Raw genomic sequence first — 57,671 nt, forward strand, 5'->3', positions numbered from 1 at the left:
GTTTAATACCTAAGATTATTCATACTTTTCCTAAGTCTCTGATTAACTCAGCCCTGCTGGGATATTTTGCATGGCTTAGTCTAAACTCCAGTTATCAATTAAGTTAGACGAAACCAATTTAACCAAGCGTCCCAATTTTCTACTATTTGGGCAAATTCTGCATAACCGCCTGCTTGAGGATGAACAGCATCATTGACTCTTGCTTGATTAATCCAGATGTTTGATTTTTCTAATATCGGAAAAACGTCTAAATAAGGTATATTCAATCCATCTTTGAGGAACGAAACCCAACATTTTTCGTGATTTGTTGGGTTTCATGACCTTCAAACCAACCTACAACTATCCTTAACCCAAGCGTATTGACATATAGATTGTTTCGTAGGGGCATGGCATTGCCCATACGTGTCAACTTAAGCGCAAACCCTTTTAAAACCTCGTTTCCAGCCAGAGGCTGGAAATGCTGTTCCTGGCGGCTCTGCCGCCAGCAAGGGAGGCGGAGCCTCTAGAACGGCATTCCCAGTCGGAGACTCTTGACGAGACAATCTAAAAGCTGCTTCTCAGAAAGGCTTTCACGTTAAGTTGACACCAATGGGCATTGCCATGCCCTTAAAAAAAAAGAGGCAGATAACTCTACCTCTCCTATGCGGGGATAGACAAATTGCTTCAGCTATCCCACGATTTATTCCAACTAACTAACTTTAGTATTTGTTGGGTTTGTTGGGTTTGTGAACAAGAAAGCTGAGAATTTGGCACTGCTTGATGTTGTCAAAACCCACAACCCGAATATAGCTGGTGCTGAATTGAGAACGGCATCCTTGAACTTCGCTCAATACTTCTTGAGTCGATCTAGCACCAAACAAAGGCAACTTCCACATTGTCCAATAGAATTCTTTAGGATCTGAAGTTTCGTTAAACTCGATCGCTGGAATGTAACCTTGATTCAAAATGTACTGGATCTGCTTGGAAATTTGAGCATCAGACAGGGGGGGCAGATAAGAAAGGGTTTCGTAACGACGCTCTTTTGGTAAAGTTTGCATAGCTTTTGATAATGGGTTGTGATTTTTTACTACTAGGTTGACCGAACTAATTCGATAAGTTATCTAAATTCGGATCTGAACTTGCTTGCTGTTCTGGTTGCAGACTGGGGTTTGATGTGTCTATTCGGGTGATGCGTTCTAAATGCTGGCGACGCTGTTCCATGTTGGCTTGCTGAATGCCAGTACAAACCATTTCCGGTAGAAATTCCATGACTTCTTCGGCAATGTGTTCCCTAACAGTCATGATTCGCAAAGCCAAATCTGGTTTTTCTTGCAACAGTTGCTCAATGTATGATTCACCATTCTGAATTTTGCCAGACGAAAAGTTATGCAACCAAAGTTCTAATGGAGGATTCGTTTCGCCTAGCTGTGCCAACACTGTCCTTAGAGCCTGATAAGTCAGATAACTTTGGACAGTCTTGGCTGTGTCCTTCGCAATTTGCTTAAGATTCATGCTTGACCCCAGCCGTCAACAGTTATGAGTTATCAGTTAAGAGTTATGAATTATGAATTAATGTAACTCTTAACTCCTGTACAGACAGACGCGATTAATGAGCCAGCGCGTTGCGGGGGTTCCCCCCGTTGTAGCGACTGGCGTCGCGTCTCTACTGTACAGACGCGATTAATGAGCCAGCGCGTTGCGGGGGTTCCCCCCGTTGTAGCGACTGGCGTCGCGTCTCTACTTCTAACTCTTAACTTTTGATTAGACGGTATCCATCGCTTCAAACTCGAACTTGATTTCTTTCCACAGTTCGCAAGCAACGGCTAATTCAGGAGACCACTTAGCGGCTTCGCGGATAATGTCGTTACCTTCACGAGCCAAGTTGCGGCCTTCGTTACGAGCTTGGACGCAAGCTTCTAAAGCTACGCGATTAGCTGTAGCACCAGGAGCATTACCCCAAGGATGTCCGAGAGTACCACCACCAAATTGCAGCACGGAGTCATCACCAAAGATTTCTACGAGTGCAGGCATGTGCCAGATGTGGATACCACCGGAAGCAACTGCCATTACACCAGGTAGAGAAGCCCAGTCTTGGGTAAAGTAGATACCGCGAGACTTGTCTTGTTCTATGTAGTTTTCACGCAACAAGTCAACGAAGCCCATTGTGATACCGCGTTCACCTTCTAGCTTACCAACTACTGTGCCGGTGTGGATGTGATCACCACCAGACATCCGCAGGGCTTTAGCCAAAACGCGGAAGTGGATACCGTGGTTCTTTTGACGGTCAATTACGGCGTGCATAGCGCGGTGAATGTGCAACAGAATACCGTTGTCACGACACCAACGAGCCAATGTGGTGTTGGCGGTGAAACCTGCGGTGAGGTAGTCATGCATGATGATGGGCTGTTTGAGTTCTTTAGCGAACTCAGCCCGCTTCAGCATTTCTTCACAGGTGGGGGCGGTGACGTTTAGGTAGTGACCTTTGATTTCACCGGTTTCAGCTTGAGCTTTGGTAATGGCTTCAGATACGAACAAGAAGCGATCGCGCCATCTTTGGAATGGTGCGGAGTTAATGTTTTCGTCGTCTTTGGTGAAGTCCAAACCACCGCGTAAGCACTCGTATACAGCGCGTCCGTAGTTCTTAGCCGAAAGACCTAATTTGGGCTTAATTGTACAACCCAATAAAGGACGACCATATTTGTTTAACTTGTCACGCTCAACTTGAATCCCGTGGGGAGGTCCTTGGAAGGTCTTCAGGTAAGCTACAGGAATCCGTAAGTCTTCCAGACGTAGTGCCCGCAACGCTTTGAACCCAAATACGTTCCCCACAATCGAGGTCAACATATTGGTTACAGAACCTTCTTCAAATAAATCCAAAGGATAGGCAATGTAGGCGATGAATTGGTTGTCATCACCAGGAACGGGTTCGATGTCGTAGCAACGACCTTTGTAGCGATCGAGGTCGGTGAGCAAATCTGTCCACACAGTTGTCCAAGTACCAGTGGAAGACTCAGCCGCTACAGCCGCAGCTGCTTCTTCGGGGGGAACTCCAGGCTGGGGTGTAACACGGAATGCCGCTAAAATGTCTGTATCTTTAGGTGTGTAATCCGGTGTGTAATAAGTTAGTCTGTAATCTTGAACCCCGGCTTTATACCCAGTTTTGCTCTGAGTCTTAGTTTGAGCGTAAGACATATTTTATCCTTCCCACAAGTCAGTCTTTTTACTTAATCAAATCACGTTCTGTGCAACTTTTCCTCACCCCGCTCCTTCGCCCTCTTCAGAGGGTCTGCTTCTTGCTTCATCCAAAAGAGTCGGCTCCAACAGTCCCCAAGCGTAAATAAAGGGAGTAGCCCTCCCTACTTCTACGAAAGAAAAAAGAATTGCACACCACGTAATTTGTAGCTTGTCTCACAATATATCAATAATTTGATAAGTTATTCTTTGAAAGTTTTTAACTTATCTATTTAATTTTGTTATCACAGAAAGATTTAAACATTTTGTAACAAAATGTTTACAAAACGTCATTAATAACTGTAAAGAATCTTTTGGGGAGTGGGGAGACGCGATTAATCGCGTCTCCTGTACAGACGCGATTAATCGCGTCTGTTACAAGAATTCTTTGCCCCATGCCCAATACTGATTAAATTTGAGAAAAATTGCCTATGACGTTTAAAAAATCTCAGCTAGGGGAACACTGGAATTAACCCAAAACAAATTTAGGTAGTGGCTATGGGTATTGTCTCCAAAGGAAATGTCACCGTGGTATTGTTTTGCAAGCATACTAGTTTATTGATTACTTCTATTTTGCTGGGGTTGATCGCTTGTCCAAATATGGGATGGGCACAAAAAACCCCTGAGATTAATTCATCTGACGTAACCCCTGCTTACCCACTTTCCCCACCGCCACCGCGAGTGGAACCCTTGCCCGATCAACGGAGACTGCAAGAACATTCGCCAAAAACTGATTATCGTGTGGGTAACTTACTGGGAGATGTTACAGGTAATCTTTGGGTAGGTTCTGGGCGGGGACTATCGCGGATTGATCCTAAAACTGGCAAGATTATTTCTCGTGTTAGCTTACCAAGTGTTGCCATTGGTGCTTTAGCCCAAGACAAAGTAGGACGTTTATGGGTGGGAAGTTCTGAGGGACTGATCCGAGTAGACCCCCGCACTAACGAAATCACCGCGCAGAATTTATTTTTGCCTTCTAAACGGGTGTTGTCACTGTTACTTGACAAACGGGGTTATTTGTGGGTTGGAACTGATAGCGGTTTAACCCTAATTAGTCCCGACCAAGGCTTGATTATGACAACATTAAAAAATCTCCCTGGTGTCAGCGCTAACAGCCTGACTTTAGATGCTGAAGGTCAACTGTGGGTTGGTACCCTTGATGGATTAGTGCGGGTAAATACTGGTAGTGCTGCGATTATGAAGCGGATAGCCGATTTACCAGGGACGACTGTACAAGCTTTAGCTATTAGTCCAGAAGGATTAATTTGGGCGGGAATGCCGAATAATTTGCTAGTTATTAACCCAAAAACTGGTGCAGTGTTGCGGTCTGTGACTCGTCTGCGTGGGCGTAACGTAACAGTAGTACGTTTTGCTAAAGATGGTAGTCTCTGGGTCGGGACTAATAATGGTTTGTTACGATTAAATCCAAATACAGGAGCTGTGTTAGATGCAGAAGTTGCTGGACTTCCTTCTAGTCGGGTTCTTGCCCTTGCACCTGACATTAGCAATAAATTATGGATTGGTACTAGTGAAGGTCTAGCTTGGTTAATGCCCAAAATGGCTAGTGCAAAACCCCATATTGCTTTCAGTCACGCCGTTAAATGACAAGTTAGGAGTAGAGACGCGATTCATCGCGTCTGTACAAGAGTTAAAAGTAGAGACGCGATGAATCGCGTCTCTACAGGAGTTAGGAGTTAGAAGTTATGAATTAAATTAAACTTTTAACTATTGACTCCTAATTCCTATCTTTAATTTCTAATTCTTCACTCTTAATTCCTAACTTTTAACAGACGCGATTAATCGCGTCTCTACTCCTCACTCCCCACTCAGCACTCAGCACTCAAAAAATGGCAATCACTACCCAGCAATTAATTCAATGGAAGCAACAGGGACGTGCAATTGTGGCGTTGACGGCCTGGGATTATGCGATCGCTCAACTCCTCGACGCAGCTGGTGTAGACTTAATCCTTGTGGGTGACTCTATGGCAGTAGTTATGGGGTATAAAACAACACTGCCGATAACTTTGGATGAGATGATCTACCACGCCAAATCGGTGCGTCGAGGAGTTAAACGCGCCTTAGTGGTTGTGGATTTACCATTTTTGACCTATCAAGAAAGTCTCCAGCAAGCGATGCACTCAGCTGGGCGGGTACTGAAGGAAACGGGCGCTCAAGCGGTAAAATTGGAAGGTGGCTATCCAGCGATCGCTGAAACTATTGCTCGTTTAGTACAAGTTGGAATTCCGGTAATGGGTCATGTAGGTTTGACACCGCAATCAATACATCAACTTGGTTTGCGACAACAGGGAAAGAGCCAGGAAACGGGAGAAAGAATTTTAAATGAAGCGATCGCTCTGGAACAAGCTGGTGTATTTTCTTTAGTGTTAGAGCATATACCCGCAGATTTAGCAATGCAGATTACACAAAAATTGAGCATTCCGACAATTGGTATCGGTGCAGGAATTCACTGCGATGGACAAGTTTTAGTTACTTCAGATGTCATCGGACTTACCGAGAAGCATCCACCATTCGCCAAGGTTTATACAAACCTGCGGGAGACGATTACCAAAGCTGTGCAAGATTATGCCTTAGAAGTGCGTGATCGGAAGTTTCCATAATAAATAAAGGGACTAGGAACTAAGGAATAAGAATTAAATAACATCCAATTTATGTCCTTGGCTTACCTCACCCTCAATCCCTCTCCTTATAAAAGAGAGGGAAGCTAGAGACAGGATAATGTGCCAACTCCTTAAATTGTTGTGTCTAAATACATTCCTGAAAGCTTAAAAAATCAAATAGCTGCTAGCGATCAAGGACGTTGCTGTTATTGCTTAACTACAGTTAAAGGTTTAACTATTATTGGTAGCGCGACAATTGTTTGCTTGCGAATGAATAATCCAGTTATACTTGTTGCCCGACGAGGTTGGACAATTAGTGGTTGGCATCCTCCTGATGATTAATTTTAAGAGTTTCCTAGCATTTGCAATCAACATTATCTGGAGCTATAGCTAAAATCAATATTAACGCGATCGCTATCTCAACTAGAAATCTCAGCTAAAAACCCCATACTTGGAGGTGCAGCAATGGTACAACAAGTCACACCAGAAACCACAATCGAAGTCATCTACCCGGAAAGCGACGGACAGCCAATGGCGGATAATACAGAACAATTTGCATGGATTGTCAAAATTAAAGAAAATTTAGAAATCTTATTTGCATCGCCAGCCGATGTATTTATCGCCGGAGATTTGTTTTGGTATCCAGTTCAAGGAAACCCTAATATTAAACAAGCGCCCGATACGATGGTAGTCTTTGGCAGACCAAAAGGAAAACGGAGTTCCTATTTACAGTGGAATGAAGATAATATACCTCCACAGGTAGTATTTGAAATTCTATCGCCAGGTAACACCCTCAAAGAAATGACTAAAAAATTGCAGTTTTACCAGCGTTACGGCGTGGAAGAATATTATATTTATGATCCGGATAAGAACGATTTAAATGGCTTGCTCAGTTCTGAAGATAGTTTTGAAGTTATCGAAGAGATGAATGGCTGGGTAAGTCCGCGTTTGGGAATCCGTTTTACACTGACACCGGATACCCTGGAAATTCTTTCTCCCACCGGACAAAAGTTTTTAAGCCCCTTAGAAATTGACCAGTTACGGGAACAAGAACGCCAACGTGCAGAACGGGAACGCCAAGCAAAGGAAGCAGCTTTACAAGAATTAGAAGCGGCTTCACAAGAATTGGAAGCGGCTTCACAAGAAAAAGAAGCGGCTTTACAAGAATTAGAAAAAGAGTGCGATCGCTATCAAGAATTGTTAGCTAAACTCAAACAAAAGGGAATTGACACAGATAATTTATAATTGCTGCTGTTGATGGTGCGTTATGCTGTCGCTACTGATGGATACTTATGATATAGGAACTAAAAATTTAACTATGGAACAACAACCGATACAAGTAATTGGAGGTGGATTAGCTGGGACAGAAGCAGCTTGGCAAATAGCCCAAGCTGGAGTACCTGTAATTTTATATGAAATGCGTCCAAAGCGATTTAGTCCGGCTCATCATACAGAAGATTTAGCAGAATTAGTCTGTAGTAATTCCTTTGGGGCAATGGCAAGCGATCGCGCGGCGGGATTACTGCACGAAGAATTACGCCAATTGGGTTCGATCGTCATTTCTAAAGCTGATGAACACGCCGTACCTGCGGGTGGGGCGCTAGCCGTCGATAGAGGACAATTTGGCCAAGACTTGACGCAAACTTTAGCTAGCCATCCTTTAATTGAATTTCGCCGGGGTGAAGTGTCTGCGATTCCAGAAGGAATTGTGGTTTTGGCGACTGGGCCTTTAACTAGCCCCGACTTAGCCGAAGATTTGCGTCGCTTTACCGGGATGGAATACCTCAGCTTTTTTGATGCGGCTAGTCCGATTATTGTGGGAGAATCGATTAACCGTGACGTTGCTTTTATGGCATCACGTTATGACAAAGGTGAAGCCGCTTATCTCAACTGCCCAATGAATAAAGAGCAGTACTTGCAGTTTCGAGAAGAACTATGTATTGCTGAACAAACAGAACTCAAAGGTTTTGAACGCGAAACGGCGAAATTTTTTGAAGCTTGTTTACCCATAGAAGAACTAGCACAGCGCGGGGAAGATACCATGCGCTACGGACCCCTAAAGCCAGTGGGATTGTCAGATACTCGCACAGGAGAACGTCCTTATGCTGTCGTGCAGTTACGACAAGAAGATAAAGCCGGTCAACTGTGGAACATGGTAGGATTTCAAACTAATCTGCGTTGGGGTGAGCAAAAGCGAATATTTCAGCTAATTCCCAGTTTGGAAAAGGCGGAGTTTGTCCGGCTGGGAGTGATGCACCGCAATACTTTTATTAATGCCCCTCAGTTAATGCATCCGACTCTGCAATTTAAAGAGCGTCCGACATTGTTAGCTGCTGGACAGTTGATTGGTACTGAAGGCTACACTGCGGCGGCTGCGGGTGGTTGCTTGGCGGGAATTAATGCAGCAAGATTAGCTTTGGGTAAAGAACCTTTGGTTTTACCACCAACAACAATGATCGGTGCGTTATTGGAATTTATTAGTTCCGCTTCGCCGAAGCATTTCCAACCAATGCCGCCCAACTTTGGGATTTTTCCCGAATTGGGTGGTGCGAAAATCAAAAGTAAACAAGAGCGTTATGGACATTACCGCGATCGCTCTTTAACTGACTTGGCAAACTGGAAAGCTAATCATAATTAGGCATTGGGCATGGGGCATTGGGCATTGGGCATGGGGCATTGGGCATGGGGCATTGGGCATTATTATTCCCCTACTCCCTACTCCCTACTCCCCACTCCCTGTTTAATAAAACTTCAAATAGGTTTATTATCCTTTAAAATCTTTTACAGAGATTTAGGTAAAATATATGGCTGATATTGTTGATATTGCTGTTACGGCTGAGTCTTTCAAAACACTGGTGGCGGCTGTACAAGCTGCTGGTTTAGTAGACACATTAAAAAGTCCTGGGCCGTTCACTGTCTTTGCACCAAATGACGATGCTTTTGCCAAGTTACCAGCAGGAACTATCCAAACTCTGTTACAGAATATTCCCCAGCTAACGCGAATTTTAAAGTATCATGTCGTTCCAGGAAAGCTGCTAAAAGCTGATTTGGCACAACTCGGTACGGTTAATTCTGTCGAAGGTTCACCGATTAAAATTCATTCTTCTGATGGTTTTGAAGTTAAAAATGCCACAGTTTTAGCAGCAGATATCGAAGCTGATAATGGTGTGGTACACATTATCGATACGGTGATTTTACCGGGTTAATTCAGTTAGGGTGGGTGTTTTCCACCCGACTTATCCAAAATTTTTATAATTAACTAACTATTGGTAGTATCAAAACACAGCTAACTAGTTTAATTTATGTTATATTTGTAAAGTGATTACTCACTCATATATTAATGTATATTTCGTTATTTTAAAATAAAATAAATTAAATTATTAAAAAGCTAACATCTATCCCAACAAATTAATGCTCGATCTTAACACCTTAGCTGATTTCTCTCGTGGCAACTGCATAAGTATTTGTACATTTCTCGTACCAGCTAATTTGCTTGTGACAATTTTAACGATCAGCCTGGTAGCGTTACGTCGCCCATCGCATCAAGTCTGGCAATCTGCGGGAATTGCCAGCTTTTTCGCTTCTGTAATGATACTGCACGTATATACTTGGTTCCTGATTGGCGTGGTGATGGCTCCTACTTATATCTTGCTGTGGCTAGCAATTACCTGTTTGGTGGCTAATTTGGCTGCAATTGTTTTTCAAAGACGCTACAGTAACAGCCCTAGTCTTTCCAACTGAAGTCTATTGAGCATCTATTAGTGAGATTTTGACAAAATCAATCATTTGACACCTCTGCATTCATGCTCAAAAATGGCATATAGCCAAGAGTTTCGCTATTCTCCCTTATTCAATTCCGATCGCTAGCGTATTGATAAACCACTTGCCAATAGACAAAGGAAAAGAAAATAGAATTGTTTTGACGTAGCACTGCTACGTCTCTACAAGGGTTTTGGATAACGCATATTTAATTTCTGGAGATGTCTAATGTGATTCTCCAAGGTCTCGCAGTATGAGACGTTGGGTTTGTAGTGGGAGACTCATTTGGGAAATTCTGCACGTAACTGATTAACTACCCGATCTAATCCCACGGAATGAGCGGCTTTGAACAATAAACGATCGCCTGCTTGCACAAATGTCTTCAACCTAGCCACCAAATCAGCATGAGTTGCAAAGCACTCCGATGGGATACCTTCGGCACTAAGGGCAATCGCTTCGGCATCTTGTCCATCTACCAAAACTAACAAGCCGTCTAAATTCAACTTTCGCACTGTTTCTCCCACTCGCTGGTGCAACTGCTGCGATCGCTCTCCCAATTCTTTCATTGCACCCAACACGGCAATCTTCCGCTTTCCGGGTGTGTCTGCCAATAATTGCAACGCTGCGATCATTGCTTCCGGTGCAGCATTATAAGTTTCATCTAAGATTACCACATCATTGGGCAAAGTAAATCGCTGCGATCGTCCTGTGGGCATATTCACCATCACACCTGCTTTCAGGCTTGCCCAATCGATTCCTAACACCTTGGCCACCGCTAAAGCTGCCAAGAAATTAGTTGCATTGTGACGACCAAGTAACGGTAGAGGTAGTTGGATTCCGGCGACTTCCACAGTCTGGTTATCAATTAACTGCCCTTGGATATCCCCACCAGAAAAGCCGTAAGTCAAAACTTCTCCGTGCCAAACTGAAGCCGCCGTCGTAATTAATAGGGGATTGTCGTAGTTGAGAATTGCCACGCTATCAGTAGACATTTCGGCTAATAACTCACATTTTGCCTGAGCAATCGCTTCTTCCGAACCCAGTAACTCAATATGCGCCGTCCCCACATTGGTAATCACTCCAATTGTTGGATGCGCTATTTGCGTCAGTTCGGCAATTTGTCCTCTACCCCGCATCGCCATTTCAATCACGGCGTAGTCATCTTCTGCGCCAAGTTCTAGGAGAGTTTTCGGGACACCGATTTCATTGTTAAAATTTTCATAAGTTTTATAAACTCGTCCCTTTGTTCCTAAAACTGCGGCGATCAATTCTTTGGTTGTAGTTTTGCCCACGGAACCTGTGACACCAATTACAGGAATGTTAAAGCGATCGCGCCACCATCGGCCAATTTGTTGATATGCCTTCAGGGTGTCTTTTACCTGTAATATCGGAAATGCCGGATTTTCGTATTCAAAATCTACAATTGCAGCTATTGCACCTTTAGCGATCGCAGTTGGCACAAATTCATGTCCATCAAACTTATCGCCTCGTAAAGCTAGAAATACTTCACCCGGTTTTATAGTACGGCTATCTGTTTGTATACCGCTACTTACTTGTGTTAAAGCAGCTTCAGATAAGTTTCCAGTCTGAGCCAAAATAACTTCAACCAGTTGGGTTAGGGTGACAGAAAAACGCATAATTAATTTACAATTTAAAGTTCCAAATTGTGACATAACTCCGCCCTGAAGGACGGAGCTTCTAAGAATTACTTCAAAGACTTCCTAGTTGTTTCCTTGCGGGTTTTCGACTTTGACCTAGATCGAGAACTCTCAATCCCCGGCAAACCGTCTGCATAGGCGTTTTGGATTCCGACGTGTCCCGCCGTACTAATTAGTTCTATTCCTCTATTTCTGATTACTTGACCACTAGCAACATCTCTATCGGCAATGAATCCACACTCTTGACAATGATGTACTCTAATGCTCAAATCTTTTTTAACAGTTGCTCCGCATTCAGGACACTCTTGAGAAGTCCCCCTAGCGTTGACTTCCCCAAAAAATTTGCCCCGCTTCCAGCACACGTACTTGGCGATAGTTCGGAATTGCCCAAAGCCAGCAGACGCTCGAAGACTCGCTACCGCTTCGCTATCAATCATCTGTTTGCCAAGTATCCCTTTTGCAAGAGTTCGGTAATCCAAGTCTTCCATGAAGACCATATCACCAGCGTCACAAAGGGCATGAGCTTGTTTAAAGTGGAAATTCTTGCGGGTGTTATCAATGGTGTGGTGAAGTCTAGGATAAAATCGGATTATGACACAATACTGCATTGAACAATAAGATTTGTGATCTCATGTCCGGGCAATTAAGCATAATACCCAGAACCCCAAAGAGCCAAAGCTGCGCTTTAGCTCCCCTCCCCACCTGCGGGGAGGGGTTCTTTTATTATGTATGGGTAATTTGGCGGACATGATATGAGTTCTCGAAAAAGTCGGGAATCCCAGCCTAGTCAGAATAACACCAAAAATAGTGCCAAAGGAGTTAGGCTTCTTTGGCAGGCTTTGTTTATAAGCTATTTGTATAGTTTAATTAGAGATATGTTTTATCGCCCTAGCCCCGGTTTTTAATTAAGATTACTTGCACAATTTGTATTGCTATCTCCCTAGAAACCCCTAAAGCTTGACATAAATCATTTAAGAAGTTTTTATCTTCTTCATCTACAATACCTTCAGCTAAGACTAAATCAGTGGCTACTGCAAAGGCTGCTTCCCGCAAGTCTTGAGATAGAGAATCTTTTGCTGCATTAAATAAAGCATTAAAACCATCACCCTGGAGAATGCCCAAGATTTTCTCAAACAGCCTATTCATCATCTCATGGGGATAACTTTTAAAAAGTTCCATCCGAGATAGCACAGAAGTGATAGAATTTGCTTGCTCAACAGAAAGATAACCGTCTGAGGCTGTTGCCATCAAGATAATGACAGCAAAAGCTTCCTCTGGATTGAGTGCTGTTTGGGTTTGGCTTTCACTGCCCAATACAGCGTCGAATAGACCCATTGTAGTAACTCCTTGCTTAGGGTCTCAATAGCGCTACAGTTACCTGTATGTTTGGTAGATTTCCAGGTAAGACTGCAACGCTATGAGACTTTCATGCTTTAGTGTTCCCAGGATTTCTTCACAGCGAACACTAGCACCCAATGGTTTTTGGCAATAACTATACTGCCATCCGTAAACTTAGCGTTCTCCTGTCTTTTCTATAGTTTCAATTACCGCCAAACCTATGCCAGAAGCTGCTATTAACAGTACTGCTGACATCAAATAGGCGTTGGTCAGCATTCGTAGGGCTTCATCGAAAAAAATATAGGTGGTCATTGCTTCACCTTGAGAAATTTGTGCTGCTAGTAATTTTTATTTCTCCACACCCCGATAGGTGAATTTCGCTGAGAAACTGCTAGCAATTGCATCTTAACAAAACTTTAGCTCTTTCAGATCCGACTTAAATTTTTTCTTTCTGAAGATTTGATGAACTTGACATCAAAAGGCAGTAGGTACTGATGGCAGAGGGGAAACACTTATTACAACTGCCCTTCTGCTTTCCAGTGCCAGAAACCTTTGCCCATTTGAAATCTGGTGAAATTAAATATGCGTTACCCAGAACCCTTGTTTTGACGTAGCAGTGCTACATGAAGAGTGCTGAGTTCCTCGGCTTAGAGTGCTGAGTTAAAAGACCATCCGCTTTCTTGTGGGGTATCAACCTACCTCTTGAGTCAAGAAGATTCCGCCCACAAGGGGCGGGGCTTGTACCAAGTACATAAGTACTGAGTAGTTTTTACACTTAACCAACTCAGCACGGGCTAAACCATAGCTATCCGCTAACAGCACTCAGGACTGAGTGTTGTCAAAACAATTCTTTTTCACTCCTATGGCTATTTGTGTGAACTTTTGTCGGGCAATCAGGTAAACAAGCAAACCTTAAAGTAAACAACGTGCAATCGTCGCTACAACTGATTGAGAAAGAGTTTTAAAGTCGTAACCACCTTCCAAGCCAAACAGAATTTTACGAGTTAGCCCTAGACAATAATCAGTAAATAAACCGTAGTCTTCTGGCTGCAAATTGATACTTGCCAAAGGATCTGCGGCATTGCCATCATAACCAGCACTCACAATCAGTAAATCTGCCTGAAAGTTAGCTAAAAACGGTATAACCTGTCTTTCAAATAGTGGCTGATATACTGCAATATCACTACCAGGGGGTACAGGTAAATTTAAGACATTATTATGAAAGCCGCGTTCAGTCGATCTTCCAGTACCGGGATAGCATGGATACTGATGTAGGGAACAGTAGGCAATGCGTGCTTCACTTTCAACGATCGCCTGAGTACCATTACCGTGATGCACATCCCAATCAAGAATGGCGACGCGATTAATTCCGGGTTGTTCTAGAGCAAATAAAGCGGCGATCGCTGCATTAGAAAATAGGCAAAAGCCCATCCCCGCATCACTTTCTGCATGGTGCCCCGGTGGACGCGCCAATACAAAAGCCGGATTAGCCGACTTCAACACAGCCTCAACTCCATCTAACCAAGCACTGACTGCCAACAATGCCACATCATAACTGCGTGGGGAAACAGGGGTATCTCCATCCAAAGGGCCACCGCCACTAGAGGCGATTTGCCAAAGTTTTTTGATATAGTCCTGGCTATGAGCTTTCAGCAACACAGACATCAGTGATGGTTGTTCTGATGCTGGTGTGGGCTTTTGCCAGACAATTTTATCTGCGAATCTAGCTGCTTTTAGGGCAGTAGCGATCGCCCTCAAGCGTTCTGGTTTTTCGGGATGGTATTTTCCAGTCTTGTGATCTAAAAATTCGTCGGAATAAATGACTGGCAGCATAGGACAGAAAAGGTTGGCAGCAGGACATTCAATGCTATTGTATCCTCACTAGTACAAACAGTTTTTCCTTGTACTAGAGCATTGGTCGTTTACTTTCAAGGATTTCTGTTGCAAGCTTTGCAGAAACCGCGCGGTAAAATAAAAAGCCCTGTACATCGTCACAGTTGATAGATTTCAAAAACTCCAGTTCCTCTTCTTTTTCTACCCCTTCGGCTGTCAACTTGAATCCTAAGCTGTGTCCCATGCCAACTATCGCCGTAATAATATAAGCTACTTTCACATCGTGGGTCAAATCTTGAATAAAAGACTTATCTATTTTCAGATTGTGGCATGGCAAATGCTGGAGGCGGGACAGCGAGGAATAACCCGTACCAAAGTCATCAATAGAGATGGAAACACCCATCTGCTGTAGATCCTCTAACACCTTCCTGGTAAAATTTAAATCTTCAACGGCTGTGCTTTCGGTAATTTCTAATTCTAAAAAGCGTGGAGCGAGCCGCGTTTGTTCTAAAACTTCGGCTATAGTCTCCAGCAATTTGGGTTGGCGGAACTGTTTAAGAGAAAGATTAACAGCGATCGTTATGGGTGGCAATCCGGCATCTTGCCAGGTTTTATTTTGGCTACAGGCTGTCCGCAACACCCATTCACCGATGGGGACAATTAATCCACTTTCTTCAGCGAGGGGAATGAAGACACTGGGTGCGATCAACCCCATATCTGGGTGCTGCCAACGCAACAGAGCCTCCATACCAGTAATTTGTTCTGTGGCAATGTTCACACGAGGCTGATAGTACACCGTAAATTCTTTGCGTTCTAGGGCATAGCGCAAGCTTTTTTCTAAACTCAGGAGTTCAGGATTTTTAGCGCTTAGGGAAACACTGTAGAATTGGTAGTTATTCCGCCCTTTGTCCTTGGCGTAATACAAAGCGGCATCTGCGTGCTGGATTAGTGTTTCGGCGTCAGGACTGTTGTTATCAAGCAACGCAATACCGAGGCTGGCAGTTACATAAAGTTCATGCTCTTGGAGATAGAAAGCATCCTCTAAGGCTTGTAAGATTCTGTACGCCACCAGAGTTACTTCTTCAATATCATTGACTCGCGGGAGTAAGATAGTGAACTCATCGCCTCCCCAACGGGCTATAGTGTCTCCGCCTCTGAGTGAGTCATTTAATCTTTGAGCGACGCTTTGTAATAATTGGTCTCCCAGAGTGTGCCCCAGAGTGTCATTAATCACCTTGAAACGATCCAGGTCAAGGAAGATCACAGCTAAACTTTCGCCATTCCGAGTGGCATTGGGCACGGTTTTACTGAGCAGCTCATTAAATAGTACGCGATTGGGCAACCCTGTCAACACGTCATGGAGGGCTTGATAGCGAATCTTTTCTTCTACTAGCTGACGCTGCCGCGTACCAATGATACTAGCGGCCATCGTTAAAAGAGTAGATTCTTCGTGGGTTGACCAATGACGCTCAAAAGTGCAGTCTGCCAAGCCCAGGTACCCCCAAAACTCATTTTCCAAGCGAAAAGGCACCAGAAGAAGGGATTGAATCCCATCTCTAATCAGGAATTCTTGTTCGTTGACAGGAAATTTTTGAGTAAGTCCGCTAATCGACTCGCCGCTAGAGAGAACAGTGTACCAACGGGCTAATCCAGAAGCTTCATAAAGCTGATTCTGCCAATGGTGGTGGGTAGATTTAATAGAGGGGTGCGTCCATTCAAACCGGAGGCTGACTGCTATTTCCCCTGTAACAGGATGGGGATGGTTCTGAAAGAGATAGGCACGATCTGCCTTGGCAGCTTCGCCCAGTACAGCTAAAGCTCGATGAATACCAGTTTCGTAATTGATTTCCCTGAGCAAATAATTGGCAGCTTCCGCAACTGCTTGTAGTAAGCGATCGCGCTGGCGCAGTTCAGATGTGGCTTGTTTTTGCTCTGTAATATCCCTAATAATAAAAGTTCTAATTAAATCACTTTCAGCAAGGTAGAGAACGGATTGTTCAAAAACTTCTGTCCCTACTTCCACCTCTCGCACAAAAGATTTTTTTTCTAGATTGTTAACTCCACTCAATAGTCCTGTTAAGATCGGGTGCTGCGTCCCAACTTCCCGAAGTTTGGGAAACTTGAGAGCTGCGGCTGGATTGAGATAAGTAACTGTTCCCTCGAAATCCATCTCAACAATTGGATTGGGGATGAGTTCAGGAAAGGATGCTAGGCGAGCTAGGGCGGATTCAGTAGCAGCTTCAAAGCTGGGATCGATAGCTAAGGTTTGAAAAGGATTGGCAGGACTGGCTTGCTCTGATAGGAAACCAGATAAGTCTTCAACATCGCCAGATTCGGAAAATGCTTGTTCTGAAATGTTGGAAACAGCATAATATTTAGCCTGAGCTTTATTACTGCCAAAGGCGATGATATCTCCGTTTTTGAGATTATGAGAAAAGCATTTAGTACCATTCACAAATAAGCCATTCGTACTTGCTTTTCCCTTGTAGTTGCCATCAATAATCTGGAAGCGGTATTGGTCAGTCTCTGGAACAGTTACTCGCAATAAAATTGCATGTTGCATTGATACTGACCGGGAAGCTAAGACAATAGTGTTTGCGGGATGCCGCCCCAGAGAATAAGTAGTCTCTTGCAAGGGGACAGTTCGTTCCCCTTCGAGGTCTTGGATGACCAACAGATGGCGTACTTTTTCCCGCTCATTTCCTAGCATTGCTGTTCCTCAAATTATTATATTTTTATGTCTGAGTCGGAAAAATATTACTCCGATAAGTTCCAATACACTTGGGTTAAGGCTTGCTCCTCCCTAACCCTTCTTAAAAAGGAGGGAATTAAGTCACCCTTTTTAAGGCTACAGTGTACACAAAAGTCTTAAAATTCTTGCCTGAGAAGATACGAGCCTTAGTAGGCATGGTTTTGAGTTGAGCAAGGCTATTATCAATAGTACCAGTTTATTGATAGAAAACTCAGTCAAATCAAGAATTTTAAAAATAATTTTCTGTTATTTTGCGTCCATTAGATTCCCAACTGAACTTGTATGTACATGGTAAGGGTTTGACTCTTTTTTCGCTCTATTTTCCCAGATATCAACTATCTATCAGCTTGTTTACTAATTGTCAGTGATTTAATGTCATGAAGATGACTAAATGGGGCAAAAGTTAGTAAATAGAACTAATTAAGAGTAATTATCAGCTTTTTATTTACTGTTAATTAACTCTTCATCTATATGATCCAACCTGAGTCTTTCTTAGGATACCCAGATTAACAATTCAAAATTCACAATTCAAAATTATTGCATTGAAAAGAGTTTCAGACTCTTATTTAAACCCCGATGGTTCCTGAGCTTGTCGTACCACTCGCTACGCTACGCGTAGCGTCCCGCAGGGAAGGACTGTAGCTTGCTTAGAGCAGGCTAACTGAGAGCAGTGCCTTGCGTATTTTTCCCCCGTTATGGCGACTGCGGAAACGCCACTCCGCCTGCGAGCTACGTCTAAAGGAAAGGAGAATGGGAGGATTTCACTTTCGTAAAAAGCCTTGTAAAACCTCACTCCAACCCTCTCCTTATTAAGGAGAGGGAGCAAGAATCTTGTTTCTCATCTGGTATATTTGCACCCACTGAGATGCTCCCAAGGAGAATGAACCGCTAAATTTTAAAATGGATTATAAAATAAACTAAAATACAGACCGTTTTCTTGTAATGTTCTGTCATTTGAGTTCACAGATATTAAAGGAATGCCCCAGTCAAGACGAACGGTGAAGCGATCGCTCTGTGACCAACGCAACCCCAGACCAACAGCAGCTAGAGTATTAGGGTCGGGATTCTCTGTACTTGAACTATTCCAGCCAACACCAAAATCCACAAAGGGGACAACCTGTAAAATGCTATCTATCTGCGGTAAGCGCAGAATCGGTACTTGAACTTCAGCAGAAACAAAAGTGCCATTATCCGTTAGCAGGTAATCTTGACGGTAGCCGCGAACGCTATCCTGCCCACCTAAGCCAAATTGCTCTAAAGGCAAAAGTGTTCTGGATGCGAGTTGCGTATTTAAACGAAGTAATAGTAAGGTTTCAGGAGCTAAAAGGCGTGCCCACTGAGCTTGCCCTTGCCAAGCAAAAAAACGACTATCGGGAGGATTTTGATTAATCGTCGCATTCAACGCATCTATGCCCAAACTGAATTGAGAGCGTAGGGCGATGACTTCATGGCTGTTACGACTCGTCCATTCTTGAAAAAATCGCAACGCAGATACCCTGGTGCGTCCCTGTTCATCAGCGCCAGGTGAAAGTTCAGAGGGGGATACCCCAAATTCTCTCTGTAGTCTCCACGAGACATCACTTTCGCGTCGGGAAGCTGTTAACCCAAGAGCGAATTCTTGTGTGGGAGTTTGGACTATAGGCTGACGGAATGTTAATTCGTAGTAGCGAGATGCCGATTCTATATCTAACTTCTTGAAATCAGGTTCAATGACATTACTCGACGTAGTGCCATAGTTGAAGGTAAGTGTCCCGTTGTGGGGATTAAGAGGCAATGTGTAACTAGCGTCAAAGGAGTTGCTACCATCAGTGTTGGTATATCCTAGATTCAGATTATCTCCAAATCCGAGTAAGTTGGCTTCATTCAATCTTAATCCGCGTCGGAAACTGCCAACACTAGGCGATCGCCCATTATCAAGAACTATTTGGCTACTAAAGGTTTTTGCCTCACTTATCTTAACTTCTAAGAGATTCACACCAGTCTGCGATCCTGCTGAGAGTTCAGCAGAGATGTTTTTAATCAAAGGATTAAGTTGCAAAAGTTGCAGTGCCTCTAGTAGACGCTGACGATTCAGAGGCGGTGATGTCGCTATTGCTAGTCGGCTGCGGACATAATTCGGATTCAACCGCCGAGTCCCAGTTACCTGGATATCTTCTAATTTACCTTCGACCACCTGAATTTTTACAACACCGGATTGGATTTTTTGGGGTGGAATATAAGCACCAGAAGTAATGTAACCATTTTTGAGGTATAGATCAGTGATTTTAGAACGTGCTTGATAGACTTCAGTCAGTGAAATCGGTCGTTTGGTAAATTCAGCAGTGGCGAGGGCTAACTCTTGGGCACTGAAGATTGTGCTACCAATAACTTCAAACCGTTCAACAACAATAGTTTGAGGAAAGTTACCAGGAATTGGTTCCTCTTGTGTGGGAGTTGGGGCAGACGGGGGAAATAGTTCTGCTGGTGGGGGGAGTGGCTGTGGCAGTTCTGGTGAGGGAAGCGGCGAAGGTGCAGGTGGTTGGATATCCTGTGGTGGTGGGAGTTTTTGCGACAGGATGAAATTACTAGTTGGTAATTGTGTAGTATCAATAGCCTGAGCTTTCGCTGGACTAGAAAATATGCTGCTGAGTAATAGAAGCATATTCAGAGGTAAGCAGGACACTATAAGATTCTGAGGATATTTATTAATCATCGCACTGGACTATTTTTTATCAGAAACTATGGAATTATACGGCGACTGCTTCAAATGTGAATCTTACTTCATCTTTTGTCGCTAAAGTTGATATCTGGGGCAAATCTCAATTTACAGCTATTTTTAGCTAAATAGACTCGCGCTTTTGGGGCACAGCAATGTTCCATACAACAGATGTGGTTCAAATAGATGAAAACTGCTGTAAATGTCATATTTGTTTAGCCAGGGGAGTGTCAATGCAGACTTGAAAGTATCGATGGTGTTCGATCTGCATAAGCATCTGCGGCTGCGGGAGAAATAGACCTAAAGTATTTGGATAAATCAGGGTTTTGTGTCTGGCGTGATCCAGGTTACACTTATTACTTCAGAAGGTAAGCAAAAACATTTAGACAAAGAAAGTGTTGCGATCGCAGATTAAGCATTATCGAGTTTCTTAAACCTCTAATCAGTTTTTAAAACAATAATCCTTACTAGACATCTCCAGAAATTAAATATCTGTTATCCACAACCTTTGTAGAGACATAGCAATGCTACGTCTCTACATTCTTTTTCACCAGATGACTACTGCATACTCTTTTTCTTAAACATTCCGATCAATTTATGTTTGCGAGCGTGGGTTTTGATCAACTTTTCCCGATAGCTTAACCAGTCAGCTTTCTTCCCAGATTCCAAGTAGGCATTACGTGCTTTTTTCAACCATTCAACCGCGTAGTCGTAGTATTCGGCTTCACCTGCATCCATAATCTTTTCGGCACGGAGACGAGCATTAGCAATCACCCAATCAGGATTGGCAGAGATAGCAGCATCCATGACTCGGTGAATCAACTCGGAATAATCAGAATTGAGTTCACTAACGATCGCAATTGCATCATCAATTAGCCCTTCATGCAAAAATATATCTACCTTCGCTGATTCTGTTCCCCAACTACTATTAGTGCGGACAATTCTCAGCAAATCTGTTTTGACAGTTTCCCAGTTTTCCCCAGCCAATTCTGCCATCTTTTGATAGTCAACAAAGGAAGGCTTGACTTGAAAACCCGCCTTGATGACTAATAAAGCAGCTTCACTATTACCCAACTCAACAGCCAAATCAATTGTCCAAATTCCCAATTCGTACTGACAATAACCCGGTAAATTTAATCCACTCTGGGCTATATCTAGTGCTTGCTGTAATGCCCCCTGAACCCTTAATGTTTTGGCTAGGGCAAAAGCCTCTTCCATTGAGTTCATCTGGGTTTGAGCAGCATCAATTGCTTCTTCCACCCTGCCCAAACGCCCTAGCATTGTGAGATACTGCTGGGTTTGCCCTTCCGCTTCTGCTAAATACAGGTATTCTTGGTAACGTTCCTGACGTTGGAGAATTTTCAGGCGAATTAGTGCCAAATCATCAGCATAATCTGGAACGTCTTCTTCCCAAGCTCCCCTTTCGGTGATATTACCTTGGAGAACTTGCACCAGTGGCGGATAATCCCAACCTTGGCGTAAAACCTCCATAACTATGCCAAAATCAGCATTCCACTCATCTTGCCAAGCTTCTAAATTTATTTGAATATCAACTTTTTCTTCTGGCGTCAGCTCCGTATTGAGAATTGCTTCACACCAGGCATTATTTAATTGCTCGACAAGTTGCTCATTTTCCGCGCCGTATTCTGCAACATCGTCCCAATTTTCCACACAGGTAGAGGTAATTGCTTCCAAAATAGCGATCGCATTTTCACCTTGTCCCCGTTCGCTAAAATCTACCGCAGTTTGCACCAGACTCAGTAATTTATCGGCAATCGGATCTTCTTCGTACCCCTCTTCAAAGTAGCGCACAGTATCCTGGAGAATCTGCCGGACTTGCCCCCGAAAGGGAACCGGATCAATAGTACTGCGGCGGATGAATTTTGTGGTTGTTTGCTTCTCAGCAGGATTAGTCATCCAGTTGACATGGCGCTCAATGGTATCAATTAGTGGTAAATATTCTGTTACCAATTCTTGCAACAGCCTTTGAGTTTGGATATAATCCAGGCGATTTAGTAGTTGTTCTAGGGTGGGGCGCTGCTGAATATTTTCCGAGTTACGCGCACAGACGAGCATTGTCGCTACAACGTGTTTACACCAACCCTCAAGGTGGTAATCACAGGTGCAGCTGACTGAAAACCCACTGCGATCGAAGCTCACGTTGACATGATCAGGTGTAGCTTCAGTGCCTGCAACATCTGCCTGAAGCAGATCACCACGTTGGGCAACAGCATTGACAGCACCAGCCTCATAGTATGCCTCGCCCTGCTGGAAAGATTTGGCGTTGGCATGACGGCGGATAGTAAATTCACTAATTTGGGGAATAGACATCGAGCGATCGCCTGTGTAAATCCTCTGGATCAATCTTAAATCCAACTTAGGTGTTAGGCTAATGCGCTGTAAAGAAATTCCCAGTTATAGGTATTGGAAAATGGGGAATGAAGCATTGTAAATGCGTCAATAATCTCTTCTTCTGCTTCCCCTGTCTCTCTACTTGAGGTTCTGAACTCGGCACTTGAGCTTCTGAACTCGGCACTTCAAGCTTAGAACTCGGCACTTCAAGCTTAGAACTCGGAACTTCAAGCTTAGAACTCGGAACTTGAGCTTCTGAACTCGGAACTTCAGGCTTAGAACTCGGCACTTCAAGCTTAGAACTCGGAACTTCAAGCTTAGAACTCGGCACTTCAAGCTTAGAACTCGGAACTTTCAAAATTTTATAGGACTTACGCACAAGTTTACGGAATAACGAACCACAGAGGCGCAGAGGACACAGAGAAATCAGAGTTTGAGAGATATTTTTTGCCTAAGTCCTATTTTAAAAGAATCAGGACACATTTAAAACCTGAAACTTCGATCCCCCCTAACCACCCTTAAAAAGGGGGGATCTTAAAGAGCCAACTTTTTAAGGGGGTTGGGGGATCTATAAATGCGTAAGTTCTAAGAGCAAGTAAAGATTTTGTTTGAACCCATATAAAATAAAAGCTACATATCCCTAAGGAAGGTGGATTAAATAAAATGCAAAACTTTATCCTGTCTCTAGCTTCCCTCTCCTTTATAAGCAGAGGGATTGAGGGTGAGGTAAGCCAGGGACATAAATTGTATGTTATTTAATTTTTATCCCTAACTCCCTTTAGAGTATAAAAAAAATAACTATCTAGATTTGACTATAATTACCGAAAACATCCATCTTTTCCCCAGAAGTCAGTGAATCATAATTTGAGTTAGCAAAACCCGAACGTTAAATCAGTAAATAGTTCTCAGGCGTATGGTAGGAGATGTGAATCAGTTACCAATTCTCACTGATTACAGATAACTGTGTACTGGGAACTTAAACCCGGCGACGAAACTGATAACTGTTAAAGGGGTTGCACTGATTGTCGGTCAAGTTGAAAATAAATAGGCGAAGCACACGGGGAAACTAACGTGAGTCAAGGATTTGATTACGATTTAGTCATTATCGGCGCTGGTGTAGGCGGACATGGTGCAGCTTTACACGCTGTAAGTTGCGGTCTGAAAACAGCGATTATTGAAGCTGCTGATATGGGAGGAACCTGTGTTAATCGGGGCTGTATTCCTTCTAAGGCGCTGCTGGCGGCATCTGGGCGGGTGCGGGAGTTACGCAATGCCCACCACCTCAAGTCACTGGGAATTCAAATTGGTAGCGTGGAATTCGATCGCCAAGCGATCGCAAATCATGCTAATGATCTCGTCTCGAAAATTCAAGGCGACTTAACCAACAGTCTCAAACGTCTAAAAGTCGATATCATCAGGGGTTGGGGAAAAATCGCTGGGGCGCAAAAAGTCTCGATCACCGGAGATGGCGGTGAAAAAACGATCACAGCCAAAGACATCATCCTTTCCCCAGGTTCAATTCCTTTTGTGCCTCCAGGGATTGAAGTAGACGGCAAAACTGTCTTTACCAGCGATCAAGGTGTCAAATTAGAGTCGTTACCCGACTGGATCGCAATTATTGGCAGTGGTTATATCGGCTTGGAATTTTCTGATATTTACTCAGCTTTGGGTTGTGAAATCACCTTGATTGAAGCCCTAGATCAGCTAATGCCAGGATTTGACCGTGATATTGCCAAACTTGCCGAACGGGTGCTGATTACTCCCCGCGATATTGAAACCAAAGTCGGGATATACGCCAAAAAAGTTATCCCAGGTTCACCTGTGGTAATTGAGTTAGCAGATTTCAAAACCAAAGAAGATGTAGATGTCATCGAAGTAGATGCTTGCTTGGTGGCTACCGGACGCATCCCAGCGACCAAAAATCTCGGTTTGGAATCTGTGGGTGTAGAACTCGATCGGCGGAATTTTATTCCAGTAGACGATCGCATGGCAGTGCTATCAGCAGGTGAAGTAGTGCCGCATTTGTGGGCAATTGGGGATGGTAATGGGAAGATGATGTTAGCACATGCGGCTTCTGCTCAAGGCATCATCGCGGTAGAAAACATAGTTGGGAGGGAAAGAATAGTAGACTATCGCAGCATCCCTGCGGCAGCGTTTACCCACCCGGAAGTCAGCTATGTGGGCTTAACAGAAACCGCCGCTAAAGAGTTGGGACAAACCGAAGGGTTTGAAATAGCTACAAGTAAGAGTTACTTCAAAGGAAATTCCAAAGCCTTGGCAGAAAATGAAGCTGATGGCATTGCCAAGGTGATATATCGCAAAGACACCGGAGAAGTTTTAGGCGTTCACATTTTCGGATTGCACGCCTCAGACTTAATTCATGAAGCCTCAGCTGCGATCGCAAACCGTCAATCTGTGCAAAACTTGGCACATCTAGTTCACGCCCACCCGACACTTTCGGAAGTATTGGACGAAGCTTATAAACGAGCGATCGCTATTTAGTCATTTGTTCTTAGTCATTTGTCCTTTGCTAATAAACAAGGACAAATGACTAATTACTAATTACTAATGACCAATGACCAATGACCAATGACCAATGACCAATGACTAATGACCAATTATGCAAATCCGTCGTCGTTCACCTAACCCAGCGATTAATGTATCCATGTTACGTTATCAGGCTGCTGTGCCTGACGGGACGCCAAAGAACATTTTGGAGGAAATTGTCTGGCAGAAAGAAGCAGAATATGACCAAATGCGGGAAAAAGTTCCTTTGAAGGAATTGGTTAAGCAGGTACTAACTGCGCCGCCAACCCGTGATTTTGTCGCCGCCTTGCGTCAAGGTAAGACTAAGCCAGCATTGATTGCCGAAGTCAAAAAAGCTTCACCCAGTAAAGGCGTTTTACGAGCAGATTTTGACCCAGTAGCGATCGCCCTTTCTTATCAGCAAGGCAAAGCCACTTGTCTTTCTGTGCTTACAGATGTCAAGTTCTTTCAAGGTAGTTTTGACAACTTAGCTAAAGTTCGGGCTGCCGTAGATTTGCCCCTACTATGCAAAGAGTTTATCATTTATGCTTACCAGATATACTTGGCGCGGGTTCAGGGTGCAGATGCTATTTTGTTGATTGCAGCTATCCTGGGCGATCAAGATTTGAAATACTTCCTGAAAATTGCTCACAAACTTAAAATGGCAGCCTTGATTGAAGTCCATAGTTTGGCAGAACTTGACCGTGTGTTAGCTTTAGATGGGGTCTCCTTAGTAGGAATTAATAATCGCAATTTGGAAGATTTCTCTGTTGACCTGCAAACTACTTGTGAACTTTTAGCTGCAAGGGGTAGCCAATTGCAGGAAAAAAATATCCTTGTTGTCAGCGAGTCAGGACTAAACAACCCAGATGATTTAAGTTTGGTATTTACAGCAGGTGCATCTGCTGTACTCATTGGAGAATCTTTGGTAAAACAACCAGATCCCGGCGCTGCGATCGCCCGGATCTTGCCGACGAATTTCTGAAAGAAACACCTCCCCTGCGCCTCTTAGTGCAGGGTAACTATAAAGAATTCTTAGGCGATCGGGCACACTATACGTATACACGCAACACTTTCCCGTTAAGTATCATCAATATCTTTGCCAAATCTTCATTGCTAATTAAATAAAGCTGTAAGGAATTAGTTATTTATTATGTAACAATCTATTAACAAGAGATAAACTCTGACTAATACAAAATTCCAAATATCAAATCAAAATTTAACTTCATGGAGCAAATTCCTCTACCTTCACCTATTCATTACGAACTTATACTTCAACTTTTAGAAAGACAAACCATGTTAGCGGTAAATGATCATCCAGATTTACGGCATCAGGTGAATCAGCTAATTATTACTCTCCGTAAAGCTGCCGTGCAACAAAAACGACTAGAAGAAATTTGCGAGTTTTCCTCTGTAACCATTGATCACCGTTGGTCGATCAACCATCATCACGATAGTAAAGTTGTTGCCCCCGATTGAAGGTGATAACTTAATATCTCAACCTCAAATTTCGCATCTTTGTTAAGGTTAGCTTACCACCGTCAGAAAGTGTCTCTGTGTATTGAAGAGACTAGTACTCAAAACTTCCGCCGTACTTGCTTGACTCAAATGCACAGTTTGGGGTGTAATTTAAAATGATTCTGGTTACATAACTTTCTCTGCTTTGCAAAAATATCTAAAAATGCTAGATAAGGATTTAAAATCAGCAGTACCAACGCACAGATTTTAGTTTATATAAATTTTACTTTATTTAGCTACTTTCCTAAAGTTATACATAGTTATTTTTTATCTAACTACTAACTTATAGCGTTTCCTAATCAGATGAGGCACATCATGGCCCCCTCATCGCTTGCAGGGAGAGGGTTCTTTTATCTCACAAGGTTTGAAAACGGCAATAGCTTTTTACAATTTACACAATAATTAGATTAATGCAGTCGAAATAAATTCTCATCTTGATAAAATTTTAGCTCTGAAAAAGTTCATATTGATTTAGAGGAAACTGTAAATCAGCTAAAATAATTATGAGATTCTCTCTCGAATTTGACTAAAGATGAAATATAACAGCATTGATGAACTATTCAGAAATAATCAGGCTTGGGTTGCCGAGAAACTAGCTTTAAACCCAACTTACTTTCAAGAATTATCTAGCGGACAAACACCACCTTTTTTATACATCGGCTGTTCTGATAGTCGTCTGGCATTAACCAGCTTTACCCGTACAGAACCAGGAGAGTTATTTGTACATCGTAATATTGCCAATCAAGTTTCTCTGACAGATATTAACTTTTTAGCCGTTTTAGAATACGCAATTTTACATCTTAGGGTGGAACATATTATCGTTTGTGGCCACTACGATTGCGGAGGAATTAAGGCAGCTTTAGAAGGGAGAACTATCGGAATTCTTGATAACTGGGTAAATCCGATTCGGGAACTGTATTTAGAGAAACAAGAAGAAATTGATGCCTTGCCAACAAGAGAAGATCGTCTGAATCGGTTGGCAGAAATCAATGTTGTGGCGCAAGTAAAAAATCTTTACCAAACTTCCATTATGCGCCAGGTACTCTATGAGCGAAAAGCACCTATGGTTCATGGCTGGGTACTAGATATAGGCACTGGTTTGATCAAAGATTTGAACGTTTCTACTCTGCAATGGCAATTACACATTTGCCCCTTACTTCTAGAGTTTAGACTCTATGCCATGTTAAAAAATGATAGTTGATTCGGTATTTACCGCCATATAAATATACATTAAAGACGTGACAAATCGTGTCTTTACAACTTTTATTTTAAGTGAAATAAATACTTATTGTAAATAAAAGGGTTTAAGACCCCTACGTCTACACGTAGTGTCAGTTTCAGTCGGGGTTTAAATCCCCGTCTGTTCGCGTAGCGTGCCGTAGGCAAAATGTCTTTAATTACGAATTACGAATTACGAATTATTTAATTTTTCGCCCCAATATTGTAATATTTACGTCAAAGTTCTAAATTATTTTAGATTTTTCTCCAATTAGAGTTACGAATACAAGAATGCCGTTATCCCTTTGACTAACGCATCGTCACAGATTAGAGATAACGTCTCTACAAGGGTTTCAGGTAACGCATCATTAATTTATGGAGATGTCTATTAGATCAAGATGATGCATTAAGGAAGTAACGAACTCTACAAGTTTGGATATTTTTTTTTAATTGGAAGTCTCTAATTGATTCTGGCTGATGAATTCTTCTTTAATAATTTGCAGACATCCAATTCATAACCCTTTCTATAGAGGCAATTAATGAATTGCCTCTATCCAAAAATTACTCAGAATGAGTAAAACCGAGATTGGTACGCCCAACCTACCCCCACAAAGAATTATTTCTTATAAATTATCCACACTGCATGAATAATCCCAGGAATGTAACCAAAAAGCGTCAAAACTATATTAATCCAAAAGTCTACACCCAAACCTACTTGCAAAAAAACTCCCAAAGGCGGTAAGAAGATGGCACACAGAAGACGAACTAAATCCATTTGAACCTCCTGTTAATCTTACAAAAGACAGCTTGTCGGCGAAGTGATTCACCACTGTTCAAGTATATTTGTACCTTTCAAAGATAACATTTCCTCTCTTAATCGAGGTCACGGTTAAGATGCGGTAAACCGCACTCAACATTAGCCACCGCTAATTTTGGCTTTGTAACCTAGCTTGGTCAAAATCTCGACAATTTTCTGCTTGTGTTCGCCCTGAATTTCAATCTCGTTGTCTTTAATTGTCCCACCTGTCCCACACTGGCTTTTCAACTGCTTTACTAAATCTGCCAAGGTTTCCGGTTTGGCTTGAAAACCGCTAATCACTGTGACGGTTTTGCCTTTGCGTCCTTTGCGGGAAGCTTGTACTTTGAGATTTTGTTGTTGTGCGGGCAGTTCTGGAACTGGTCTTTCTGTGGCGGCGGAGTTGTCGTTGCCAAATTCGCGGTAGACAAAACCTTTATCGGAAGATTTGGGATTGGAAGAAGACATAAAATGAATGTTTAAGAAAAATTTCAAAGGCAAGGGAAACTTCTACGCAACCGTTTTGCTGGGAAATCAATTTCTAGGCTAACATCACAAATCCATTGCAAGGGATTCAATTAGATTGGGCATTGGGCACTTGTACTGACTTGTAGTGAGCGTTGTCGTTGGCGCAGCCTCTCGTAGAGAAGTATTGGGCATTGAATATCAACGAAGAATTTAGTTCCCATTGCCCATTCCCCAGATATACCCCAGACTTTTCTATAATAATTAAGTTATTCCCGTCATCAAAATCAGCCCGTGACTACTACTCCCCTTTCTCCAAGTTCAACTGCTCAGGTTCCCGATACGCTAGGTCGCTTTGGACGCTTTGGCGGTAAGTATGTACCTGAAACGCTGATGCCTGCTCTTACTGAACTAGAAACAGTTTATCAGCAATACCGCAATGACCCTGGTTTTCAAGCAGAACTACAGCAGTTGTTACGGGACTATGTAGGACGTGCCACACCATTGTATTTCGCTGAACGCCTGACTGCTCATTATGCCCGACCCGATGGCACGGGTCCGCAAATTTATTTAAAGCGCGAGGATTTAAATCATACTGGCTCTCACAAAATCAATAATGCCCTTGGTCAGGTATTGTTGGCAAAGCGCATGGGTAAGCAACGGATTATTGCCGAAACGGGTGCTGGACAACATGGAGTTGCCACAGCCACAGTTTGCGCTCGTTTTGGGTTGGAATGCATAATTTACATGGGCGTTCATGACATGGAACGCCAAGCTTTGAATGTGTTCAGAATGCAGTTGATGGGGGCAGAAGTGCGTCCGGTGGAGGCGGGTACGGGAACCCTGAAGGATGCTACTTCTGAAGCAATCCGGGATTGGGTGACAAATGTGGAAACGACTCACTACATCCTGGGTTCGGTAGCAGGTCCTCATCCTTACCCGATGATGGTACGTGATTTTCATGCAGTAATTGGTCAAGAAACTCGCGCCCAAGCAATGGAAAAGTGGGGTGTATTGCCTGATATTCTCTTGGCTTGTGTTGGTGGTGGTTCCAATGCTATGGGACTATTCTATGAGTTTCTCAATGAGTCTTCTATACGGTTAATTGGGGTTGAAGCAGCCGGAGAAGGTGTCAATACCCCAAAACACGCAGCAACCTTGACAAAAGGACGAGTTGGTGTATTGCATGGAGCAATGAGCTATCTTCTGCAAGATGAGGATGGACAAATTATTGAGGCACACTCAATTAGTGCGGGGTTAGATTATCCAGGTGTGGGTCCAGAACATAGTTATTTGAAGGATGCTGGTCGCGCTGAATACTATAGTGTGACTGATGCACAAGCTTTGGCGGCATTCCAGCGATTATCGAAATTGGAGGGGATTATCCCAGCATTAGAAACAGCCCATGCGATCGCCTACCTCGAAACCCTATGTCCCCAACTACCCAACAGTCCCCGGATTGTAATTAACTGCTCTGGACGCGGCGATAAGGATGTACAAACAGTAGCCAAGTTATTAAAGGATGCGTAAATATACATAAAATTTTGGCGCAAAAGCAATAAGGGATCAAAAATTCCAATATCCTATGCTACTGCAACCCACTTACGACGAGTTGGCACGCCAAAATTTAGTGCAAGGAGTGTGAACTGTGGCGTGCGGAATAATTTCGCGGGTGTTGCGCGTGGTACAGAAAGAGTTAGAAACCCTCAACCAAAGCTAGTCGCCCAGAGGTTTTAGGGACTGACAAAAAATAAATCATCCCAAATTATTTCTACATTTGTAGGGGCGTATTGCAATACGCCCCGACGATGGGATATTTTTTTAATTGGAAATCTCTTGGTCGAGAAATTGTATCGGCTCAATAAATAGGGGTAGCCGAGAAAAATAAGGAATGTTGGGAGACAGAACATAATAAAATATGAGACATGACGCAAAAGCTAGATTCGAGTAAGAAAACGGGAGAAGAGATACTGCAAGCCATCGAGCCAAAAGAAATTGCAGACGAATCAATGCGTCGAACAATAGAAATATTACTGAACCTCATAGAGCAATTACAAGCAGAAGTAAAAGAATTACGAACAGAAAATCAACAGTTAAAAGATGAAAATAACCGCCTGAAAGGAGAAAAAAGTCAGCCAGACATCAAAGCCAACAAGAAAGGGGATGCCAAAAATCACTCATCAGAAAAAGAACGACAGACCCCAAAAAAGCACAGCAAAGGCAGTAAGAACGGGACGATTAAAATAGATAGAGAAGAAATACTGAAATACCCCCAAGACAAACTGCCAGCAGACGCAGAATTTAAAGGTTATCAAGAAGTAATCATCCAAGACATCACTCTCTTAACGGACAACATATTATTCCGGAAAGAGAAATACTACTCACCATCAGTTGGAAAAACCTATTTAGCCGAACTTCCTTGTGGTTACGAAGGGGAATTCGGGCCTGGAATGAAAACCTTAGTGATTAGTCTGTACTACGGGGGTAACATGACCCAAGGCAAATTATTAGAGTTTTTAGAAGATATTGGGATATCCATATCAGCAGGATATTTATCGAACCTACTAATTAAAAACCACGTTGATTTTGAAAGCGAGAAAACAGAAGTATATGCGTCGGGACTAGAGAGCAGTCCTTGGCAACACTTAGACCAAACAGGTGCGCGGGTGGGTGGGGTGAACTACACCACTAATGTAGTGTGCAACCCTTTATATACAATCTACTCGACTACTGCCAATAAAGACCGATTGAGTGTAGTGAAAGTATTGCAAAACGGACGAGAATTGGAGTTAATTCTCAATCAAGTCACATATAATTTACTGGAGACCTTCCAACTTCCAGCTAAATGGAAAAACGCACTTAAACTATTACCTCAATAAACCGTGTTGAGTGAGGCAGAGTTTAATGCCCTACTTGATACATATCTACCCAAACTTGGTTCAAGGGCAACGGACTGGCATCACCGAAGCAGCAGCGATTGCAATAATCATCAGCAAACTGATTGGCCAGTGGTACAAACTCTCGTTTGTGATGATGCTCCCCAGTTCAAGTTCCTGACTGATAGTATAGCTTTATGTTGGGTGCATGAGGGACGACACTATAAGAAGTTGACTCCTTATGTTGCTTGTCACCAAAAAACTCTTGATAAATTTCTAGATGATTTCTGGGATTACTATCGAGACTTACTTGCTTATAAAGATTCTCCCAGTCAGCAAAGAACAGACAAACTTAGGTCTGAGTTTTGGAAACTTTTCGATACTCCAAGTGGTTATCAACAATTGGATGAGCGAAAACGATTAACGCTCCTAAAAAGTTCCGAGTTGCTATATGTTTTAGAGCATCCTGAATTGCCCTTGCATAATAATCCGGCAGAGTTAGCTGCCAGGACGATGGTGCAGCGACGTCATATTAGTTATGCAACTCAAACTCTTGAGGGGACTCAGACAAGGGATACTTTTATGTCTCTTGTTTACTCGTAAGTTAGGAATCAGCTTTTTTGAATATATCCGTGACCGCATTTCTCATCTGGGGAATATTCCATCTTTGGGGTCTATTATTCGCGAAAAATCTCTTCTCAATCCTTTTGGTTGCTCATGGGTGACTGAATAACTTTTTCCCCGAAGTATTGAGGGGATACCAGCTTTGTTTGACCTCATCGTACATGATGGGGTGGATCTAGCGAAGCTGTCATCAGGGACAAGATAACTGGAAACTATGCTATATATACGCTATAGCTTTTTTGACATCGAACTAGAATTTCTGCATGAATGCACTGGTACTCTTCACCCCATAATTGCTTTTCGCCTAGCACACAGAATTACAAATACTGTTTGGTTGGAGTCTCTGGATTGGGCTAGAAAGCTTGATGTCAAAGAGTTTCAGTCAATTCACGCCAAAAGATGATCATTGCCCTAACTGTAAAACCTGTAAATAAAGTTAATAAATACTACGGTTTTTGTAGCTATGGATACTTAAGTTTTGTCCCCTGGTGTCAATTTTACTCAAACATCGCTGAAACCTATATATAATAAGAGTTTTCAGTCTATCTTGCCCTTGATGATAGCTTCGCTATATTTACCCCTTTTAGGTTGAATAATTTCAACACGAAAGTGGGGTTTGATCTGGGGGATTTTTATTTAAAAAATGAAAGGTAAGGAGGGACTTTATGAACTAATAGGTTTCATTTTTATAGAACGTAATAAAGATTCATTTCCTCGATGTGCTGAGACTGTAGCTCACTTTCTAGAACAGCTATCGCCATGCTTTTTACAGGTTGGTGCTGATAGTAGGCATGAACTTTATGAGCCAGATCATTGGCAGGAAAGTAACTGAAAAAGTCATTAAAATTTTCTAAATAGTAGTAGATTTTTCGGGATGGATTGGCTGTTGATAGCCCGATGTAAATCCAGTTACAGATTGGTAGAAGCTTCAAGACTGTTGGCGAGAGGACTTGCATTAATCGTTGTTGTACATTGGGCTGCTGCCACTCATATTTATTAAAGCGGGGATAAAGCTCGATGTTGCTTTCGCCCTTAAAGCCAAAATCGAAACCCATGTGCAGAGAGTTTTTAATCAGCAATGTTCGTGCATCTGCTTCTAGATTCTTCCCAATTAGGTTAATCGCCAGTTCTTGTTTCTCTGGATAATCTTTAATAGTCAGACCAATGTCTAATGATGACTCTGCAGGGTCTCTACGGAGATCAACACCAAACATGAACTTGCTAATTTTGCTGATATCAGAATCAACTGTAAGGAATCTATCAATTAGTGAGTAATTTAGATCAACATCAATTCTTGAATTGATTTGATCAAAGAAGTCAATTATTACACCTAGTTGGGTTGTGTTTTGGAGCTTGAATCCCAAACTAAACCGCGCAAAATAGATTCGATCTGCTTTAACTTTACACCCGGCTTCTAGAAAACACCCCTCTGCGATTTTCTCAATTTTTGCAACAAAAAATTTGAAGAGTTCTAATCCATTTAGATTCTTAATCTCAAAAGCTTGTTCATGCTTGGAGATGAACTGTAGTTTTTGAGGCAGTATATTCATTTTTATCACTCCCCATTTCAACTTATCAATGAAAACTCATGACCGGAAAAAAGCGCATTTTTCAGACTGGGTATGCTTATCAAATTTTCTCAACGTCACAGTAGCTTAACGGAAAGCTGAAATACAGCCAAACTGCATAGTTGTTGGCGAAGCCTGCCTAAGGCTTAGATATGAGTTGACAAGCGGTGACGTTAAGCTGTCGCGTCTTTAATTTTCTAGAGTGTCCTCGTTGCAATAAGGGTTCCAGAACATGAAAAGTGCAAGTTATATACGCGACAGCTTAGTACATAAATCAGGGACTAGGGAAGTATAAGTACGTAGAGTATTTTACTACTCTATCAATGCGTAAGTCCTAAGTTATTGTTTTTTGGAACCGTTCACAGAAACTTTAAAGCAAGATCAGTATCTTTCCTGTATCATTGGTTAGCGTCAAACACGCAACACGACGCAAAACCACGATGACGAATGAGAAGAAGACGGTAGTACAGATGAATTAGAACCAAGTAGGAACATCATCATCATCCTCCTCTCCATCACTTACTTCTTCTGGATCGTGCCTCCCCGTATCGTCTAAACCTCTATAAGAACTGTCTACAGCGGCAGCAGGTGCTAAGATCCACGAGTCGCCAGCATTTTCCACGGTAGTTATATAACCATCGTACTTTATATCGGGAGCTAGGCTTTGATTACTGTAGGAGATGTTGGTGATGCGAACGCGATCACCATAGCGAATTAGACCTGTATCGCCATCAGCTTTAGTAATCTGCCAGCTCTGTTTATCCTCATCATAGCCATCTTGCCAATAGTAACAATCATGGCTATCCGCAAAAGCCCCCAAAATATTATTGTTGCCCATTGCTGATTCTGTCGTTCTGATTTTGATGCGGCTGTTGGCTTGAACCTGGCCATTGCCGCCCACAAGTTCAAGTTTTGTTACTTTTTTTTTCTCTTGGCTCAACTTCGGCCAGTTGTAGCGTCCTTGTTCAACCGCAATCAAGTATTTATTGCTCTCATGCTTGATATAGAAGGTATCACCAAACTTAACGATATCTTGATTAGACATGAGTATGTTCTCCTAATTAATTATACATTTGTGTTGCCAAAACTTATCCAGAAACAGCAAAAGTTTTCTTAACGACCTCAACAATCCACCGAAAAACATCCATCATCCAACGCATAAAGTCTTCTCCTCGATCTCAACCATCCATCTAAATCGTATGTAAGCGATTGGTGCGACAGTCCAGATGATGAACTCGGTTCAGGAGCTTTTGGCTCCAGTGTGCCCTAGAAGCGAAGCGCATATAACGTATTGGTGACTGACATTAGTGATTGTCATTATTTGTAAGTACTGCTTCTTACGAGACATTCTCCCACTTTTTGTGCAAAGTAAAATGGTATCGGCTCCCCCTATTTATTGAGCCGATACGAGAAATTTATGTAGAAATAATCATACTACTGGTAGAGCATTCGCCATAAATAAGATTACATACTATTTTAACTAAATAATAATACCTAAAATATTGCTGAAAATTGGGTCGTAAACATAATTTTTGGACAGGTAATGCCTACGCCTAATCTTGATACGCATCATTGATTCTTGCCCCATTAGTTCAAAAAATAACAAATTTTATACTTAAATAGTTTTTAAAATTTAAGTATAATTACTAATTTACAAAAATGATGTCCTTTTTAACTTTCACGGATGATGGTAGAGATAAATTTTTTATAAACAGCACAATTGTCTCGTAAGATCGCGGATTTAAACGTTTGATGGTCGTTTTTGAACATAAAATGCCATAAACAAAACTATATAGACATATAACCAATTTGTCATACTGACATTATTTTAGTTAGATTGTTGACAACTTTACTTTCAGCAAATGATTAAGACAACAATCTATAGCATTGCTTTAGGCACTATCCTTCTCAGTAGTGGGGCGATCGCTACTCCTGTAACAAATCCAACTTTTACGCCGATATCTTCGAGTGTATCAAATAATGCTGTTCAAATCGTAGCATCTAGCATCAACACTGCTGGTTTAGAACAGTCGGTTTTCAACAAAATTAATAACTACAGAGCTTCCCAAGGGCTAGCAAACCTGACTCGTAATTCTGCCATTGATAATCAAGCCAGGATTCACAGTCAGGACATGGCTAATGGTAAAGTTCCCTTTGGACATACGGGATTTTCAGAACGGATTCAAGCAATCGGTATTTCTTACAGTGCAGCTGGTGAAAATGTCGCTTACAACCAGGGATATAGTACTCCTGCCAAAACAGCTGTTCAAGGCTGGCTCAAAAGTCCAGGGCATCTAGCCAATATTAGAGGTAATTATAATCAGACGGGCATTGGTGTCGCTAGCAACAGTCAAGGCGAAATCTACTTTACACAAATTTTCCTTCGCTGATAGATTTGCTAAAATTTAGGTTTTTTCTCAAATTCCCCAGACTTCAGCCTGTTAGCAAAGCTTTTGCTAACAGGCTGAATAATGTAGTTTCAATAACATTTGTCTATCGAATACTACATTATTTTTTTAGTAATTCATAAAAATCTTAAATTCTCAGCAAAAATAACTGTGATTTTCATACAGCTGAGCGATTGAAGTATTGACAATTGGAAATGATTATTTGTATATGCGATACAAGGATATAGCCAAATTGCCGAAATTCATCAACCCTTAATAGTATCGTGGTATATATCGTCGGAACAATAAGGTACAGTAGAAGTCTTATATCTCTACACATTACGCAATTCTCCATGTTCCGACAAACTGCTTTTGGCATCGCTTTAAGTGCGCTTGTCCTTGCTAGTGGATTAACGACTGTTCCGATCCCAAATTATCCTTCAACGAATACATCCACCCGTAATAAGCTGTTGTCGCTTTTTTCTAGCCAGGTTGCAATATCGACTCCTACTTTTAAAACTACTGAGCTAGAAAAATCAGTATTTGATGAAATTAATCGATATCGGACTTCTAAAGGACTGCCAAAGTTGACTCTAAATGCAAATATCACTCGACAGGCAAGAATTCATAGTCAAAACATGGCTAAAGGTAAAACCCCATTTAGCCATCAGGGATTTGAACGGCGAGTCAAAGCTATCCCTCTTCGCTACAACAGCGCGGCGGAAAATGTTGCTTTCAACCGGGGATATAGCAACCCTGTGGACGAAGCTGTTACTGGTTGGATCAAAAGTCCCGGACATTTAAAAAATCTTAAAGGAAATTACAACCTGACTGGAATTGGCGTTGCGACTAATAATCAAGGCGATGTCTACCTGACACAACTTTTTTTCCACACTAGGTAGATTTAATTTCTGATGTTTTTGCACAATAATAATCTAGTGTCTGACAAGACTTTTCTCTGCTGGACACTGCTATTATTTTTAAACAATTCATGACATTACAAGATTTTCAGGTGAGCGATCGCGATCTCAGCGACGCAGCCCTTAGCCAGTATTTAGAATCAGCAGCGATCGCAGTTGATACAGAAACAATGGGATTATTGCCACTGCGCGATCGCTTGTGTCTTGTCCAGCTGTGCAACCAATCCGGGAAAGTGACTGCAATCCGCATAGCCAAAGGACAAGCTGACGCTCCAAACTTAAAAAAACTCTTGTCAGCGGCAAATGTCGTAAAAGTGTTTCACTTTGCTCGTTTTGATCTTGCCACTTTGAGAGCTAATTTGGGGATTCAGGTTCAGCCCACTTTTTGCACCAAAATTGCTAGTAAATTAGCCCGTACTTATACAAATCGCCACGGACTCAAAGATGTGGTACAAGAGTTAGAACAAGTGGAACTGGATAAAAGCTCTCAAAGTTCTGATTGGGGTAACGCCGCTAGTTTAACAGAAGCTCAACTGAGTTATGCTGCCAATGATGTGCGCTACTTACTTAGTGTGCAGCAAAAGCTAATAGAAATGCTCAAACGAGAAGAACGTTGGGAAATTGCTCAAGAATGTTTTGAATTTCTGCCAACAATTGTTTCCTTAGATTTGTTGCAATTTAAGGATTTGTTTGAACATTGATCAAACTATAAACCTCTTCCAAAGGAAGCATCCATTTTTGCAAATTGCCCTGCGCCCAGCACACGCTACGCCAAAAGACTAATACCGCAAGGCGGAATTCAAAATTCAAAATTCAAAATTCAAACAGGTATACAGGGTAAGCGTTTCATGGTAACAGAGCAGTTCGACAGGTCTTACCCTGAGCTTGCTGTTGGCGTAGCCTCTCGTAGAGAAGGGCTGAGTGTAATACTTGCCCTTGGCGCAGCCTCTGGTAGAGAAGTATTGATTTGGAATCGGTGCTTTATTTACGCCGTGTTGTAGAAGTGGGTGGCTCACAAACAAAGTCTGCCAACCCAGGCTAACGTGAGTTCGACGAATCTCTCCCTGCCTTGAACTAAAGCTCAAATCTGTTCCTCTCACCCGTCGGAGAGGGACAGTTTTGCCTAGTAGTAAAACCTCTTAGAGGGCTTTTGCTTCAGCTAATTAAACAAAGATTATATGAGCCATCGAATTCACGTCAGGCTAGGATTATTCTGTGCAGGCGGACTTTGCCTCGGTAGTTTCTAAGTACAGCTTTGCCTAAGATCCAATATTGGAATCATTCAGTGTCTTTAGGAGTTTTAGATTCACTAATGCCTTCCTTGAGATTGCTGGCTCCTTCTTGAATGCCTTCTTTGAGATTGCTGGCTCCCTCTTGAATGCCTTCTTTGAGGTTACTAGCTCCTTGTTGAATGCCCTCCTTAAGGTTAGTAGCTCCTTTTTTAATAGCTTCCGTGGCGCTACTGCTTCCCTTTTGCAAATTTTCTTGCTGATTTTTTAGCTTATCTACGGCATTGTAGTCATCTGGACCTGGGGGAGTTTTTGATTCAATAATCCCTTCTGTTGGGCCACCGATCGCCTTCCATGCCTCAAGACCACCTTTGAGTTGGGAGACATGCTCAAATCCATTGGAACGCAGTTGTTGTGCGGCTTGGACAGTTTCTTCTTCATTAGCACCGTAAACGTAAATATCACGGCTTTTATTCAAAGAAGCTACGGCGCGCTTTACTAATTCATCTATTGGCATTGGCATCGCTCCCATAATGTGACCTTGGTTGAAAATCAGGCGATCGCGCACATCCAATATTGTAAAAGCTGGTTCGCCCCATTCTAGACGGGTCTTCAGGACATCAACATCAGATTGTGCTTCTATTGGTGGCTGGGGCGGAATAATGCCGCCTACTAAATTGTTAGTCATAACTATTCCTTACTAACGATATTTATACTAATTTAAGGGACTAAGCAGATTTAATTGCTCTTTCTCTGGGATGAATTTACTCAAACTCTCTCCTGAGATAGACTGGCTAATTGAAATATTTTCTACCATTTAATCCATTGTAAATTTAGTCAACTTAGACTATCTAAAGTCAGCTTTTTGGATGAAATTAATTAAATATATAATAAGTTTATATTTCTAATCTTTAATTATTTAGACACATTGTAAATAAATTTAAATTTATTATATTCGCCACCTAATTAATAAAAAAAGATAACTTTAGCTGTTGGCAGATTTGCATAAAACAAGAGCGTGAAACCGACTAAAGCAGCAAAAAATTTCGAACCTGGTTGAGGTGTAATGCCTAAAGCTGTTGCTAATTTATTAGGACTTACGCAAAACTACACGCGCTGTAGGGGCAATTGATGTAGACGAAGGCTGACCGCAGGGTGTTGCCCCTAAGAAGAAAATCATTCTTTTCGGCTATTGTTTGCGTAAGTCCTGTTTATGCTGACTTTTTGTCTGTTAAAGCTGTTTTTGCTGCCCTTATGCCTTGTGGTAATACTCTCAGTGATTGCCTTGTCATAGTTTCAGGCTGAAACTTGTAGTATAGTGTATATTTAAGAGGGTAGCTATATGTAAATGCAGGCTGAGTAAATTTTCGTAGACCCCCTTCAAGAGGACATACCCGTTGGCTAGAGTACATTTGGGTAAGTAGGAGTTTAGAATCTCAATTGGCTTATGGCTTCGTTTATGAGGCGTTATAGATATCTAACTAATCAGGAAGGGCGGTTGCTCTGAGAAAGTTGTAGCAATTGCCGTGGCGTTTGGTGTATCTCTGGACTATTTGCGGTGATCAAGATGGTCTTAAATTACACTTATCTTAAGTATAAAAGTTTAAAATTATACATCTTATCAGCATTATGATCACTGAAGTTTTCATAAACTTCATGGAAAATTAATTGTATACAAGTACTACAATAGCGATCGTACTCACTAGAGACGCGCGTGAATACACTTTCAATAAACACGTAAACCAAAACTGGACTAACAACGAATCGCTCAATCTACAATAGGCAGCATTATGGTTATGATTACCGCTACTACTCCCAAAATTCTGATCGTCGATGATGACTTCGGCGTGCGAAATCTCGTCAATCGTTTTTTAAGTCGGAAATATCAAATAGAGTCAGCAGCAGATGGTAAGACTGCCTTATCGTTGTTTGAGCAATTCAACCCAGCTTTAGTGATTCTGGATTGGAATTTGCCGGATGTCAATGGTTATAGCCTCTGCCAAGAAATGCAGAGTCGTACTAATGTTTTAGTGCTGATCCTGACTAGTAGGACTGACGAGGCTGATAAAATTAAAATCTTAAGCGCAGGTGCTGATGATTTCATGACTAAACCATTTAGTCTTGCAGAAGTTGAAGTTAGAGTAGAAGCTCTTTTGAGACGCATACGCTACATCAATCCCTCACCATCACAACGTATCATCTTCAAGCAGCTAGCAATTAACCCAGAGGGTCGAGAGGTAACACTTAATGACAAGCCTCTTACTTTAACAGCGCTGGAATTTAATATCTTACATTTTTTGGCAAGTCATCCTAATCAGGCTTGGAGTCGCCCACAGCTAATCCAAAAAATTTGGGGTTGCGACTATGTAGGCGATGGACGGGTAGTTGATGTGCATATTGGTCAGTTGCGTAAGAAGATGGAAGTCGATACCAGCATACCGGAGTTTATTAAAACTGTGCGGGGCTATGGTTACAAGTTTGAAGTGCCAGACGAGATTACTAATTCGTAATGACGCTCTCTACGAGACGCTAAAAGCGAACGCGGACTCGCTAACGTAATTCGTAATTAATGAGTAGTTGCACCATTGTTTATTAATGGAGACAAAAAATCGCATTTGTGAATGGGTAATAATTAGGAATTATCATGACATCTGACTTACCTAAATACTTTTACTGAGGCTTGACTGTATAACTTGCGTTAACTTGGGGCGTTGATACAAACTGATTTGGTGATTTTGTGTCTGCTCAAGCCTCAGACAGTAACTTTATTGGTTTTAATATATCGTCTCAAGATAAGTTTCAGAAAAATCGAAATGTACAGAGTTTATCCGAAGTTTCGCCTATAGGTAAAATTTGGGACAAGCACAGAGCTAATACTGATAAAGTCTTACATTATTACGCTAAAGCAGACGAAGATTATTTTCAGCAGTATGCTTGGCGGATGAGAATGTGTTCCGAGTTGCTGAAGTTTCAATTAGCGCCAGACGAATCGGAAGGTATTCTCAAGTTAAAGCTATTAGATACGCGATTTTGTAGAGTTCGTCATTGTCCGGTTTGTCAGTGGCGGCGATCGCTAATGTGGAAAGCAAGAGCTTACAAAATTCTCCCACAGGTTGTCACTGATTACCCCAAACACCGTTGGCTGTTTATTACCTTGACTGTAAAGAATTGCCAAATTGAGGAACTCAAGCAAAACTTGGATTCAATAAATAAAGCTTTTAAGCGACTCACTGAGTTGAAAGCATGGACTATTAAAGGTTGGGTAAAGTCCATAGAAGTTACTAAAGGTAAAGATGGAGTCTCGGCACATCCCCATTTACATATTTTGGCAATGGTGCCGCCTTCCTATTTCAGTCATGGCTATCTTTCTCATGCCAAATGGGTCGCGTTGTGGCAGCAGTCCTTACGGATTGATTACCAGCCTGTTGTTCATATTAGCGCGATCGCAAAGCATCATAACCCTTCACTACTCATCCCAGAAATTCTCAAGTATCAGGTGAAAGAGTCAGATTTAGTGGGTGATAGGGAATGGTTTTTAGAGTTAACCCGTCAACTGCATAAAACTAGAGCGATCGCTGTTGGGGGTATACTCAGGCAGTATATGCGCGAATTAGAGGAGAAAAACCAAGACCTCATTGATGAAAGTGAAGAGACAGATGAGGTGGATGGAGAAAGTTTGTATTTCCGATGGGAGCGCAAGCTACAAAGATTTAATATAGAGTGACATCAGCGATCCAACCACAGTCATGTAATCCTTACAGGAAAAAGATTACAGGAATTTAAAACTGTAAATACTGTGGTTTAATCTGACGAAAGGATAAAGACCATCGCTCAGATACAACAGGAAGTAGTTCATGGGAAATACTAGAATCAAACTTGATAACCTGACCATCTTCAAGGTGATGTTCTTGATTATCGATGGATAAAGTAGCACGTCCAATATTGACCAATGCTACTAGAGGTTCAAAAACGGAATGGTCAGTGTGTTGTTTCATGCAACCACCTGGACGATAATGGCATAATAAGGCACAATTCCATCCTGGGAAAATGCGATCGCCAAGTCGATTAACCCTCTCATCCCAATTGCCTGGATTAATTTTCGCATTAGGCAATAGTATTACCTCGTATCCAAACCATTTGTGAGTTCGATCAGAAGCAACCCAACTATAAGACATTGACTTCATCCTAAATTGACGATCAGTCCAGTCATGAAGACTTTGAAGATCAGTACGAACGTGTCCAACAGTTTCAAGTAAGTTCATTATTAACTCCTAAAAATTTAAACTCTGAAAAAACTAATTACACTCCCTTCACACGAAGTGTTCAGAAAAAAATATTTAAAGGCGTATTGACATCACGACTATTGGAGTACAACTCTTTAATTCTTTTCTTCATTCCCTTTAGGCGTTAGCCGGTTCAATCTTTGTACAGCGCGAAGCGTTCTAAAAAAAATATTTAAAGTCTATTGCACTCCACGACTATTGGAGTACAACTCTTTATTTAAAAGAAAAAATATTTAAAGACGTATTGACACCACGACTACTGGAGTACAACTCTTTATTTATTTTCACTTTTAGAGAGTAAGAAAGAAATCTTGCAACTAAGAAAGTAGATAAATACACACTTCATAACTTTTAGGCGTCAGCCTATCCTTTCTCTAACCCCAAAAGCACAAAAAATAAATACCAGTCGCCTGAAAAACAGATGACTGGTATTTATAAATTGCCTTTACTTGAAGCTAGTAAATAGCTTCGATGATAAAGTTATAAAATCTCAAAGTAGATTGGTAAGGTATAAGACTGAGTGATTTAAACTGTACTTAAAAAATCACCTCATGCTGACTTCACTGTTACTGCTAGCTGTAATCCCAATGCAGCCAGTAATTTACTCAGACAATAAAATTCAATTTCTCCTTGCTCAGATAACATCAAGTCTAGTTGCTCATAGCATTGCCTAACTTGCGCTGGAAACTGATCAATTCCACCCTTTGCCTCAATTAAGTTTTTGAGCGCTTTTCCTAACATTTTAGGATCGCCCTCTTCTAGAACTACTTCGATATAAGATGCTGCTTCTAGTGGATCTTGGAGATGTTTAACTAGTCCTTCGTGATAGCTTACACTTCTAGGCATTATCTCTACTCCTATAATCTTTCCAATATTCCTGAACTTTATCAACATCTTGTTTTTGAGTGCTTTTATCTCCACCACACAAAAGAATAATAATTATTATACCTTCTTGTCCAAAGTATATGCGGTAGCCTGACCCATAGTCGATTCTCAATTCAAAAACACCTTCTCCAACTGACTTACAATCACCTAAATTACCATCTTCAACTCGGTCAAGTCTGGCTCTTATTTTAGCTTTTGCTCTTCTATCTCGCAGAGAATCAAGCCACTCATCAAAAATATTTTTTCCATCTACTGTCAGATAATTCCTAATTTCTCTTGGTTGCACTTCCATGATTCTTTGGACAAGTCTATTTATAAATCATGAAATAATTCATAGTTTTCTCGCCGCCAATCTTTGACTAACCAACTCAGCCGCTAAATGTATCGCAGCTTTGATACTCGTAGCATCAGCAATTCCCTTACCCGCAATATCAAACGCTGTTCCGTGGTCTGGTGAAGTGCGAACGAAAGGAAGACCAATAGAAGTATTAACTGCCCGATCAAACGCCATCAGCTTTACAGGAATTAAGCCTTGGTCGTGGTAAAGTGCTAGATAAGCATCAGCCGGATTTTGTACTAAAGAATTTCCATACCAAGCTTGACCAGGTTTAACCCACATCGTATCTGGCGGTATCGGCCCATCTAGTTGCAATTGTGGTCTATTTTGCCGCTCTTGCTCTAACCACGGAATTAACCAATCTTGTTCTTCATGTCCAAGTTGTCCCTGCTCGCCACTGTGGGGATTTAACCCAGCGATCGCAATTCTCCCATTTTCTATACCAAAATCCCTCTCCAAACACTCCACCAACAAATTTAGTTTCTGTGTCAACAACTGCGGTGTCAATGTATCGGCTACTTGACGTAGGGGAATATGTGTGGTAGCAAGTAAGGTGCGGAGTGTCCAATTAGTATGGGGCGATCGCGCCACAAATAACATCCCAAAACGCTCAACACCTGATTTCTGTGCCAAAAGTTCCGTTTGGCCTGGATAATTATACCCTGCGGCTTTCCAAGCAGATTTAGCGATGGGTCCTGTGACAATAGCATCAAATTTACCAGCCAGTGTTTGAGCGATCGCATATTCCATATACGCAAAACTAGCCGCACCACTGGCCGCATTACCTATTCCTGGGATAATTTCACCTTTAATTTCCCCATTCAACTGCACATCAATGACTGATAACTGGTCTGGATTTACCAAAGGTAGTAAATTCTCAGTTAAATTCAGTTTGTAATAAATCTGTGCCAGCAAATCCCGGTTCCCCACCACTGTAACGTCATATTTTTTACTAATTTCTGCATCTGCTAAAGCTTTCAAAATCACCTCCGGTCCAATCCCCGCCGGATCTCCCAGCGTCAGCGCCAAACGCGGACGATTCTCTTTGCTAAAATTTATTAAATTACCTTGATTCTTTTGGTACATAAAATTTCTTCATAATTATTATCATCAAATTTTCCTAATTTACCCATCTTCCCTTCTCTCAACAGTAAGGATTGCCTCCCAAACCAGTAGGGATTACCTGCTAAACTAGTTTAAAATTATTTACACAGGTCTAATCCTACAGCAACTATTGAAAAGCTTCTGGTAGACCTAGTTTACACACCACTTTGCATAAGGAGAATCACACTAATGGGCGGCGAACTTTTGAATGCAGCTCTATTATCCTTCGGTTTAATCTTCGTCGGCTGGGCTTTAGGCGCGTTGTTACTGAAAATTCAAGGCTCAGAAGAATAATTGAGTGCTGAGTTAGGAGAGACGCGATTAATCGCGTCTGTACAGGAGTTAGGAGAGACGCGATTAATCGCGTCTGTTATTATTCTCCACATTTCCCATTGCCGCTAATCCCCACTCCCTTTTTCATTGAAATGGGAAAAAAGCTTGTCCGTTAACCGGACAGCGATTTTCTCATGAGTATATCCAAATAAATAAATTTTCTGAGAAAAGATGTAAAGTTTTGTTTGCATAGGTTATCCTGATAACATTCTTTTCATAAAACATTAAAATTTATTACAACCCTCATGACATTATTAATCATCGGCGCCACTGGCACATTAGGAAGACAAGTGGCTCGTCGTGCAATCGATGAAGGATATAAAGTACGCTGCCTCGTGCGGAGTAGCAAAAAAGCAGCTTTTCTCAAAGAATGGGGTGCAGAACTCGTACCAGGAAATTTGCGTTATCCCGAAAGCCTAGCGGAAGCATTAGAAGGCGTAACCCAAGTTATTGATGCGTCAACATCTCGCCCTACAGATTCACTGAGTATCAAACAAGTGGACTGGGACGGCAAAGTAGCATTGATTCAAGCAGCAAAAGCAGCAGGTGTAGAGCGTTTTATCTTCTTTTCGATTTTAGATGCTGATAAATACCCAAAAGTACCGCTAATGGAAATTAAGCGGTGTACAGAACTCTTCTTGGCTGAGTCGGGCTTGAATTACACCATCTTGCGGCTAGCTGGATTTATGCAAGGCTTAATCGGCCAGTACGGGATTCCGATTTTGGAAGCACAGCCAGTTTGGGTAACAGGCAATTCTTCTCCCATCGCCTATATGGACACTCAGGACATTGCGAAGTTTGCTATCCGAGCATTGAGTGTACCAGAAACCGAAAACCAAGCTTTTCCTGTAGTCGGTACTCGTGCATGGAGTGCAGAAGAAATTATCAGCCTGTGCGAACGCTTATCTGGAAAAGACGCCAGAGTAACACGGATGCCAATAAACTTGCTACGGGCTATGCGGGGCTTAATGCGGTTCTTTCAGTGGGGATGGAACGTAGCGGATAGGCTAGCGTTTACAGAAGTTTTGGCTAGTGGTAAACAGTTAAATGCTTCAATGGATGAAGTATACAGAGTCTTTGGTTTAGATCAGCAACAAACCACAACCCTAGAAAGCTATCTACAAGAGTACTTCAGCCGAATAATGAAAAAGCTCAAAGAGTTAGACTACCAGAAAAACAAAACCAAAAAGCAGAAACCTAAAAAAACTCCTTTTAAACAGTCTTCAAAAGCCAATAGTCAATAGTCATTACAAAACAGACATTAGTCGTTAAACTCTAGACTCTGGACATTTGACTCGAGATTAATGACTACATGACCAAAAATGTGTAAGGATTACATAATAAAGAGCATCGCCTAAATTTGGATATTTGAGTGTGCCGAAAGCAGGCATTATCTACAATGACATTAAACCGATAGCGGGTCGTGTCGCTATTGAGTTGAAAGACAAGCTAACCGCAGCCGGTTGGAATGTTTGTATCACATCGAGTATCGGTGGAATACTGGGCTACTCTACGCCTGAGAGTCCTGTATGCCACACCCCGATTGACGGTCTGACGCCTCCTGGTTTTGACTCAGATATGCAGTTTGCAGTGGTATTAGGGGGAGACGGGACTGTTTTAGCAGCGTCTCGCCAGGTAGCCCCCTGTGGTATTCCACTGCTAACAGTGAATACCGGCCACATGGGATTTTTGACAGAAACTTTCCTGAATCAATTGCCCCAAGCACTAGAACAGGTGATGGCGGGTGAGTATGAAATTGAAGAACGAGCTATGCTCACCGTCAAAGTGTTTCGGGGAGATTCAGTGCTGTGGGAAGCTCTGTGCTTGAATGAAATGGTGCTGCATCGGGAACCTTTGACGTCTATGTGCCATTTTGAAATTGCCATAGGGGGTCATGCGCCAGTAGATATTGCGGCGGATGGTGTGATTATTTCTACGCCTACTGGTTCTACAGCTTACTCATTGAGTGCTGGTGGCCCAGTGGTGACTCCTGGCGTACCTGTTTTACAGCTAGTACCCATTTGTCCCCATTCCCTAGCTTCTAGAGCATTGGTATTTCCAGATACGGAATCGGTTAATATCTACCCAGTAAACATTCCTCGGCTGGTGATGGTGGTAGATGGTAATGGCGGGTGCTATATCTTACCAGAAGACCGTGTGTATATGGAGCGATCGCAATATAGTGTCCGATTTATTCGCCTACAACCCCCAGAGTTTTTCCGAATTTTGCGAGAAAAATTAGGTTGGGGTTTGCCACATATCGCTAAACCAACTTCGGTAGAATTGCCGTAGGAATTGGGCATGGGGCATTGGGCATGGGGCATGGGGCATGGGAAAGAATTTTCTGTTTGTTCACTTGCCTTTTATAACAATGCCCAATGCCCAGTTTGGTGATTTCCTTCCAGAATTACTGGTGTAGGAATGGTATTTGGAGGTACTTATTAAGATTGCATCGGAGAATTCGATGGCTGACACCTGAACGTGCTAAAAGATTCTTAGCAGCGTGTCAAATCAGGATTGCTCCATCACTAAAAACTCGTAATTGCACTTTTAACTGATGTAAAGATTTTCTCTGGAATATCTTTACAACCCCAAATCCAATATCCCAAATTGTTATGACAGTTGCTCAAAGTCCATGTGTTTTGGTGATTGAAACCGATGAGAGCCTAGCAAATCAGCTTTCTTGCGATTTGCAAGAAGCCGGCTATGAATCAATTTTGGCTCATGATGCGACCAGTGGCTTACAACACTGTCGCGATCGCCAACCTGCTTTAATTGTTTTAGACCGGATGCTAGCAGGAGAATCAGGACTCTCATTGTGCAAAAATCTGAGAAGCACTGGTTTGCGATCGCCTGTGTTGATTTTAATGGCAAGGGATACAGTCGATGATCGGGTAGCTTGTCTAGAAGCTGGAGCAGATGATTACATCCTTAAGCCTTACCGCTCGGAAGACTTTTTGAAGTTGATTCGCCTCTACCTAAAACCCGATGTGGATACCACCGAGCAGTTACGCTTTGGGGATTTAATTTTAGACATAGCAACTCGCCGTGCAATACACAACGGACGCCCAATTGACTTGACAATGAAGGAATTTGAACTATTAAAATTCTTAATGGAACATCCCCGTGAGGTGTTAACCCGCGAACAAATTCTGGAAAATGTTTGGGGTTACGACTTTCTGGGTGAGTCGAATGTAATTGAAGTCTACATCCGTTACTTGCGGTTAAAAATCGAAGATGAAGGTCAAAAGCGCCTGATTCAGACAGTGCGCGGTGTCGGCTACGTTTTAAGAGAATCTTAGGACATTTAATCAAAGGTCTCTACAAGCTGGTCTATTCAAATACAAATCGCCGTAAATTCTGTAAAATTGAAATCTAAATTACAAAATCAAAAAACTATATGACTCGTCGGCTAAGTTTGCTCTCGATGTTGCTGAGTATTTTGCTGATGGGCTGTTCCATACCAACAACGGCTAAACCTCCCACCCCCACCTCTGCTTCTCAAACTCCAGCACCTAAAGGTCAAACACTACCAATTACTGGTAAAGCCATTGTTCCTAATGGCACAACGATTCAATTAGAGGTAGCGCAGACCCCAGAACAGCAAGAGATGGGATTGATGTATCGACCAGCTTTGCCAGATAACCGAGGGATGCTGTTTGGGTTTCCTTCAGCACAACCAGTCAGTTTCTGGATGAAGAATACACCCATGCCCTTGGATATGGTATTTCTACATAAAGGTGTAGTTAAATATATTCAGGCTGCTGCACCTCCTTGTGTAAATGACCCTTGTCCTACCTATGGCCCCAATACACCAATCGATAAGGTGATTGAACTTCGCTCTGGAAGAGCTGCCGAATTGAAGTTGAAAGTGGGCGATATTGTCAAAATTCAGTTGTGAGACTTCGCTGCTTTACAGGGATAAAGATTTTGGTGGTTACTCTGTTGAAAACCTACACAGTGGAAATATATGTTGTTTTTGTAAAAAATGTCACTTTATGTGGTAGAACAGTCACTTGTAACGCTACTATTTAAAAACTGTGGTAATAATCTAAAATTCCACTGTCTCCAACCTGAAATCGCGGTCTTAAGGTTTGGTTGCAAAAATATTCCCTTGGGCGTTAGTGTAAATAGTCGCCCATAAGAGAGTATAGGCTATGGAATCTTTGTTACTAGATATGTAATTAAATAAAGCACAAAAGTAAACAAGATGGAGCTAATTTAACTAAGTAAAAATACTGCTCGGTTTTCAAGCAGATGATTTGCACGAAAATTTCTATTTCTCAGACCATCTATGATCAGCCTCTGTTGAAGGCAGATCAAAAAAACTGTACTAGGGTGTATAGCCGATAACGGCACAGTGATAGATAAAATACTGGCTACTGGCTACCAAGCAATCATGAACTCATATATGACAATACATTCTGCACAAGGAGGTGAGATACAAATGTCACCATCGAAATATTCTCGACTGATTCATTTTTTGGAAGAAGATTTGGCAATTTCCACAGCATCACTGGCGGTGGCGCTTCGGCATCGGGAGCAAGATCCAGGACCTTTGGCAATGATTCTTTGGCAGTATGGCTTGGTTACTTTAGAGCAGTTAGAACAAATTTATGATTGGCTGGAGACAGCATAAGTAAGCAATTCAAAATGAAACGCTGTCTTTTTACTAATTTGCCGTTAGATACAGCCAAAAACTTTTTCAAACCCATATTAATGTCAATAGACAAGCCATGAAGCATGATATCGGGGACACAAAGATGACACTGCAAAATCTAATTGAGTGTACCATCCTGATGCTTTGTAGATTACCCTGACTTGTTTGATCACAAACCCATCTGGGATTGGGCGGTGCAAATTAATTCGTACTGCTCCAATTTTAGACAGTTTTATTTTTGAATTTTGAATTGTTAATGTTGTGTTTGTAAGAACTTCTCGTTTGCCTGTTTGACCTTGGAAATCCAACCCTGATGAGAAAATCAATCTGTTAAATATACTTGTTTATGGCTATCTAGATTAGTCTGAGTAATGAGTAAAAATCATACTCATCACTCAGTACTTAGGAGTGACTAAACACTCTAACTGCTGCTGCTATACCAGATCCAGGGGTGAAACCATCGTAGCCAAGTTCTGAGAGTGTAACTTCTAAAGATGCTATACAGCTGAGGATATCGCGATCGCTCACAAAACCTAAGTGACCAATGCGGAAAATTTTGTTGCTCAAATGGTCTTGACCGCCTGCTAGGGCAATATCAAAGCGTTTTTTCATCAATGACCGAATCTTATCCGCTTCAATTCCCTGTGGTGCTACAGCCGTAATCGCCGGACTAGCGCAACTATCTGCTGCAAACAGGGGTAAATTTAACCCTTGAATGGCGGCGCGGGTAGCATTCTTAAGCCGTTCATGTCTAGCAAATATTGATTCCAAGCCTTCCTCCTTCATCATTCGCAATGTAGTGTGCAAGGCTACGATCAAGTTCACAGGCGGAGTAAATGGAGTTGTATTTTTGGCTGTGGCTTTGCGATATTTGCCTAAATCCAAATAATATTTTGGTAGCTTCGCCGTTTTGTAAGCTTCCCAAGCCTTGGGGCTGACAGAGACAAAACCCAATCCCGGCGGAATCATATAACCTTTTTGGGAACCGGAGGCGACGATATCCAAGCCCCAAGCATCCACGGGTAGATTGAACGCACCCAAGCTAGTGACGGCATCAACGATAATTAAAGCTTCACCGTGTTCTTTGACATGGCGGTTGATGGCTTCTAAATCATTTAACACACCCGTCGAGGTTTCGCTGTGGGTAATGATTACGGCTTTGATTTGCTTTTGGGTATCTGCTTGGAGTTTTTCGGCAAATACTGCGGGGTCTAAAGGCTTTCCCCATTCCACCTTAACTTCTTCGACATTTAAATCGTAGGCTTGACCAACTTCTACCCAGCGTTCGCCAAATTTACCATTAGAACCAACTAAAATGCGATCGCCTGGAGAGAGGAAATTAATGATTGCGGCTTCTACAGCACCCGTACCACTGACATTCAGCATCAGCACATCATTTTGAGTTTGGTGCAGCCACTTGAGGTTTTCTGTCACCTCTGCCAATATGTTGCTAAATTCACTGGTACGGTGCCCAATCGGATGCTTGGCTAATGCCAGTAAGGCAGCTTCTGGCACCGGGGTTGGGCCTGGAATCATCAGCATCAGCTTATCGTTCATGTGTCTATCCTAAAAGTTAAATAAAAGTCAAAATTGTGGGAAGTTGGTTAAGTCTGGTAGAAAATCCTAGATATTCATCTACAAATTCCACTCAGTTCTTCACCAGCCTTGTTGTATATTTTCCAAATCTATAGGAAAAGTATCGTGGGAGTTAATCATCGGTCAGCTTGACCTTTGCAATTTATACGAGACTCCAACTCAGATGAAACCTCTGTTCTAGGCAATCTTACCACATACCTAGACACCAGCTTCAGGTGTCTGCTCGTAGCGGAGTGGCTATTTTAACCAAAGGTGAAGCGCCTATCTAGATGAGGCACGGGTATGATAAAGTATTGAATTTACCTATAATCTGCTTCTGTTGTTTTTATAGAAACACGCGAACTCGTTTTGAATATCGCGGGAATCGTCGGTGAAAAAGCTGCATGTTTGCTTCAACCAAGGAAGTAACCCCCTACACTATGCGGAAGACTTGGATGTTACCGTTTGCTAAGAGATAAAAGATACCCAACCGAAAGTTTTCAATCTGCTTGAGTCGAGGATTTGTTCTTGGGTTGCCATTCTTTAAAGAATATCTCCATCTATGGAGGGGGCTATAATTTATTTCAGTTCAAATCGCTTCGATGCTAATATCCAAGACTTCTCTGGCTTATTCAATGGTGGTTCATTTGCCGCCGAAGTTGAGATATTTATGCTACTAATTGCTGCACATTGGGAAACTGCACTCAGAGTTAGGCGATTGCGAATCAACTATAACTTTTTATACTATACTTAGAAACTTGCTACAATCCTTTTTAGTCTTCTTAGTTACTATTCATGGTGAGTCATTTTTAACTAGTGTTCAGTTCATAAACTGTCACTCACCAGATCCCCAGTATTATTGCAAAAGAGATATTCTTAATTAGTGCAAGGAGTGATACCATTTCACCACATGTTTGTCACAAGTTATCCCCGCAATGCTGTCTCCTCAGGGAGTGTTGCAGATTTCAAATGTTGCATCAAACGAGTGAGTTGGTATAAGCTTTTAGGGAAAAGTGCTTGAGTGAGCAAAACTCTCAAGCACTTTTTCGTGTATAAATAAAACAGTCTTACTCTCTGGACGATCATACAGATGTTTTTAAATACATATATACCAGAGAATGAAACTACTCTTACAATACTTCTTGCAACAGATGCTTTATGACTTTAGCATCCGTGCGATCGCATCTTAACATCTCAAGTTTGCGCGTTCTATCAAAAGCTTTTTAAGTGACTGGACGTACCACACGAATTAGTTTTCCTTGTAAGGGTCTTTCTAGTGTCACAGCCTCATCATCCGTGCTGCAAACTGTTCCCAATTACGATTGTTCGTGCAAACAATAATACCGAAGTGATTAGAATCACGACGATGCAAACGGATAAAATCATCTATAAATCCTCAGATGTTTTGTCAGGCTAAATTTACAATTTATTCCTAAGTTTATTCAAATTACCATCCAAATAGCTTTGCGTGAGGCGCTTTCTTCGAGCGATCGCATAGCTGCAACCTAAATTAACGGTTGGCGATAAACTGCTAGCCGAGTCTCAACCAAAAACGATAAGAAAATCAGCAGGCGATCGCTTTAACTCAATCCTCAGCGTCCCTCTGCGCTTCCCTCAGCGTCCCTACCCTGCGGGAAGGCGAAGCGCCTATGCGTTAAAATTTCACCCCTCAATTCCCCACCATTTTACGCAAACCCGTACTTAGCTGACGACAAAATTCACCAACTTTCCAGGCACCACAATTACCTTTTTAATCTCTTTACCCTCAATGTAACGCTGGGCAACTTCCGATTCACGGGCGTATTTCTCCAACGCTGCTTTATCTGCTTGTGCTGGTACTTGAATCGCACCACGAGTTTTACCCATAATTTGAATCACTAAAGTAATTTCATCAGCTACCAAAGCAGCCGGGTCAAATGATGGCCAACTTTGAGTGTGAACTGAATCACTTTCACCCAGTAACTGCCATAATTCATCAGCAATATGTGGTGCAAAGGGTGCTAGTAACACCACCAAAGTCCGAATACCTTCTGCATAAATTGGTGAATTTTTACCGTCAGCATCAGTTAAGGCATTACTCAACTTCATCAATTCTGAAATAGCTGTGTTGAATTGATAATTGTCCTCCACATCTTCGGTCACCGCTTGAATAGCCGTGTGAATCGCCCGCCGCAATTCCTTTTCTGCCTTAGTTAAATCAGATTGGGCTTTCTTACGAGATACCCCAGCCGCAACATAATCTGTCACCAAACGCCAAACCCGATTTAAAAAGCGGGATTGTCCTTCCACATCGGCTTCATCCCATTCCAGGTCTTTTTCTGGTGGGGCTTTGAACAAAATGAACATCCGCGCTGTGTCTACACCGTATTTGGAAATTACATCTTCTGGCGCTACACCGTTACCCTTTGATTTAGACATAGTGGCGTAGAGACGTTGCAATGCTTCACCTGTCTGGGGGTCGCGGGGGTCGGCTGAATTTACCAAATTAGAAGGAATCCATTTATCTTTACCGCCCTTGTTAGGATTTAGATAAGTTAAACCCTGTACCATACCTTGAGTTAACAGGCGTTGGAAGGGTTCATCAAAGTTGATTAACCCTCTGTCCCGCAGAACCTTAGTAAAAAACCGCGAATACAACAAATGTAAAATTGCGTGTTCAATCCCACCTACGTACTGATCTACTGGCATCCAATCATTAATTTTACTGGAATCGAAAACCTGTTGTTCATTTTTAGCGTCAGGGAAGCGCAAGAAATACCACGAGGAATCAATAAAAGTATCCATCGTGTCAGTTTCCCGCTTTGCCGGAGTGCCACAAGTCGGACAAGGTACATTTACCCAGCTTTCTAACTGAGTTAAAGGTGAACCGCCACGTCCAGTAAATTCCACCTCTTCCGGTAACTGTACTGGCAAATCTTTGTCAGGCACTGGCACTATCCCACAGTTGGGACAGTGAATTACAGGTATCGGTGCGCCCCAGTAACGCTGCCGCGAAATTAACCAATCCCGCAAACGATATTGCACCCGCACTTTACCAAAATCTTGTTTTTCGGCGTATTCAATTATTGCTTGTTTAGCATCTGTGGAAGCCATACCAGTAAAAGCGCCAGAATTAATTAAAATTCCTGGTTCAGTGTATGCCTGGTTATATTCAATTTGGATGAGTTGTGTAACTTCATCTATCTCTGATGTTGGAGTTAAGTCAAAACCTGCAACATCATCTGGGGAAGCAATGACAAAATCAACTGGCAAATCGTAATTTTTGGCAAACTTAAAATCCCGGACATCGTGTGCTGGTACGCCCATCACCGCCCCAGTACCATACTCATACAGTACATAGTCAGCAATCCAAATCGGCACTTCTTCCCCTGTAAATGGGTTAATTGCCGCCCCCCCTGTGGAGATACCCCGCTTAGGTTTGTCTTCAGAGGTACGTTCCAACTCGCTTTGATTGGAAACTTCTTTAATAAAGGCTTCTACTGCTGCTTGTTGTTCTTTTGTGGTGACGCGCTTAGTTAAAGGATGTTCTGGTGCTAACACTAGGTAACTGACACCATAAACGGTATCTGGACGTGTGGTGTATACGGCGATTTTTTCATCTATTCCAACGATCGCAAATTCCAAGTAAGCGCCTGTGGATTTGCCAATCCAGTTTGCCTGCATCAACTTGACGCGTTCCGGCCAACCTGTCAACTTATCCAAGTCATTGAGTAATTCTTCGGCGTAGTCGGTAATCTTAAAAAACCACTGCCGCAATAATTTGCGCTCAACTATTGCCCCACTGCGCCAAGAACGTCCTTCGTTATCGACTTGCTCATTTGCCAGTACAGTTTGATCAATGGGGTCCCAGTTTACGGCTGCTTCTTTTTGGTAAGCTAACCCCGCTTGCAAAAACTGCAAGAAAATCCATTGTGTCCACTTGTAATAATCCGGTGAACAAGTAGCAAGTTCACATTCCCAGTCGATGGATAAACCAAGACGCTGCAATTGTTGCCGCATCTGGGAAATATTTTGATAAGTCCACTTTGCTGGTGGTACACCACGGTCAATGGCGGCATTTTCTGCTGGTAAGCCAAAGGCATCCCAACCCATTGGGTGTATTACCCGATACCCTTGCATTCGCTTGAGGCGGGCAATCACATCTGTAATTGTATAATTACGGACGTGACCCATGTGTAGGCTGCCCGATGGATAAGGGAACATGGATAAAGCGTAGAATTTTGGCTTGTTGCTAGCTGTCGGTGTTTTATCTAAGCCAAGTTCTGCCCATGTTTTTTGCCATTTTTCCTCAATTGCTGCTGGGTTATATCTAGATAAATTAAAATTAGTACTTTCAGTCATCTTTATCTCTATAAATGAATGCTCAAATAATACTCGAAACACTTGTTGTCAGCATTTGAGTGCGAACTACAACTTCTCATTATCTTCCTATCTCCCTTAGTTGCCTAAAGTTATTGAAGTAATACTTTAAATCTACCATAAGTCCTACACCATAAGCATTCTAGCCATTTTCCTCTAAATTTTACCCATTCTCAATATTCTCATTCCCTTACCAATAGCAGCTTCCAGGGCATTTTAGGTACAAATCAGAGCATCTTTAACCATGATGAACAGACAAAATCCCCTACTAGAGGGGATGCGGTAAAGTGCTGTAATGTCAGTCAGTTATTGTCTGTGTTTCTAAATACCATCAACAGAAATGATTAATTACCCGGAAAGTTAAATTGATCCTTGGTTGAACCCGCTTCGATGTCTTGGGGATTTGATGCTGCCAAAAATGCTGTGTTGCACCTGCCATAACAAGGAAGCTGCCATCTATTAACTCAATTTCGGCTTTTAAATCCTGATTGTGTTTATGCCTAAACATAAACCTTCTTGCTCCGCCAAAGCTAACAGAACCAATTACTGGATTGTTCCCTAGCTCTGGTTCAGCATCTGTGTGCCACGAGATGCCATCGTTTCCATCTCGGTAAAGATTCAGTAAAACGCTGTTAAAGTTAACTTTTGCAATCTCGTCAACTTTCTCTTTTACTTTTAGCAGTGTAGGTATCCAAGGTTCTGGATCAAGATGAATCCCTGAGAATTTATATGACATATTTCTATCTCCATACCAAGCAGTCTTTCGTGGTAAGTTTACCTCCTTACCATAAATCTTCATTTTGTCTTGTCGCCATTGAATTTCGTTAAGCAAGGTCTGAAAAAGCTCATCGCTATCTTGCTGATTGAAAAAATTGCGATAGAAAGTAACCTCTGCATCTGGCATAGATAAAACTTCTTTATCCCTGCTCTGAATTGACTCATCTACAACGGAGTCAAACCCGGAAAATAAGTCTCCCTGAATTGCATTACTAGCTGGTTTATTTTTCATAAAATCCTCAAAGTTTTATAGTAAACTGCCTTTCATACCTTTGTATTCTGCTAATTTCAAATCTTCCAGTGTTATCATAAAAAACCTCTTTGTAAATTGCTTCGCCTGAATAAAAGGATCTTTTAACTATAGGATACTCGTTAAATAGGTTATAAAAATTATCTATTCTGTAGTTCTTTGTATTCTGATACGGGCTTGTACAGATAATACGATTAAATCCTTCAAAGCAATTGATTATTAGCTGATACAGCTTGTTTAAATCGAAAGCTTTAACATCTAGTATGTTTGAAAATAGATGAATCTTAATATTGCTAGAACTTGAAACAAAGTCACTAGAATTTAAGTTATCTATACATTTGTTGACTCTTTTGATTAGAGAGTTATTAGAGAAAGCAGATTGTAACATTTGGCGAACAAAGCTGTCGCCGCGCTCCAGTGCAATCGAAGATGGCTCTATGAGTGTAATTGATTGTATTTTAGGGCTGATGCATTTTTCAATGAGATAGTCGATTAAAACGCAGGTTGCAAGCGCCTGTCCACATCCCTAGTCGATAATTTCTATGCTTTTACCTTCCGTGTACTGAAAGTTTGTTGAAGGAAACGCTGCGTAGAGCTTGTGAAAGTGGTGTCCGCCGTACAGACCAATATACTTGTCGCATTCCGCTTCTGTATTGAGTACTTTCCTCCCATGATCTATATCAACATCTCGCAGAAATGGAAGTTTTTCTATTTTGGGTTTGTAAATATCATCAAAAAATCTAACCTGTATCTGTGCTTTCTGTGG

Annotated in this window: 52 protein-coding genes and 2 pseudogenes (1 of these 54 running past the window's edge); 27 read left to right on the forward strand and 27 right to left on the reverse strand. The window is 42.0% G+C overall.

Translation table 11 applies throughout. The annotated features are described in order from the left end of the window. Window positions 1-98 precede the first annotated feature (98 nt). The 5 genes and pseudogenes from V7K15_RS02770 to V7K15_RS02790 form a co-directional block, all read right to left on the reverse strand. A pseudogene (locus tag V7K15_RS02770) lies at window positions 99-266 on the reverse strand (GDSL-type esterase/lipase family protein); the annotation flags it as partial. Between the two features lie 144 nt (window positions 267-410). Further along, on the reverse strand, window positions 411-542 hold the full coding sequence (locus V7K15_RS02775) for a hypothetical protein (RefSeq protein ID WP_334902823.1): 132 nt from the start codon (window positions 540-542) through the stop codon (window positions 411-413). 156 nt (window positions 543-698) lie between these two features. Next, complete coding sequence (locus tag V7K15_RS02780) at window positions 699-1,037, reverse strand: ribulose bisphosphate carboxylase small subunit (protein ID WP_292800588.1); 339 nt, start codon at window positions 1,035-1,037, stop codon at window positions 699-701. Between the two features lie 46 nt (window positions 1,038-1,083). Then, window positions 1,084-1,491, reverse strand: coding sequence for a RuBisCO chaperone RbcX (gene rcbX / locus V7K15_RS02785; RefSeq protein WP_334902825.1), 408 nt, complete (start codon window positions 1,489-1,491; stop codon window positions 1,084-1,086). 249 nt (window positions 1,492-1,740) lie between these two features. Continuing rightward, the gene (locus tag V7K15_RS02790) at window positions 1,741-3,171 is read right to left on the reverse strand and encodes a form I ribulose bisphosphate carboxylase large subunit (RefSeq protein ID WP_292830887.1); all 1,431 of its coding nucleotides are present in this window, start codon (window positions 3,169-3,171) and stop codon (window positions 1,741-1,743) included. A gap of 531 nt (window positions 3,172-3,702) precedes the next feature. On the opposite strand from V7K15_RS02790, the gene V7K15_RS02795 reads away from it, so the two are divergent. From V7K15_RS02795 to V7K15_RS02825, 7 genes are all read left to right on the forward strand, one after another. Continuing rightward, complete coding sequence (locus V7K15_RS02795) at window positions 3,703-4,815, forward strand: ligand-binding sensor domain-containing protein (RefSeq protein ID WP_442949640.1); 1,113 nt, start codon at window positions 3,703-3,705, stop codon at window positions 4,813-4,815. A 242-nt stretch (window positions 4,816-5,057) separates the two neighbouring features. Beyond that, window positions 5,058-5,828, forward strand: coding sequence for a 3-methyl-2-oxobutanoate hydroxymethyltransferase (gene panB / locus V7K15_RS02800; RefSeq protein WP_334902829.1), 771 nt, complete (start codon window positions 5,058-5,060; stop codon window positions 5,826-5,828). Between the two features lie 141 nt (window positions 5,829-5,969). Further along, on the forward strand, window positions 5,970-6,170 hold the full coding sequence (locus V7K15_RS02805; RefSeq protein ID WP_334902831.1) for a hypothetical protein: 201 nt from the start codon (window positions 5,970-5,972) through the stop codon (window positions 6,168-6,170). A gap of 123 nt (window positions 6,171-6,293) precedes the next feature. Further along, on the forward strand, window positions 6,294-7,073 hold the full coding sequence (locus V7K15_RS02810) for a Uma2 family endonuclease (RefSeq protein WP_334902833.1): 780 nt from the start codon (window positions 6,294-6,296) through the stop codon (window positions 7,071-7,073). 73 nt (window positions 7,074-7,146) lie between these two features. Continuing rightward, window positions 7,147-8,466, forward strand: coding sequence for an FADH(2)-oxidizing methylenetetrahydrofolate--tRNA-(uracil(54)-C(5))-methyltransferase TrmFO (gene trmFO / locus V7K15_RS02815; protein ID WP_334902958.1), 1,320 nt, complete (start codon window positions 7,147-7,149; stop codon window positions 8,464-8,466). A 166-nt stretch (window positions 8,467-8,632) separates the two neighbouring features. Then, window positions 8,633-9,034 (forward strand): fasciclin domain-containing protein, encoded by a 402-nt coding sequence (locus tag V7K15_RS02820; RefSeq protein ID WP_334902834.1) that lies wholly within the window; start codon window positions 8,633-8,635, stop codon window positions 9,032-9,034. Between the two features lie 205 nt (window positions 9,035-9,239). Then, a complete protein-coding gene (locus V7K15_RS02825; protein WP_334902836.1) occupies window positions 9,240-9,569 on the forward strand; it encodes a hypothetical protein in 330 nt (109 codons plus the stop codon). A gap of 299 nt (window positions 9,570-9,868) precedes the next feature. Here V7K15_RS02825 and V7K15_RS02830 read toward each other — a convergent pair whose 3' ends face one another. The 9 genes from V7K15_RS02830 to V7K15_RS02870 all read right to left on the reverse strand — a co-directional run bounded on the left by V7K15_RS02830 (window position 9,869) and on the right by V7K15_RS02870 (window position 22,594). After that, complete coding sequence (locus V7K15_RS02830) at window positions 9,869-11,224, reverse strand: UDP-N-acetylmuramoyl-tripeptide--D-alanyl-D-alanine ligase (RefSeq protein WP_334902839.1); 1,356 nt, start codon at window positions 11,222-11,224, stop codon at window positions 9,869-9,871. Window positions 11,225-11,292: 68 nt separating this feature from the next. Next, the gene (locus tag V7K15_RS02835) at window positions 11,293-11,853 is read right to left on the reverse strand and encodes an RNA-guided endonuclease InsQ/TnpB family protein (RefSeq protein ID WP_334902841.1); all 561 of its coding nucleotides are present in this window, start codon (window positions 11,851-11,853) and stop codon (window positions 11,293-11,295) included. A gap of 280 nt (window positions 11,854-12,133) precedes the next feature. Continuing rightward, window positions 12,134-12,580, reverse strand: a complete 447-nt coding sequence (locus tag V7K15_RS02840) for a tellurite resistance TerB family protein (RefSeq protein ID WP_334902843.1) — start codon at window positions 12,578-12,580, stop codon at window positions 12,134-12,136. Window positions 12,581-12,757: 177 nt separating this feature from the next. After that, on the reverse strand, window positions 12,758-12,895 hold the full coding sequence (locus tag V7K15_RS02845; RefSeq protein WP_334902844.1) for a hypothetical protein: 138 nt from the start codon (window positions 12,893-12,895) through the stop codon (window positions 12,758-12,760). Between the two features lie 600 nt (window positions 12,896-13,495). Beyond that, window positions 13,496-14,416 (reverse strand): histone deacetylase family protein, encoded by a 921-nt coding sequence (locus V7K15_RS02850; protein WP_334902846.1) that lies wholly within the window; start codon window positions 14,414-14,416, stop codon window positions 13,496-13,498. A gap of 73 nt (window positions 14,417-14,489) precedes the next feature. Beyond that, complete coding sequence (locus tag V7K15_RS02855; RefSeq protein ID WP_334902848.1) at window positions 14,490-17,126, reverse strand: EAL domain-containing protein; 2,637 nt, start codon at window positions 17,124-17,126, stop codon at window positions 14,490-14,492. A gap of 937 nt (window positions 17,127-18,063) precedes the next feature. Next, window positions 18,064-19,860: a ShlB/FhaC/HecB family hemolysin secretion/activation protein gene (locus V7K15_RS02860; protein WP_334902849.1), complete on the reverse strand. Its 1,797-nt coding sequence runs from the start codon at window positions 19,858-19,860 to the stop codon at window positions 18,064-18,066. A 561-nt stretch (window positions 19,861-20,421) separates the two neighbouring features. Further along, window positions 20,422-22,194, reverse strand: a complete 1,773-nt coding sequence (locus tag V7K15_RS02865) for an SWIM zinc finger family protein (protein ID WP_334902959.1) — start codon at window positions 22,192-22,194, stop codon at window positions 20,422-20,424. 58 nt (window positions 22,195-22,252) lie between these two features. Beyond that, window positions 22,253-22,594, reverse strand: coding sequence for a hypothetical protein (locus V7K15_RS02870; RefSeq protein ID WP_334902851.1), 342 nt, complete (start codon window positions 22,592-22,594; stop codon window positions 22,253-22,255). A gap of 692 nt (window positions 22,595-23,286) precedes the next feature. Here V7K15_RS02870 and lpdA point away from each other — a divergent pair. From lpdA to V7K15_RS02890, 4 genes are all read left to right on the forward strand, one after another. Continuing rightward, window positions 23,287-24,717 (forward strand): dihydrolipoyl dehydrogenase, encoded by a 1,431-nt coding sequence (lpdA, locus tag V7K15_RS02875; protein ID WP_334902853.1) that lies wholly within the window; start codon window positions 23,287-23,289, stop codon window positions 24,715-24,717. Between the two features lie 118 nt (window positions 24,718-24,835). After that, window positions 24,836-25,726: an indole-3-glycerol phosphate synthase TrpC gene (gene trpC, locus V7K15_RS02880; protein WP_334902855.1), complete on the forward strand. Its 891-nt coding sequence runs from the start codon at window positions 24,836-24,838 to the stop codon at window positions 25,724-25,726. Window positions 25,727-25,968: 242 nt separating this feature from the next. Then, window positions 25,969-26,220 (forward strand): DUF5340 domain-containing protein, encoded by a 252-nt coding sequence (locus V7K15_RS02885; protein WP_334902857.1) that lies wholly within the window; start codon window positions 25,969-25,971, stop codon window positions 26,218-26,220. A 571-nt stretch (window positions 26,221-26,791) separates the two neighbouring features. After that, window positions 26,792-27,460 (forward strand): carbonic anhydrase, encoded by a 669-nt coding sequence (locus V7K15_RS02890; RefSeq protein WP_334902859.1) that lies wholly within the window; start codon window positions 26,792-26,794, stop codon window positions 27,458-27,460. A gap of 633 nt (window positions 27,461-28,093) precedes the next feature. On the opposite strand, the gene V7K15_RS02895 is transcribed toward V7K15_RS02890, so the two are convergent. Next, window positions 28,094-28,252 carry a YqaE/Pmp3 family membrane protein gene (locus tag V7K15_RS02895; RefSeq protein WP_334787143.1) on the reverse strand — a complete coding sequence of 53 codons (159 nt, stop codon included), beginning with the start codon at window positions 28,250-28,252 and terminating at the stop codon, window positions 28,094-28,096. Between the two features lie 141 nt (window positions 28,253-28,393). Next, window positions 28,394-28,741 (reverse strand): translation initiation factor, encoded by a 348-nt coding sequence (locus V7K15_RS02900; protein WP_292791073.1) that lies wholly within the window; start codon window positions 28,739-28,741, stop codon window positions 28,394-28,396. A gap of 291 nt (window positions 28,742-29,032) precedes the next feature. Here V7K15_RS02900 and trpB point away from each other — a divergent pair, with 291 nt between their 5' ends. The 3 genes from trpB to V7K15_RS02915 all read left to right on the forward strand — a co-directional run bounded on the left by trpB (window position 29,033) and on the right by V7K15_RS02915 (window position 32,217). Then, window positions 29,033-30,268, forward strand: a complete 1,236-nt coding sequence (gene trpB / locus V7K15_RS02905; protein ID WP_334902861.1) for a tryptophan synthase subunit beta — start codon at window positions 29,033-29,035, stop codon at window positions 30,266-30,268. A gap of 395 nt (window positions 30,269-30,663) precedes the next feature. Then, window positions 30,664-31,617 carry a hypothetical protein gene (locus V7K15_RS02910; RefSeq protein WP_334902863.1) on the forward strand — a complete coding sequence of 318 codons (954 nt, stop codon included), beginning with the start codon at window positions 30,664-30,666 and terminating at the stop codon, window positions 31,615-31,617. A gap of 3 nt (window positions 31,618-31,620) precedes the next feature. After that, window positions 31,621-32,217: an IS66 family transposase gene (locus tag V7K15_RS02915; RefSeq protein ID WP_334902864.1), complete on the forward strand. Its 597-nt coding sequence runs from the start codon at window positions 31,621-31,623 to the stop codon at window positions 32,215-32,217. A gap of 707 nt (window positions 32,218-32,924) precedes the next feature. On the opposite strand, the gene V7K15_RS02920 is transcribed toward V7K15_RS02915, so the two are convergent. After that, window positions 32,925-33,788, reverse strand: coding sequence for a LynF/TruF/PatF family peptide O-prenyltransferase (locus V7K15_RS02920; RefSeq protein ID WP_334902866.1), 864 nt, complete (start codon window positions 33,786-33,788; stop codon window positions 32,925-32,927). Between the two features lie 493 nt (window positions 33,789-34,281). Beyond that, window positions 34,282-34,851, reverse strand: coding sequence for a hypothetical protein (locus V7K15_RS02925; RefSeq protein WP_334902868.1), 570 nt, complete (start codon window positions 34,849-34,851; stop codon window positions 34,282-34,284). Window positions 34,852-35,668: 817 nt separating this feature from the next. Between V7K15_RS02925 and V7K15_RS02930 the strand changes: the two genes are divergently transcribed. The 4 genes from V7K15_RS02930 (at window position 35,669) to V7K15_RS02945 (ending at window position 38,114) form a co-directional block, all read left to right on the forward strand. Next, a complete protein-coding gene (locus V7K15_RS02930; RefSeq protein WP_334902870.1) occupies window positions 35,669-36,196 on the forward strand; it encodes a CAP domain-containing protein in 528 nt (175 codons plus the stop codon). 350 nt (window positions 36,197-36,546) lie between these two features. Then, window positions 36,547-37,095, forward strand: a complete 549-nt coding sequence (locus tag V7K15_RS02935; protein WP_334902872.1) for a CAP domain-containing protein — start codon at window positions 36,547-36,549, stop codon at window positions 37,093-37,095. Window positions 37,096-37,184: 89 nt separating this feature from the next. Next, entirely contained in the window at window positions 37,185-37,814 is a 630-nt protein-coding gene (locus V7K15_RS02940; protein WP_334902874.1) for a ribonuclease H-like domain-containing protein, read from the forward strand. Between the two features lie 147 nt (window positions 37,815-37,961). Next, window positions 37,962-38,114 (forward strand): hypothetical protein, encoded by a 153-nt coding sequence (locus tag V7K15_RS02945; protein WP_334902875.1) that lies wholly within the window; start codon window positions 37,962-37,964, stop codon window positions 38,112-38,114. Window positions 38,115-38,583: 469 nt separating this feature from the next. On the opposite strand, the pseudogene V7K15_RS02950 reads toward V7K15_RS02945, so the two are convergent. Beyond that, a pseudogene (locus V7K15_RS02950) lies at window positions 38,584-39,030 on the reverse strand (rhodanese-like domain-containing protein); the annotation flags it as partial. A gap of 1,102 nt (window positions 39,031-40,132) precedes the next feature. Between V7K15_RS02950 and V7K15_RS02955 the strand changes: the two are divergent. Beyond that, a complete protein-coding gene (locus V7K15_RS02955; protein ID WP_334902877.1) occupies window positions 40,133-40,852 on the forward strand; it encodes a response regulator transcription factor in 720 nt (239 codons plus the stop codon). A gap of 227 nt (window positions 40,853-41,079) precedes the next feature. Next, window positions 41,080-42,066 (forward strand): protein rep, encoded by a 987-nt coding sequence (locus tag V7K15_RS02960; RefSeq protein WP_334902878.1) that lies wholly within the window; start codon window positions 41,080-41,082, stop codon window positions 42,064-42,066. Between the two features lie 55 nt (window positions 42,067-42,121). On the opposite strand, the gene V7K15_RS02965 is transcribed toward V7K15_RS02960, so the two are convergent. The 4 genes from V7K15_RS02965 to pdxA form a co-directional block, all read right to left on the reverse strand. After that, window positions 42,122-42,517, reverse strand: coding sequence for a hypothetical protein (locus V7K15_RS02965; RefSeq protein ID WP_334902880.1), 396 nt, complete (start codon window positions 42,515-42,517; stop codon window positions 42,122-42,124). Window positions 42,518-43,174: 657 nt separating this feature from the next. Further along, window positions 43,175-43,471, reverse strand: coding sequence for a helix-turn-helix domain-containing transcriptional regulator (locus V7K15_RS02970; protein ID WP_334902882.1), 297 nt, complete (start codon window positions 43,469-43,471; stop codon window positions 43,175-43,177). Next, window positions 43,464-43,802 (reverse strand): type II toxin-antitoxin system RelE/ParE family toxin, encoded by a 339-nt coding sequence (locus V7K15_RS02975; protein WP_334902884.1) that lies wholly within the window; start codon window positions 43,800-43,802, stop codon window positions 43,464-43,466. Before V7K15_RS02975 ends, V7K15_RS02970 begins: the two co-directional genes overlap by 8 nt. Before the next feature lie 39 nt (window positions 43,803-43,841). Further along, window positions 43,842-44,933, reverse strand: a complete 1,092-nt coding sequence (gene pdxA, locus V7K15_RS02980; RefSeq protein ID WP_334902886.1) for a 4-hydroxythreonine-4-phosphate dehydrogenase PdxA — start codon at window positions 44,931-44,933, stop codon at window positions 43,842-43,844. Window positions 44,934-45,140: 207 nt separating this feature from the next. On the opposite strand from pdxA, the gene petM reads away from it, so the two are divergent. The 6 genes from petM to V7K15_RS03010 all read left to right on the forward strand — a co-directional run bounded on the left by petM (window position 45,141) and on the right by V7K15_RS03010 (window position 49,923). Beyond that, window positions 45,141-45,245 (forward strand): cytochrome b6-f complex subunit PetM, encoded by a 105-nt coding sequence (gene petM, locus V7K15_RS02985; protein ID WP_334902887.1) that lies wholly within the window; start codon window positions 45,141-45,143, stop codon window positions 45,243-45,245. Between the two features lie 284 nt (window positions 45,246-45,529). Beyond that, window positions 45,530-46,528 carry an SDR family oxidoreductase gene (locus tag V7K15_RS02990; RefSeq protein ID WP_334902889.1) on the forward strand — a complete coding sequence of 333 codons (999 nt, stop codon included), beginning with the start codon at window positions 45,530-45,532 and terminating at the stop codon, window positions 46,526-46,528. Window positions 46,529-46,658: 130 nt separating this feature from the next. Next, on the forward strand, window positions 46,659-47,576 hold the full coding sequence (locus tag V7K15_RS02995) for an NAD(+) kinase (protein WP_334902890.1): 918 nt from the start codon (window positions 46,659-46,661) through the stop codon (window positions 47,574-47,576). 323 nt (window positions 47,577-47,899) lie between these two features. Then, window positions 47,900-48,586, forward strand: coding sequence for a response regulator transcription factor NblR (gene nblR, locus V7K15_RS03000; protein WP_334902892.1), 687 nt, complete (start codon window positions 47,900-47,902; stop codon window positions 48,584-48,586). A gap of 98 nt (window positions 48,587-48,684) precedes the next feature. After that, a complete protein-coding gene (locus V7K15_RS03005) occupies window positions 48,685-49,185 on the forward strand; it encodes a DUF192 domain-containing protein (RefSeq protein WP_334902894.1) in 501 nt (166 codons plus the stop codon). A gap of 510 nt (window positions 49,186-49,695) precedes the next feature. Further along, complete coding sequence (locus V7K15_RS03010) at window positions 49,696-49,923, forward strand: DUF2949 domain-containing protein (protein ID WP_292797729.1); 228 nt, start codon at window positions 49,696-49,698, stop codon at window positions 49,921-49,923. A gap of 423 nt (window positions 49,924-50,346) precedes the next feature. Here the strand turns inward: V7K15_RS03010 and V7K15_RS03015 are convergent, their stop codons facing one another. Next, the gene (locus V7K15_RS03015; RefSeq protein ID WP_334902895.1) at window positions 50,347-51,501 is read right to left on the reverse strand and encodes a pyridoxal-phosphate-dependent aminotransferase family protein; all 1,155 of its coding nucleotides are present in this window, start codon (window positions 51,499-51,501) and stop codon (window positions 50,347-50,349) included. A 580-nt stretch (window positions 51,502-52,081) separates the two neighbouring features. Between V7K15_RS03015 and V7K15_RS03020 the strand changes: the two genes are divergently transcribed. Then, window positions 52,082-52,273 (forward strand): hypothetical protein, encoded by a 192-nt coding sequence (locus V7K15_RS03020; protein ID WP_334902897.1) that lies wholly within the window; start codon window positions 52,082-52,084, stop codon window positions 52,271-52,273. Window positions 52,274-53,220: 947 nt separating this feature from the next. Here the strand turns inward: V7K15_RS03020 and leuS are convergent. The 3 genes from leuS to V7K15_RS03035 all read right to left on the reverse strand — a co-directional run. Then, a complete protein-coding gene (leuS, locus tag V7K15_RS03025; RefSeq protein ID WP_334902899.1) occupies window positions 53,221-55,860 on the reverse strand; it encodes a leucine--tRNA ligase in 2,640 nt (879 codons plus the stop codon). Window positions 55,861-56,209: 349 nt separating this feature from the next. After that, window positions 56,210-56,887: an alpha-ketoglutarate-dependent dioxygenase AlkB family protein gene (locus tag V7K15_RS03030; protein ID WP_334902901.1), complete on the reverse strand. Its 678-nt coding sequence runs from the start codon at window positions 56,885-56,887 to the stop codon at window positions 56,210-56,212. 544 nt (window positions 56,888-57,431) lie between these two features. Continuing rightward, window positions 57,432-57,671 carry the 3' portion of a hypothetical protein gene (locus V7K15_RS03035; RefSeq protein WP_334902903.1) on the reverse strand. Its footprint extends 15 nt past the window's final position, so the window shows 240 of its 255 coding nt (coding positions 16-255); its start codon lies beyond the right edge, outside the window; its stop codon occupies window positions 57,432-57,434.

It is taken from the genome of Nostoc sp., assembly GCF_036919815.1.
GTDB lineage: Bacteria > Cyanobacteriota > Cyanobacteriia > Cyanobacteriales > Nostocaceae > Nostoc.

What these genes read in the sequence shown, in the direction of transcription:
- V7K15_RS02780 (WP_292800588.1), bottom strand. Translation starts at nt 1,037, where the DNA reads ATGCAAACTTTACCAAAAGAGCGTCGTTACGAAACCCTTTCTTATCTG.
- rcbX (WP_334902825.1), bottom strand. Translation starts at nt 1,491, where the DNA reads ATGAATCTTAAGCAAATTGCGAAGGACACAGCCAAGACTGTCCAAAGT.
- V7K15_RS02790 (WP_292830887.1), bottom strand. Translation starts at nt 3,171, where the DNA reads ATGTCTTACGCTCAAACTAAGACTCAGAGCAAAACTGGGTATAAAGCC.
- panB (WP_334902829.1), top strand. Translation starts at nt 5,058, where the DNA reads ATGGCAATCACTACCCAGCAATTAATTCAATGGAAGCAACAGGGACGT.
- V7K15_RS02810 (WP_334902833.1), top strand. Translation starts at nt 6,294, where the DNA reads ATGGTACAACAAGTCACACCAGAAACCACAATCGAAGTCATCTACCCG.
- trmFO (WP_334902958.1), top strand. Translation starts at nt 7,147, where the DNA reads ATGGAACAACAACCGATACAAGTAATTGGAGGTGGATTAGCTGGGACA.
- V7K15_RS02820 (WP_334902834.1), top strand. Translation starts at nt 8,633, where the DNA reads ATGGCTGATATTGTTGATATTGCTGTTACGGCTGAGTCTTTCAAAACA.
- V7K15_RS02825 (WP_334902836.1), top strand. Translation starts at nt 9,240, where the DNA reads ATGCTCGATCTTAACACCTTAGCTGATTTCTCTCGTGGCAACTGCATA.
- V7K15_RS02830 (WP_334902839.1), bottom strand. Translation starts at nt 11,224, where the DNA reads ATGCGTTTTTCTGTCACCCTAACCCAACTGGTTGAAGTTATTTTGGCT.
- V7K15_RS02835 (WP_334902841.1), bottom strand. Translation starts at nt 11,853, where the DNA reads ATGCAGTATTGTGTCATAATCCGATTTTATCCTAGACTTCACCACACC.
- V7K15_RS02840 (WP_334902843.1), bottom strand. Translation starts at nt 12,580, where the DNA reads ATGGGTCTATTCGACGCTGTATTGGGCAGTGAAAGCCAAACCCAAACA.
- V7K15_RS02845 (WP_334902844.1), bottom strand. Translation starts at nt 12,895, where the DNA reads ATGACCACCTATATTTTTTTCGATGAAGCCCTACGAATGCTGACCAAC.
- V7K15_RS02850 (WP_334902846.1), bottom strand. Translation starts at nt 14,416, where the DNA reads ATGCTGCCAGTCATTTATTCCGACGAATTTTTAGATCACAAGACTGGA.
- V7K15_RS02855 (WP_334902848.1), bottom strand. Translation starts at nt 17,126, where the DNA reads ATGCTAGGAAATGAGCGGGAAAAAGTACGCCATCTGTTGGTCATCCAA.
- V7K15_RS02860 (WP_334902849.1), bottom strand. Translation starts at nt 19,860, where the DNA reads ATGATTAATAAATATCCTCAGAATCTTATAGTGTCCTGCTTACCTCTG.
- V7K15_RS02865 (WP_334902959.1), bottom strand. Translation starts at nt 22,194, where the DNA reads ATGTCTATTCCCCAAATTAGTGAATTTACTATCCGCCGTCATGCCAAC.
- trpC (WP_334902855.1), top strand. Translation starts at nt 24,836, where the DNA reads ATGCAAATCCGTCGTCGTTCACCTAACCCAGCGATTAATGTATCCATG.
- V7K15_RS02885 (WP_334902857.1), top strand. Translation starts at nt 25,969, where the DNA reads ATGGAGCAAATTCCTCTACCTTCACCTATTCATTACGAACTTATACTT.
- V7K15_RS02890 (WP_334902859.1), top strand. Translation starts at nt 26,792, where the DNA reads ATGAAATATAACAGCATTGATGAACTATTCAGAAATAATCAGGCTTGG.
- V7K15_RS02895 (WP_334787143.1), bottom strand. Translation starts at nt 28,252, where the DNA reads ATGGATTTAGTTCGTCTTCTGTGTGCCATCTTCTTACCGCCTTTGGGA.
- V7K15_RS02900 (WP_292791073.1), bottom strand. Translation starts at nt 28,741, where the DNA reads ATGTCTTCTTCCAATCCCAAATCTTCCGATAAAGGTTTTGTCTACCGC.
- V7K15_RS02910 (WP_334902863.1), top strand. Translation starts at nt 30,664, where the DNA reads ATGACGCAAAAGCTAGATTCGAGTAAGAAAACGGGAGAAGAGATACTG.
- V7K15_RS02920 (WP_334902866.1), bottom strand. Translation starts at nt 33,788, where the DNA reads ATGAATATACTGCCTCAAAAACTACAGTTCATCTCCAAGCATGAACAA.
- V7K15_RS02925 (WP_334902868.1), bottom strand. Translation starts at nt 34,851, where the DNA reads ATGTCTAATCAAGATATCGTTAAGTTTGGTGATACCTTCTATATCAAG.
- V7K15_RS02930 (WP_334902870.1), top strand. Translation starts at nt 35,669, where the DNA reads ATGATTAAGACAACAATCTATAGCATTGCTTTAGGCACTATCCTTCTC.
- V7K15_RS02935 (WP_334902872.1), top strand. Translation starts at nt 36,547, where the DNA reads ATGTTCCGACAAACTGCTTTTGGCATCGCTTTAAGTGCGCTTGTCCTT.
- V7K15_RS02940 (WP_334902874.1), top strand. Translation starts at nt 37,185, where the DNA reads ATGACATTACAAGATTTTCAGGTGAGCGATCGCGATCTCAGCGACGCA.
- V7K15_RS02945 (WP_334902875.1), top strand. Translation starts at nt 37,962, where the DNA reads ATGGTAACAGAGCAGTTCGACAGGTCTTACCCTGAGCTTGCTGTTGGC.
- V7K15_RS02955 (WP_334902877.1), top strand. Translation starts at nt 40,133, where the DNA reads ATGGTTATGATTACCGCTACTACTCCCAAAATTCTGATCGTCGATGAT.
- V7K15_RS02965 (WP_334902880.1), bottom strand. Translation starts at nt 42,517, where the DNA reads ATGTCTTATAGTTGGGTTGCTTCTGATCGAACTCACAAATGGTTTGGA.
- V7K15_RS02970 (WP_334902882.1), bottom strand. Translation starts at nt 43,471, where the DNA reads ATGCCTAGAAGTGTAAGCTATCACGAAGGACTAGTTAAACATCTCCAA.
- V7K15_RS02975 (WP_334902884.1), bottom strand. Translation starts at nt 43,802, where the DNA reads ATGGAAGTGCAACCAAGAGAAATTAGGAATTATCTGACAGTAGATGGA.
- pdxA (WP_334902886.1), bottom strand. Translation starts at nt 44,933, where the DNA reads ATGTACCAAAAGAATCAAGGTAATTTAATAAATTTTAGCAAAGAGAAT.
- petM (WP_334902887.1), top strand. Translation starts at nt 45,141, where the DNA reads ATGGGCGGCGAACTTTTGAATGCAGCTCTATTATCCTTCGGTTTAATC.
- V7K15_RS02990 (WP_334902889.1), top strand. Translation starts at nt 45,530, where the DNA reads ATGACATTATTAATCATCGGCGCCACTGGCACATTAGGAAGACAAGTG.
- nblR (WP_334902892.1), top strand. Translation starts at nt 47,900, where the DNA reads ATGACAGTTGCTCAAAGTCCATGTGTTTTGGTGATTGAAACCGATGAG.
- V7K15_RS03005 (WP_334902894.1), top strand. Translation starts at nt 48,685, where the DNA reads ATGACTCGTCGGCTAAGTTTGCTCTCGATGTTGCTGAGTATTTTGCTG.
- V7K15_RS03010 (WP_292797729.1), top strand. Translation starts at nt 49,696, where the DNA reads ATGACAATACATTCTGCACAAGGAGGTGAGATACAAATGTCACCATCG.
- V7K15_RS03015 (WP_334902895.1), bottom strand. Translation starts at nt 51,501, where the DNA reads ATGAACGATAAGCTGATGCTGATGATTCCAGGCCCAACCCCGGTGCCA.
- V7K15_RS03020 (WP_334902897.1), top strand. Translation starts at nt 52,082, where the DNA reads ATGGAGGGGGCTATAATTTATTTCAGTTCAAATCGCTTCGATGCTAAT.
- leuS (WP_334902899.1), bottom strand. Translation starts at nt 55,860, where the DNA reads ATGACTGAAAGTACTAATTTTAATTTATCTAGATATAACCCAGCAGCA.
- V7K15_RS03030 (WP_334902901.1), bottom strand. Translation starts at nt 56,887, where the DNA reads ATGAAAAATAAACCAGCTAGTAATGCAATTCAGGGAGACTTATTTTCC.